Origin of the sequence: Aeromonas sp. s10, assembly GCF_040907975.1 — a bacterium.
Classification (GTDB): Bacteria; Pseudomonadota; Gammaproteobacteria; order Enterobacterales; family Aeromonadaceae; genus Aeromonas; species Aeromonas caviae.
The window spans coordinates 1-56,083 of sequence record NZ_JBFOCV010000033.1; the positions used below are offsets into that span (position 1 = coordinate 1).

Annotated in this window: 55 protein-coding genes (1 of these 55 cut by a window edge); 14 read left to right on the plus strand and 41 right to left on the minus strand. The window is 59.4% G+C overall.

Annotated features, from left to right (window positions below; translation table 11 throughout):
* Positions 1–436: 436 nt before the first annotated feature.
* Both rapA and rluA read left to right on the plus strand, forming a co-directional pair.
* Positions 437–3,304 carry an RNA polymerase-associated protein RapA gene (gene rapA, locus AB5Y59_RS09035; RefSeq protein ID WP_316286895.1) on the plus strand — a complete coding sequence of 956 codons (2,868 nt, stop codon included), beginning with the start codon at positions 437–439 and terminating at the stop codon, positions 3,302–3,304.
* Between the two features lie 112 nt (positions 3,305–3,416).
* Positions 3,417–4,073, plus strand: a complete 657-nt coding sequence (gene rluA, locus AB5Y59_RS09040) for a bifunctional tRNA pseudouridine(32) synthase/23S rRNA pseudouridine(746) synthase RluA (RefSeq protein WP_042014863.1) — start codon at positions 3,417–3,419, stop codon at positions 4,071–4,073.
* Positions 4,074–4,137: 64 nt separating this feature from the next.
* Here the strand turns inward: rluA and AB5Y59_RS09045 are convergent, their stop codons facing one another.
* The 5 genes from AB5Y59_RS09045 to AB5Y59_RS09065 form a co-directional block, all read right to left on the minus strand.
* Positions 4,138–4,326 carry a hypothetical protein gene (locus AB5Y59_RS09045; protein WP_368211857.1) on the minus strand — a complete coding sequence of 63 codons (189 nt, stop codon included), beginning with the start codon at positions 4,324–4,326 and terminating at the stop codon, positions 4,138–4,140.
* 58 nt (positions 4,327–4,384) lie between these two features.
* On the minus strand, positions 4,385–6,316 hold the full coding sequence (locus tag AB5Y59_RS09050) for a bifunctional diguanylate cyclase/phosphodiesterase (RefSeq protein WP_039040011.1): 1,932 nt from the start codon (positions 6,314–6,316) through the stop codon (positions 4,385–4,387).
* A gap of 25 nt (positions 6,317–6,341) precedes the next feature.
* Positions 6,342–6,839 (minus strand): molybdopterin-binding oxidoreductase, encoded by a 498-nt coding sequence (locus AB5Y59_RS09055; RefSeq protein WP_162726575.1) that lies wholly within the window; start codon positions 6,837–6,839, stop codon positions 6,342–6,344.
* Positions 6,840–6,933: 94 nt separating this feature from the next.
* Positions 6,934–8,568, minus strand: coding sequence for a chaperonin GroEL (groL, locus tag AB5Y59_RS09060; protein ID WP_010673136.1), 1,635 nt, complete (start codon positions 8,566–8,568; stop codon positions 6,934–6,936).
* Between the two features lie 43 nt (positions 8,569–8,611).
* Positions 8,612–8,905, minus strand: a complete 294-nt coding sequence (locus AB5Y59_RS09065) for a co-chaperone GroES (protein WP_005309514.1) — start codon at positions 8,903–8,905, stop codon at positions 8,612–8,614.
* Between the two features lie 242 nt (positions 8,906–9,147).
* On the opposite strand from AB5Y59_RS09065, the gene AB5Y59_RS09070 reads away from it, so the two are divergent.
* The gene (locus AB5Y59_RS09070; protein ID WP_234927695.1) at positions 9,148–10,482 is read left to right on the plus strand and encodes an MATE family efflux transporter; all 1,335 of its coding nucleotides are present in this window, start codon (positions 9,148–9,150) and stop codon (positions 10,480–10,482) included.
* Between the two features lie 22 nt (positions 10,483–10,504).
* Here the strand turns inward: AB5Y59_RS09070 and AB5Y59_RS09075 are convergent, their stop codons facing one another.
* Positions 10,505–10,984: an FxsA family protein gene (locus AB5Y59_RS09075; RefSeq protein ID WP_039040009.1), complete on the minus strand. Its 480-nt coding sequence runs from the start codon at positions 10,982–10,984 to the stop codon at positions 10,505–10,507.
* A 449-nt stretch (positions 10,985–11,433) separates the two neighbouring features.
* On the opposite strand from AB5Y59_RS09075, the gene aspA reads away from it, so the two are divergent.
* Both aspA and AB5Y59_RS09085 read left to right on the plus strand, forming a co-directional pair.
* Entirely contained in the window at positions 11,434–12,876 is a 1,443-nt protein-coding gene (gene aspA / locus AB5Y59_RS09080; RefSeq protein ID WP_010673133.1) for an aspartate ammonia-lyase, read from the plus strand.
* 130 nt (positions 12,877–13,006) lie between these two features.
* On the plus strand, positions 13,007–14,326 hold the full coding sequence (locus AB5Y59_RS09085) for an anaerobic C4-dicarboxylate transporter (protein ID WP_010673132.1): 1,320 nt from the start codon (positions 13,007–13,009) through the stop codon (positions 14,324–14,326).
* Positions 14,327–14,444: 118 nt separating this feature from the next.
* Here AB5Y59_RS09085 and gshA read toward each other — a convergent pair whose 3' ends face one another.
* From gshA to AB5Y59_RS09105, 4 genes are read right to left on the minus strand one after another with little or no spacing between them, the layout of a single operon-like run.
* A complete protein-coding gene (gene gshA / locus AB5Y59_RS09090; RefSeq protein WP_113978522.1) occupies positions 14,445–16,043 on the minus strand; it encodes a glutamate--cysteine ligase in 1,599 nt (532 codons plus the stop codon).
* Between the two features lie 58 nt (positions 16,044–16,101).
* On the minus strand, positions 16,102–18,915 hold the full coding sequence (locus AB5Y59_RS09095; protein WP_368211858.1) for a M16 family metallopeptidase: 2,814 nt from the start codon (positions 18,913–18,915) through the stop codon (positions 16,102–16,104).
* 25 nt (positions 18,916–18,940) lie between these two features.
* A complete protein-coding gene (locus AB5Y59_RS09100; protein WP_029313803.1) occupies positions 18,941–19,378 on the minus strand; it encodes a YqaA family protein in 438 nt (145 codons plus the stop codon).
* The gene (locus AB5Y59_RS09105; protein ID WP_201888062.1) at positions 19,375–20,349 is read right to left on the minus strand and encodes an NADP-dependent oxidoreductase; all 975 of its coding nucleotides are present in this window, start codon (positions 20,347–20,349) and stop codon (positions 19,375–19,377) included. The genes AB5Y59_RS09100 and AB5Y59_RS09105 overlap by 4 nt, the downstream gene beginning before the upstream one ends.
* 56 nt (positions 20,350–20,405) lie before the next feature.
* On the opposite strand from AB5Y59_RS09105, the gene AB5Y59_RS09110 reads away from it, so the two are divergent.
* Positions 20,406–20,573 carry a hypothetical protein gene (locus tag AB5Y59_RS09110; protein ID WP_162513465.1) on the plus strand — a complete coding sequence of 56 codons (168 nt, stop codon included), beginning with the start codon at positions 20,406–20,408 and terminating at the stop codon, positions 20,571–20,573.
* Between the two features lie 29 nt (positions 20,574–20,602).
* Complete coding sequence (fos, locus tag AB5Y59_RS09115) at positions 20,603–21,004, plus strand: fosfomycin resistance glutathione transferase (RefSeq protein WP_048209162.1); 402 nt, start codon at positions 20,603–20,605, stop codon at positions 21,002–21,004.
* Between the two features lie 7 nt (positions 21,005–21,011).
* On the opposite strand, the gene AB5Y59_RS09120 is transcribed toward fos, so the two are convergent.
* A complete protein-coding gene (locus tag AB5Y59_RS09120; protein WP_268451689.1) occupies positions 21,012–22,007 on the minus strand; it encodes a Preprotein translocase subunit SecY in 996 nt (331 codons plus the stop codon).
* A 246-nt stretch (positions 22,008–22,253) separates the two neighbouring features.
* Here AB5Y59_RS09120 and AB5Y59_RS09125 point away from each other — a divergent pair, with 246 nt between their 5' ends.
* Together AB5Y59_RS09125 and AB5Y59_RS09130 are read left to right on the plus strand one after the other, a co-directional pair.
* Positions 22,254–22,532, plus strand: a complete 279-nt coding sequence (locus tag AB5Y59_RS09125) for a hypothetical protein (protein ID WP_368211861.1) — start codon at positions 22,254–22,256, stop codon at positions 22,530–22,532.
* A gap of 25 nt (positions 22,533–22,557) precedes the next feature.
* Positions 22,558–22,902 carry a hypothetical protein gene (locus tag AB5Y59_RS09130; RefSeq protein ID WP_010673122.1) on the plus strand — a complete coding sequence of 115 codons (345 nt, stop codon included), beginning with the start codon at positions 22,558–22,560 and terminating at the stop codon, positions 22,900–22,902.
* 54 nt (positions 22,903–22,956) lie between these two features.
* Here the strand turns inward: AB5Y59_RS09130 and AB5Y59_RS09135 are convergent, their stop codons facing one another.
* The 4 genes from AB5Y59_RS09135 to rpsF all read right to left on the minus strand — a co-directional run bounded on the left by AB5Y59_RS09135 (position 22,957) and on the right by rpsF (position 24,950).
* Positions 22,957–23,700, minus strand: a complete 744-nt coding sequence (locus AB5Y59_RS09135) for a ferredoxin--NADP reductase (RefSeq protein WP_039040002.1) — start codon at positions 23,698–23,700, stop codon at positions 22,957–22,959.
* 101 nt (positions 23,701–23,801) lie between these two features.
* Positions 23,802–24,248: a 50S ribosomal protein L9 gene (gene rplI, locus AB5Y59_RS09140; protein ID WP_010673120.1), complete on the minus strand. Its 447-nt coding sequence runs from the start codon at positions 24,246–24,248 to the stop codon at positions 23,802–23,804.
* Positions 24,249–24,300: 52 nt separating this feature from the next.
* A complete protein-coding gene (gene rpsR, locus AB5Y59_RS09145; protein ID WP_005313392.1) occupies positions 24,301–24,531 on the minus strand; it encodes a 30S ribosomal protein S18 in 231 nt (76 codons plus the stop codon).
* 32 nt (positions 24,532–24,563) lie between these two features.
* Positions 24,564–24,950 (minus strand): 30S ribosomal protein S6, encoded by a 387-nt coding sequence (gene rpsF, locus AB5Y59_RS09150; protein ID WP_005331771.1) that lies wholly within the window; start codon positions 24,948–24,950, stop codon positions 24,564–24,566.
* A gap of 236 nt (positions 24,951–25,186) precedes the next feature.
* Between rpsF and AB5Y59_RS09155 the strand changes: the two genes are divergently transcribed.
* Positions 25,187–26,410 (plus strand): Nramp family divalent metal transporter, encoded by a 1,224-nt coding sequence (locus AB5Y59_RS09155; protein WP_045523273.1) that lies wholly within the window; start codon positions 25,187–25,189, stop codon positions 26,408–26,410.
* A 100-nt stretch (positions 26,411–26,510) separates the two neighbouring features.
* Positions 26,511–27,359, plus strand: coding sequence for a hypothetical protein (locus AB5Y59_RS09160; RefSeq protein ID WP_368211862.1), 849 nt, complete (start codon positions 26,511–26,513; stop codon positions 27,357–27,359).
* Between the two features lie 188 nt (positions 27,360–27,547).
* Here AB5Y59_RS09160 and AB5Y59_RS09165 read toward each other — a convergent pair whose 3' ends face one another.
* From AB5Y59_RS09165 to rnr, 5 genes are all read right to left on the minus strand, one after another.
* Positions 27,548–28,003, minus strand: coding sequence for a GNAT family N-acetyltransferase (locus AB5Y59_RS09165; protein ID WP_128271562.1), 456 nt, complete (start codon positions 28,001–28,003; stop codon positions 27,548–27,550).
* Positions 28,004–28,070: 67 nt separating this feature from the next.
* Positions 28,071–29,273 (minus strand): lysozyme inhibitor LprI family protein, encoded by a 1,203-nt coding sequence (locus tag AB5Y59_RS09170; protein WP_201969735.1) that lies wholly within the window; start codon positions 29,271–29,273, stop codon positions 28,071–28,073.
* Between the two features lie 94 nt (positions 29,274–29,367).
* Positions 29,368–29,931, minus strand: a complete 564-nt coding sequence (locus AB5Y59_RS09175) for a Crp/Fnr family transcriptional regulator (RefSeq protein WP_368211865.1) — start codon at positions 29,929–29,931, stop codon at positions 29,368–29,370.
* Positions 29,932–29,938: 7 nt separating this feature from the next.
* Entirely contained in the window at positions 29,939–30,688 is a 750-nt protein-coding gene (rlmB, locus tag AB5Y59_RS09180; protein ID WP_010673115.1) for a 23S rRNA (guanosine(2251)-2'-O)-methyltransferase RlmB, read from the minus strand.
* Positions 30,685–33,078 (minus strand): ribonuclease R, encoded by a 2,394-nt coding sequence (gene rnr, locus AB5Y59_RS09185; RefSeq protein WP_010673114.1) that lies wholly within the window; start codon positions 33,076–33,078, stop codon positions 30,685–30,687. Before rnr ends, rlmB begins: the two co-directional genes overlap by 4 nt.
* A gap of 133 nt (positions 33,079–33,211) precedes the next feature.
* On the opposite strand from rnr, the gene AB5Y59_RS09190 reads away from it, so the two are divergent.
* The gene (locus tag AB5Y59_RS09190; protein WP_010673113.1) at positions 33,212–34,234 is read left to right on the plus strand and encodes a GGDEF domain-containing protein; all 1,023 of its coding nucleotides are present in this window, start codon (positions 33,212–33,214) and stop codon (positions 34,232–34,234) included.
* Positions 34,235–34,295: 61 nt separating this feature from the next.
* Here AB5Y59_RS09190 and luxS read toward each other — a convergent pair whose 3' ends face one another.
* The 4 genes from luxS to AB5Y59_RS09210 are packed head-to-tail and all read right to left on the minus strand — an operon-like array spanning position 34,296 to position 37,443.
* Entirely contained in the window at positions 34,296–34,805 is a 510-nt protein-coding gene (luxS, locus tag AB5Y59_RS09195; RefSeq protein WP_043153085.1) for an S-ribosylhomocysteine lyase, read from the minus strand.
* A gap of 18 nt (positions 34,806–34,823) precedes the next feature.
* On the minus strand, positions 34,824–35,426 hold the full coding sequence (locus tag AB5Y59_RS09200) for a transglycosylase SLT domain-containing protein (RefSeq protein ID WP_049636455.1): 603 nt from the start codon (positions 35,424–35,426) through the stop codon (positions 34,824–34,826).
* Positions 35,427–35,472: 46 nt separating this feature from the next.
* Positions 35,473–35,811, minus strand: coding sequence for a nitrogen regulatory protein P-II (glnB, locus tag AB5Y59_RS09205; RefSeq protein WP_005308848.1), 339 nt, complete (start codon positions 35,809–35,811; stop codon positions 35,473–35,475).
* 9 nt (positions 35,812–35,820) lie between these two features.
* Positions 35,821–37,443 (minus strand): NAD+ synthase, encoded by a 1,623-nt coding sequence (locus tag AB5Y59_RS09210; protein WP_261999170.1) that lies wholly within the window; start codon positions 37,441–37,443, stop codon positions 35,821–35,823.
* Between the two features lie 137 nt (positions 37,444–37,580).
* Between AB5Y59_RS09210 and AB5Y59_RS09215 the strand changes: the two genes are divergently transcribed.
* Complete coding sequence (locus AB5Y59_RS09215) at positions 37,581–38,084, plus strand: GspH/FimT family pseudopilin (RefSeq protein WP_010673109.1); 504 nt, start codon at positions 37,581–37,583, stop codon at positions 38,082–38,084.
* Positions 38,085–38,097: 13 nt separating this feature from the next.
* On the opposite strand, the gene AB5Y59_RS09220 is transcribed toward AB5Y59_RS09215, so the two are convergent.
* From AB5Y59_RS09220 to murJ, 12 genes are all read right to left on the minus strand, one after another.
* Entirely contained in the window at positions 38,098–38,382 is a 285-nt protein-coding gene (locus AB5Y59_RS09220; RefSeq protein ID WP_041210962.1) for a TapY2 family type IVa secretion system protein, read from the minus strand.
* Complete coding sequence (locus tag AB5Y59_RS09225; protein WP_268451695.1) at positions 38,379–41,900, minus strand: pilus assembly protein; 3,522 nt, start codon at positions 41,898–41,900, stop codon at positions 38,379–38,381. Before AB5Y59_RS09225 ends, AB5Y59_RS09220 begins: the two co-directional genes overlap by 4 nt.
* Before the next feature lie 65 nt (positions 41,901–41,965).
* Positions 41,966–42,409: a type IVa pilus pseudopilin TppD gene (tppD, locus tag AB5Y59_RS09230; protein ID WP_368211867.1), complete on the minus strand. Its 444-nt coding sequence runs from the start codon at positions 42,407–42,409 to the stop codon at positions 41,966–41,968.
* Complete coding sequence (locus tag AB5Y59_RS09235; protein WP_368211868.1) at positions 42,406–43,407, minus strand: PilW family protein; 1,002 nt, start codon at positions 43,405–43,407, stop codon at positions 42,406–42,408. The genes tppD and AB5Y59_RS09235 overlap by 4 nt, the downstream gene beginning before the upstream one ends.
* Entirely contained in the window at positions 43,404–43,967 is a 564-nt protein-coding gene (gene pilV, locus AB5Y59_RS09240) for a type IV pilus modification protein PilV (protein WP_134997696.1), read from the minus strand. The genes AB5Y59_RS09235 and pilV overlap by 4 nt, the downstream gene beginning before the upstream one ends.
* A 3-nt stretch (positions 43,968–43,970) precedes the next feature.
* Positions 43,971–44,378, minus strand: coding sequence for a type IVa pilus pseudopilin TppA (gene tppA / locus AB5Y59_RS09245; protein ID WP_039039991.1), 408 nt, complete (start codon positions 44,376–44,378; stop codon positions 43,971–43,973).
* A gap of 110 nt (positions 44,379–44,488) precedes the next feature.
* On the minus strand, positions 44,489–45,424 hold the full coding sequence (gene ispH / locus AB5Y59_RS09250) for a 4-hydroxy-3-methylbut-2-enyl diphosphate reductase (protein ID WP_042878840.1): 936 nt from the start codon (positions 45,422–45,424) through the stop codon (positions 44,489–44,491).
* The gene (gene fkpB, locus AB5Y59_RS09255) at positions 45,424–45,876 is read right to left on the minus strand and encodes an FKBP-type peptidyl-prolyl cis-trans isomerase (RefSeq protein ID WP_010673101.1); all 453 of its coding nucleotides are present in this window, start codon (positions 45,874–45,876) and stop codon (positions 45,424–45,426) included. Before fkpB ends, ispH begins: the two co-directional genes overlap by 1 nt.
* The gene (gene lspA / locus AB5Y59_RS09260) at positions 45,873–46,376 is read right to left on the minus strand and encodes a signal peptidase II (RefSeq protein ID WP_103261684.1); all 504 of its coding nucleotides are present in this window, start codon (positions 46,374–46,376) and stop codon (positions 45,873–45,875) included. The genes fkpB and lspA overlap by 4 nt, the downstream gene beginning before the upstream one ends.
* Positions 46,376–49,237, minus strand: coding sequence for an isoleucine--tRNA ligase (ileS, locus tag AB5Y59_RS09265; RefSeq protein ID WP_368211870.1), 2,862 nt, complete (start codon positions 49,235–49,237; stop codon positions 46,376–46,378). Before ileS ends, lspA begins: the two co-directional genes overlap by 1 nt.
* Positions 49,237–50,211: a bifunctional riboflavin kinase/FAD synthetase gene (gene ribF, locus AB5Y59_RS09270; protein WP_048209146.1), complete on the minus strand. Its 975-nt coding sequence runs from the start codon at positions 50,209–50,211 to the stop codon at positions 49,237–49,239. Before ribF ends, ileS begins: the two co-directional genes overlap by 1 nt.
* 207 nt (positions 50,212–50,418) lie before the next feature.
* Positions 50,419–51,981: a murein biosynthesis integral membrane protein MurJ gene (gene murJ / locus AB5Y59_RS09275; protein ID WP_029313784.1), complete on the minus strand. Its 1,563-nt coding sequence runs from the start codon at positions 51,979–51,981 to the stop codon at positions 50,419–50,421.
* A gap of 191 nt (positions 51,982–52,172) precedes the next feature.
* Between murJ and rpsT the strand changes: the two genes are divergently transcribed.
* On the plus strand, positions 52,173–52,436 hold the full coding sequence (gene rpsT, locus AB5Y59_RS09280) for a 30S ribosomal protein S20 (RefSeq protein WP_005308808.1): 264 nt from the start codon (positions 52,173–52,175) through the stop codon (positions 52,434–52,436).
* Positions 52,437–52,484: 48 nt separating this feature from the next.
* Here the strand turns inward: rpsT and AB5Y59_RS09285 are convergent, their stop codons facing one another.
* The 5 genes from AB5Y59_RS09285 to thyA form a co-directional block, all read right to left on the minus strand.
* Entirely contained in the window at positions 52,485–52,787 is a 303-nt protein-coding gene (locus AB5Y59_RS09285) for a metalloregulator ArsR/SmtB family transcription factor (protein WP_042878863.1), read from the minus strand.
* A 48-nt stretch (positions 52,788–52,835) separates the two neighbouring features.
* Complete coding sequence (gene nhaR, locus AB5Y59_RS09290; RefSeq protein ID WP_010673095.1) at positions 52,836–53,768, minus strand: transcriptional activator NhaR; 933 nt, start codon at positions 53,766–53,768, stop codon at positions 52,836–52,838.
* Positions 53,755–54,135, minus strand: coding sequence for a hypothetical protein (locus tag AB5Y59_RS09295; protein ID WP_175429470.1), 381 nt, complete (start codon positions 54,133–54,135; stop codon positions 53,755–53,757). The genes nhaR and AB5Y59_RS09295 overlap by 14 nt, the downstream gene beginning before the upstream one ends.
* A 20-nt stretch (positions 54,136–54,155) precedes the next feature.
* On the minus strand, positions 54,156–55,346 hold the full coding sequence (nhaA, locus tag AB5Y59_RS09300; protein WP_104455241.1) for a Na+/H+ antiporter NhaA: 1,191 nt from the start codon (positions 55,344–55,346) through the stop codon (positions 54,156–54,158).
* Between the two features lie 278 nt (positions 55,347–55,624).
* Positions 55,625–56,083, minus strand: partial view of a thymidylate synthase gene (gene thyA, locus AB5Y59_RS09305; protein ID WP_039039983.1) — the 3' portion only. It continues 336 nt past the right edge of the window; only the last 459 of its 795 coding nucleotides appear in the window; the start codon falls outside the window, past its right edge; its stop codon occupies positions 55,625–55,627.

Sequence of the window (56,083 nt, forward strand, 5' to 3'; positions counted from 1 at the left end):
ATTGCTTGATTCAAATTGTTAAAGAGCGACGCAGCTTTTGGCTGCTGCGGGAGTGGCATTCTACTCAACCGCCTTCTCGAGTCAAGCCTTATTTTCACAGGCTTTTCTAGGCTACCGACCGGCTTGTTTGCGTTGCCGCTTGCCCTGTCGATGGAGGCGCATTATAGGGAGCGAATTCGTTCTGGCAAGGAGATAATTGCAAAAAGATGGCTTTCATCGCTCAACCGCTTACAAAGCGACCGCGATGATGAATTAATGCACGAAAAGGGTCTGCAGATTGGTATTCCGGATGCTGTATTGAGGCCGGCAGGTTGACAGATCAAGCTTGTATCAGTTTGGCTTTCCCTTGCAGCACAACCATGATGATCGGCTTTCCGCCTTCGGGTAACATAGCGCCCCTTTGCGATTCTCACACTCTTGGGCTTTGGAGAGTTTAATGCCTTTTGCACTTGGCCAGCGTTGGATTAGTGATACAGAGACGGATCTGGGTTTGGGGACTGTCGTTGCTGTTGAAGGACGCATGGTTACCCTGTTGTTTCCGGCTACCGGTGAAAACCGCATGTATGCCAAAGAAGAGGCACCGGTCACCCGGGTCAGCTTCAATGTGGGCGATCAGATAGCCAGCCACGAAGACTGGACCATGACGGTCGACGAAGTGCAGGAGAAAGATGGCCTGCTTATATATGTAGGTGTTCGCACCGACAATGGTGAGCCGGTTGCCCTCAAGGAAGTGTTTCTCAACAACTTCATCAAGTTCAACAAGCCGCAGGATCGCCTGTTCGCCGGCCAGATTGACCGGATGTCCCGCTTTACCCTGCGCTACGAAGCGCTGGTCAACCAGCACCAGCGTCGCCGCAACCCGACTCGCGGCCTGGCTGGCGGGAAAGTCAGTCTGATCCCGCACCAGCTCTACATCGCCCATGAAGTGGGTCACCGCTACGCCCCGCGCGTATTGCTGGCGGACGAGGTTGGTCTGGGCAAGACCATCGAAGCAGGCATGATCATTCACCAGCAACTGCTCTCCGGCCGTGCCCATCGGGTGCTGATCCTGCTGCCCGAAACGCTCCAGCACCAGTGGCTGGTCGAGATGCTGCGCCGTTTCAACCTGCACTTCTCCCTGTTTGACGAGGAGCGCTGCATTGAGGCGTTCGCCGATGCAGAGAACCCCTTCGAGACCGAACAGCTGGTGATCTGCAGCCTCGACTTCCTGCGCAAGAAGCGTCGTCGCTTCGAACAAGTGCTGGAAGCCGAGTGGGATCTGCTGGTTGTCGACGAAGCGCACCATCTGGAATGGAGTGAGGAGGCACCGAGCCGCGCCTACGAAATGGTGGAAGCGCTGGCCGAACAGGTACCAGGTGTACTGCTGCTGACCGCGACCCCGGATCAGCTGGGCCACCAGAGTCACTTTGCTCGTCTGCGCCTGCTCGACCCGGAGCGTTTCTACGACTACGACGCCTTCCTCGCCGAGGAGCAGGCCTATGGTCAGGTCGCCAGCGCAGCCCAGGAACTGCTGGATGGCAAGACCCTGAGCGATGAAGCCAGGCAGATCCTCGCCAGCCAGCTGGATGGGCTGGATCTCACTGATGCGGCCGCCCGTCAGCAGGCAGTTGCCAAGCTGCTGGATCAGCATGGCACCGGCCGGGTGCTGTTCCGTAACAGCCGCGCCAACATTCAGGGCTTCCCGGAGCGCCACCTCAACGTCTACCCCATGCCGCTGCCGGAGCAGTACAAGACCGCCATCAAGGTGATGGGCATGATGGGTGGCAATGGCGGCGATCTGCAGACCCGTGCCTTGCGCTACCTCTATCCCGAGAAGATCTTCCAGCAGTTCGAAGGCGACAACGCTACCTGGACCCAGTTCGACCCGCGCGTCGAATGGTTGCTGGAACTGCTGCTCTCCGCCCGTCAGCAGAAGGTGCTGGTGATCTGCTCCGAAGCAGCCACCGCCAACGCCCTGGAAGAGGCGCTGCGCACCCGTGAAGGGATCCGTGGCGCCGTGTTCCACGAAGGGATGTCGATCCTCGAGCGGGACAAGGCCTCCGCCTATTTCGCTCAAGCTGAGGGGGGCGCTCAGGTGCTGCTCTGCTCCGAGATCGGCTCAGAAGGGCGCAACTTCCAGTTTGCCAGCCATCTGGTGCTGTTCGATCTGCCACTCAACCCGGATTTGCTGGAACAGCGTATCGGCCGACTGGACCGTATCGGTCAGCAGAATACCGTCGAGATCCACGTCCCCTATCTGGAAGGGACTGCCCAGCGCGCCCTGCAGCTCTGGTATCACGATGGTCTGGATGCATTCGAGCAGACCTGCCCGACGGCCCGCCCGGTGTTCGAAACGGTACGTGACGAGCTGTTCGAGCTGCTGGCCGCCAACACCGGCGAGCAGGGCCCCCTCGACGCCCTGCTGGCCAAGACCCGCGAACTGCACGAGCCGCTCAAGGCCAGACTGGAACAGGGTCGCGATCGCCTGCTGGAAATCCACTCCAGCGGTGGCGAGACCGCCCAGCAGCTGGTCGAGAAGCTAGCCGCCGAAGATGACGACACCGGCATGATCTCCTTCGCCCTCAAGATGTTCGACGAGATCGGCGTCAACCAGGATGATCGTGGTGAAAATGCGCTGGTGCTGACTCCCGGGGATCACATGCTGGTGCCGAGCTTCCCGGGCCTGCCGCAAGACGGCATGACCATCACCTTCGATCGCAACACCGCCCTGTCACGGGATGACATGGCGCTGCTCTCTTGGGATCACCCCATGATGCGCGGCGGTATCGACCTGATCCTGGGTTCCGAGATCGGTGCCACCTCGGTCGCACTGCTCAAGAACAAGGCGCTGCCGGTCGGCTCCATCCTGCTTGAGCTGATCTTCGTTGCCGAGTCCGCGGCTCATCCCCAGCTCTACCGCTTCATGCCGCCGACGCCGATCCGTCTGCTGATGGACAAGAACGGCCAGAATCTGGGAGAGAAAGTGGCGTTTGATGCCTTCAACCGCCAGCTGACACCGGTCAACCGCCACCTTGGCAGCAAGCTGGTTACCGCATCCCAGCCGGTGATCCACGGCCTGATTGGCAAGGGCGAGGTCATTGCCAACGAACTGAAAGCCGGGATTGTAGACAAGGCCCGTGCCCAGATGGCGCAGACCCTGCAACAGGATCTGGACAGGCTGGAGGCACTCAAGGCGGTCAACCCGAATGTGCGCGACAGCGAGCTGGAATATCTGCGCAATCTGCAGGCAGAATTGCACCACCTGATCGACCAGACCCAGCTCAAGCTGGATGCCATCCGCTTTATTGTGGTTACCCATAACTGATAAAACAGTGAAATGGCCAAACCCAACGCGAGTTGGCTGCCATGCACTTTTATCGTGGTAATCCATAACTAATGGGGGCTTGCCCCCGCTTTGACCAAAGATGCGAGACGCTATGTTTGTATACTCACCGCCCCTAGAACCCTGGCTCGATATCCTGTTCAAGGACAAGGACATCATGGTGGTCAACAAGCCCACTGGCCTGCTGAGCGTCCCCGGACGCGGCCCCGAGAATGAAGACAGCGTGCTCCATCGGGTCAAGCAGCAGCACCCCAAAGCGGCGGCTGCCCATCGCCTCGACATGGCGACTACCGGCGTGCTGGTGATCCCGCTCACCCCCAACTCCCACCGGGAGCTGAGCCGGCAATTCCGAGAGCGGGAGACCGAGAAGCACTACCTCGCCTGGGTATGGGGTGAACCGGTGCTGGATGCGGGTGAAGTGGATCTGCCGCTCTGCGTCGACTGGCCCAACCGGCCGAAGCAGAAGGTGGATTTTGAGGAGGGGCGTCATGCCCTCACCCTGTGGCAGAAACTGAAGGTGGAGAACGGCAACAGCCTGATCAAGCTGACCCCGATTACCGGTCGCTCCCATCAGTTGCGGGTACACATGCTGGAGCTGGGTCACCCCATCCTCGGCGACAACCTCTACGCCAACCCGGATGCGCTGACGGCTGCACCGCACCTTTATCTTCATGCGGCCAGCCTGACCATCAGCCACCCCCGCAGCGGCGAGCGGATGACCTTCGAGGCACCGGCCCCTTTCCCGGTCTGAGCCTGACAGGTAACAACCAAATAAAAAGAAAGCCCCCATCGAGAGATGGGGGCTTTTTTATCGCTCAGACGCGGATATCGATCTTGCTTCCGAGGGAAGCACTGGCCGATGTCGGCGCTGCCGGAGCGGATTGCGCTGCTGTTTCCAGCAGTTTCAGTGCGGATTCGCCTTCCTGGGTCTGCTGCTTTTTGGCCAGGCTGGCCACCATCAGTGCAGAACCGAACGACGCTTTTGCAGAACTAGAAATATCCATTGTGTACCTCCTGCCAAGAGACTATCGGCCGGGACCGGTGAGACATGAGCCATATCGTTCAACGCAGATATGCCTTGTCCGGCGAGCGCCGGGCCAACCAGCGCTCTTCCATCTCCAGCAATGTCTGATAGGCCTTTTCAGCATGCTCCGGGCGACTGAACAGATATCCCTGCCCATACAGATGTATGTCGGTCAATGAGCGCAGCACATCGAGCTGCCCCTGGGTCTCGATCCCTTCACATACCAGTTTCTTGCCAAGCATGGAGCCCATACGGCAGATGTTGGCGACCAGTTCGGCCGCCTCGATGGAGGTGTCGATACCCTGAATGAAGGACCTGTCTATCTTCACCTTGCTCACCGGCAGCTTCTGCAGATAGCTGAGGGAGGAGTAGCCGGTGCCGAAGTCGTCAAGGGCCAGATGCACACCCTGCTGGCTGAGATCCTGCATCAACTGCAGCGAGTTCTTGACCTCGCGCATGGTGGTGTCTTCCGTCACCTCCAGCACCAGGCTGGACGCAGGGATATGGTGCTCCATCAGCGCTCTGGCCACCAGCTTCAAGAGGTTGCGCTGGTACATGCCCGGGGAGATATTCACGCACATCTGCAAGTCCACCAAACCCAGGTGCTGCCACTGATGCAGTTGCTCACATGCGGTATTCAATACCCAACCACCCAGTTTCTCAGCCAGCTGGAACTCTTCCGCCACCTGGATCACCTCGTTGGGGGGAATAAAGCCAAGCTCGGGATGGCGCCAGCGCAGCAGTGCCTCCACGGCTTCACAGCGTCCGCTCTCAAGATTGACGATGGGCTGGTAATAGAGCTCGAGCGCATTGTGCTCCAGCGCCATCACCATGTCGGACGCAAGATGCTTGCGCCTGGCCGTCTCGTTGAGCAGGGAACTGTCATAGATGACATAGGGAACATGGGTCTTGCGGCTGTGAGAGAGGGCCTGCTCCGCCCGGCTGAGCAACTCCTGGGTCTGGTTGCTGTCGGTCGGGAAGAAGGCGATACCGATACCGACCTCAAGCCGGAAAGGGTAGTTGTCGATGATGATGTCTTGCTTGATGGAGTGGAGCACTCTGGCCACGAGCTCCCTGACCTGGCGAAGATCGCTCCCCTCCCGTTGCAGCATGGCAAGCTGATCTCCCCCCAAACGCGCCACCCACTCCCCGTTTTCGCACAGGGCGCGCAGCCGCTTTGCCACCTCTTGCAGCAGGAGGTCCCCTGTGTTGTAGCCAAACTTGCTGTTGATATCGCGAAAGTCGTTGATGTCAACCAGCACCAGTCCGAAGGAGGTGTCACGGGTGACATAGGCATCCATCTTTTCCAGCAGCGCCAGTCGGTTGGCGAGCCCGGTGAGGGGATCGATCCTAGCGGTCCTGAAATGGCGCCTGGCTTCTCGCACCAGCAGGCCGCTGAGCAGAATGACGGACACCACCAGCCCCGACACCATGAACAGCAGGGCATTGCGCAACTGGCCAAAACGCGCGTCGTTGCCCGTATAGACGTTGATGTTGTTCTGCATGACGGAAGCAAGAGAGTAAGAGAGGGGTTCCTGCAAGGGCGCCAGTGTCATCATGACTTGTTGGTAATCCGGCGTCCCCGGTTTGAGTTTGACCAAATCAGGCTCCAGCTTGCGGATACTGCTTTCGGTCAGTTTCACCAGCCGCAGCGTCTTCGGATTGTCCGCGAGGCTTTTTCTCAATTGGCCGCTCAGGAGGATGGGGGTACGACTCCAGAGAATGTCATAGCGGAGCAGCAGGGCTTCCTGGTCTATGCCGCCATAGTGGTAAATCTCGACGGCATTGAGAAAGCGGCCCAGCTCGAGCTGCAACTGCATCAATGCCCAGGAGACGTCATAGGTGTACTTCTCCATCACCCGGGTCGCATTTTGTATCTGCACCAGGCAATAGAGGGTGCTACCCGTGAACAACAGAATGGATAGATAAAGAACGCCGAGTAAGGGCCAGGCCCTGGTCTTCGCTTTCACCCAGTACTCCCGTAAACCACCGTTTTTACTGCTGAATGTCGATCGCACTCAGTTGCCAGATCATCATGTCGGTGAACTCGGAACGCCTGAGTTCGGGATGCTGATCCAGTGGCAGGATAAACCAGAGCGGCCCCTTGTCACGTACCCGCATGGTCATCCCGTCATCCTGCCAGGCCAGGATAGGATCGTATTGCTTGACCTTATCCCAGTTGATCCGGATCTGGAAACTGTTCAGGGCGGTGAGCGTGATGCTCTTGCCGTTGGCCTTTACCTCAGTCAGCACGTCCGCCAGTTTCGGCCCCACGTATTTGTGCGGTTTGTCCACCCAGGGATTGCTCGTCACCACCTCATGCTGCGGCAGCGCCTGGATCATGGCCATATCGAACAGCACCTCTCCATCTGCCGGATCGGCAGGGTCCAGATTCCCCGTCACCCTGAGAATGACCGGCCCCTGCGGTGTCGCCAGCGCCATGCCCGGCAAGGCCAGGAAAAGGAGTAACGGGAGAAGCCCTAAGTATCGCATGTTCACCTCAGATCATTTCACTATCAACAACTTCAGCTTAGTAGCACTAAAAAAAACGGCCCGCAAAAGCGAGCCGTTTGATGACTTGACGGGATTACATCATACCCATACCGCCCATGCCACCCATATCAGGCATGGCAGGTGCATCTTTCTTCGGCAGCTCGGAGATCATGCACTCTGTGGTGATCATCAGGCCGGCGACGGACGAGGCGAACTGCAGGGCAGAACGGGTTACCTTGGTCGGATCCAGGATACCCATGGCCAGCATGTCGCCGTACTGTTCGGTGTAGGCGTTGTAACCGTAGTTGCCTTCACCGTTCTTCACGGCATTGGCGATGACGGAGGCTTCTTCGCCGGCGTTGATGACGATTTGACGCAGCGGGGCTTCCATGGCGCGCAGGGCAACCTTGATACCGACGTTCTGGTCTTCGTTGTCACCACGCAGGGAGGCCAGCTTGGCAGCAACGCGCACCAGCGCTACACCACCACCGGCAACCACGCCTTCTTCCACGGCTGCGCGAGTGGCGTGCAGGGCATCGTCAACACGGGCTTTCTTCTCTTTCATTTCAACTTCAGTGGCAGCACCCACCTTGATCACGGCAACACCGCCGGCCAGCTTGGCCACGCGCTCTTGCAGCTTCTCACGGTCGTAATCGGAAGAGGTCTCTTCGATCTGCTGACGGATCTGGGCCACGCGGCTTTCGATCAGGGCAGCATCACCCACGCCATCGATGATGGTGGTGTTCTCTTTGGTGATGACGATACGCTTGGCACGGCCCAGATCTTCCAGGGTCGCTTTTTCCAGCTCCATGCCCACTTCTTCGGAGATCACGGTACCACCGGTCAGGATGGCGATATCCTGCAGCATGGCCTTGCGGCGATCACCGAAGCCCGGCGCCTTGACGGCGGCCACTTTCACGATGCCACGCATGGTGTTGACCACCAGAGTCGCCAGCGCTTCGCCTTCCACGTCTTCGGCCACGATGATCAGCGGTTTGCCCGCCTTGGCCACACCTTCCAGCACCGGCAGCATTTCGCGGATGTTGGAGACTTTCTTGTCCACCAGCAGGATGAAGGGGTCATCCAGTTCGACGGAGCCGGTTTCCGGTTTGTTCACGAAGTAAGGGGAGAGGTAGCCGCGGTCGAACTGCATGCCTTCTACCACCGCCAGCTCGTCGTCCAGGCCCTGACCGTCTTCCACGGTGATGACGCCGTCACGACCGACCTTGTCCATGGCTTCGGCAATCAGCTTGCCGACCTTCTCGTCGGAGTTGGCGGAGATGGTGCCTACCTGGGCGATGGCATTGTTGTCGGCACAAGGGGTGGACAGAGCTTGCAGCTCGGCAACGGCAGCCACAACGGCCTTGTCGATACCACGCTTCAGATCCATGGGATTCATGCCGGCGGCAACGGCCTTCAGGCCTTCGTTGACGATGGCTTGAGCCAGTACGGTGGCAGTGGTGGTACCGTCACCGGCGGCATCATTGGCCTTGGAAGCGACTTCCTTGACCATCTGGGCACCCATGTTCTGGAACTTGTCTTCCAGTTCGATTTCACGGGCAACGGAGACGCCATCCTTGGTGATGGTCGGGGCGCCGAAGGACTTGTCCAGCACCACGTTGCGGCCTTTCGGGCCCAGGGTCACCTTGACGGCATCGGCCAGGATGTTGACGCCTTCCAGCATTTTGATGCGAGCTTCGTTGCCAAACTTAACTTCTTTAGCTGCCATGTTCTTCAATCCTTAAATCAATTCGGGAAAAGAGGGAGGGTGATTACTCTTCGACAATCGCCAGGATGTCGGTCTCGGACAGGATCAGTACGTCCTGGCCATCCAGCTTTTCGGTCTTCACGCCGTAGCCTTCGTTGAAGATCACCTTGTCACCCACCTTGACGGCCAGTGCTTTGACATCCCCATTGTCCAGAATTCGACCAGTCCCCACGGCAAGAACTTCACCACGGGTGGACTTCTGGGCCGCAGTGCCAGTCAAGACGATGCCGCCAGCGGATTTGGCTTCAGCTTCGATGCGCTTGATGATGACGCGGTCGTGCAGTGGACGAATTTTCATCGATAACTCTCCCAAAATGAGTCTCTGTGTTGCTTGAGGAATGGCCGCAATCGGCCAAATTTGTCATGTCCCTGATCTGGGGCAACAGGGCTAGCCCTTCAAGGGCAAATACAAAAAAAATATTTTCACGTACTATGAATACCTTCGATGGATCACCCATCCCCAATCAGGAAGGCGGATGGAGACGGCCAGCATTCAGGCCCAAAGCACCTAGAGACTCTGCCTTGAGCCGACCCAATCCCATGCTGACCGCCCCCATGACACCCATGCTGCTGCGCATGACGGGCCCCATGATCCTGGGCATCATCGCCATCCTGGCCTTCAACCTGGTCGATACCTTCTTTATCGGCATGCTGGGTACCCAGGCGCTGGCCGCCATCAGTTTCACCTTCCCGGTCACCTTTGTCGTCACCTCCCTGACCATGGGGCTGGGGGCGGGCCTGTGCGCCCTGCTCGGTCATGCCCTGGGGCAGGGTCGCCATGACGAGGCAGCCCGCATCACCACAGACTGTCTGTTCCTTGCCGTCATCCTGGTGAGTCTGCTCGCCGGGCTGGGGGCATTGACCATTACCCCTCTGTTCACCCTGCTGGGGGCCAGCGCCGAGCTCATCTCCCTCATCCACGACTACATGCTCATCTGGTATCTGACCGTCCCCATGCTGGTCGTGCCCATGGTCGGCAATGCGGCCATCCGGACCACGGGGGATACCAAGACCCCCAGTCTGGTGATGGGGGTCGCCGGTCTGGTCAACGGCGTGCTGGATCCTCTGCTCATCTTCGGGCCGGGCCCCTTCCCCGAGTGGGGCATTCGGGGAGCCGCCATCGCCACTTCCCTCTCCTGGTTGATGGCCATGCTGGTCAGCCTCCATCTGCTGCGCAAGCGGGAGACGCTGCTGACCTGGCGCCTCTCTCCCCGCCCTCAGCTGTTGGCCCATTGGCGCGCCCTGCTCCATGTGGCTGTGCCCGCATCGTTTACCAACATGCTCAACCCACTGGCCAACGCCGTGTTGATGATCATTTTCGCCGGGCTCGGAACCGAGGTGGTCGCCGCCTACGGCGCGGCATCCCGGGTCGAGGCCTTGCTGCTCATCGTGATGATGGCGCTCTCTTCCGTGCTGGCCCCCTTCATCTCGCAGAACTGCGGCGCCGGGAATCCGGCCCGAGCCAAGGCCGCCCTGCTGCTCTGCATGCGCTTCGCCCTGCTGTTCCAGCTTGGGGTCTACGTGCTGACCTGGCTTCTCGCCCCCTTCATCGCCGATCTGTTCAGCGATCATCCGCAAGTGGTGCGACTCATCGTGCTCTATCTGCATCTGGTCCCCATTGGCTACGGTTTTCAGGGCATGGTGATGCTGCTGGCCTCGGCCCTCAACGGCGTCAGGGCATCGGCGGTGTCACTGCTGATAAACGGCATCAGACTGTTTGTCTTCTTGCTGCCAGGGGCCTGGCTGGGGGCAAAACTGGGGGGAGAACAGGGGATTTATCTGGGGATGCTGCTGGCGAACCTGGCCGCCGGATTGCTGGCATGGGGGTATGCCCGCCACAGATTCGAGCGGCTGTGCCATCAGGGGAGATCCTGACGGCACAGCCCGAGGCTCGCGATTACTCTTTGCGTTCGAACTCCCCTTCGATGGTGTTGCCACCCCCTCGCGGGGATTGTCCGGGCCTGTCATCGCCGGGACCCGGCTCGAACGGCTGCTGGCGAGCCTGGAAGCCCCCCATCTGCATCCTGAACTGATTGCTGCCAATCAGCTTGTCGGCCAGCATGTTGCGCAGCCAGGGCTGCAGCAGCAGGATGCCGACAATATCGCTCACAAATCCCGGGATAATCAGCAACAAGCCCGCCAGCGCCAGCATCATGCCACCCATCACCTCGCGGCCGGGCATCTCCCCCAGCTGCATCTTCTGCTGGGCTGTGAGCAGAGTCTTGATCCCCTCGCTGCGCACCAGCGACGATCCCAGCACGGCGGTCAGCACCAGCAAGCCAACGGTCGGCAAGGCCCCGATCACGGAGCCCACCTTGATCATGACGGTGAGCTCCAGCAATACCAGCCCGACCAACAACAGTAACAACTTGCCCATACTAACCTCGGAGCGATGAATGAATGGACCCGGGGTGTCCGGCCGGCAGCCGCACATCGCTGATGCTGACGCGCCGGGTTCAGGTCTTCTGACATTAAAATGGGGCTGGTTGATCATTTTTCAAGCCTCTCCTGCCGCAGGCCCCGGAATACTGATAAATATTTGTCCGCCCAACTGGGATTGAGGTGGTTGTTCTGTCAAAGTTAATCGCCCGATTGCAATATCTGTTTAATGACCACAAGAAATTTGAGGTTGCCTCAAATTTAGTGATCCAGGTCTAATACCGGATACCTCAATTGGGGTAACATCAACACCAGTCATTGCACAGGGAGCAACTGGCTCCCAACTGCCCCACCCGATGTGTGGTGCTTCAGGATGAAATGTGCGTAGGGAAATCGCGACCACTCGGTGAGGATCGTTTCCATTTATTTGATTTCTGAGGCATAACAATGAGCGACATCAAGAACGTCCGCATTGAAGAAGACCTGCTGGGCACCAAAGAAGTTTCCAACGACCTCTACTACGGCGTGCACACCCTGCGCGCTGTTGAAAACTTCAAGATCAGCACTCAGAAGATTTCTGACGTTCCCGAGTTTGTTCGTGGCATGGTCCTGACCAAGAAGGCGGCTGCACTGGCCAACGGTGAGCTGGGCACCATCCGTCCCGAGATCGCAGACAAGATTGTCGAAGCCTGCGACCTGATGCTGAACACCGGCAAGTGCTTCGATCAGTTCCCGGTCGATGTCTATCAGGGCGGCGCCGGTACCTCCGTCAACATGAACACCAACGAAGTGCTGGCCAACATCGCCCTCGAGCTGATGGGACTTGAAAAGGGTCGCTACGACGTCATCAACCCCAACGATCACGTCAACAAGTGCCAGTCCACCAACGATGCCTACCCCACCGGTTTCCGCGTGGCCGTGGTCAACAGCACCGACACCACCCTGCACGCTCTGGAAGCCCTCATCGCCGCCTTCGATGTCAAAGCCAAGGAATTCAAACATATCCTGAAAATGGGCCGTACCCAGTTGCAGGACGCCGTGCCCATGACCCTGGGTCAGGAGTTCCACGCCTTCGCCGTCACCCTGCGTGAAGAGATCAAATCCATCAAGCGTTGCCAGGAGCTGCTGCTGGAAGTGAACCTGGGCGCCACCGCCATCGGTACCGGTCTGAACACCCCGCCCGAGTACTCCGGTCTTGCCATCAAGCGTCTGGCCGAGATCACCGGTCGTGCCTACGTGCCGGCAGAGGACCTCATCGAAGCGACCTCCGACTGCGGCGCCTATGTGATGCTGCACGGTGCGGTCAAGCGCCTGGCCATGAAGCTCTCCAAGATCTGTAATGACCTGCGTCTGCTCTCCTCCGGCCCGCGCACTGCGCTCAAAGAGATCAACCTGCCGGAAATGCAGGCTGGCTCCTCCATCATGCCGGCCAAGGTCAACCCGGTCATTCCGGAAGTGGTCAACCAGTCCTGCTTCAAGGTATTCGGCAACGACGTCACCATCACCTTCGCTGCCGAGGCCGGTCAGCTGCAGCTGAACGTCATGGAGCCGGTGATTGGTCAGGCCATGTTCGAATCCCTGAGCCTGATGGAAAAAGCCTGCATCTCCCTGCGCGAGAAGTGCGTGGAAGGCATCACCGCCAACCCGGACATCTGCATGAACCACGTGCTGAACTCCATCGGCATCGTGACCTACCTGAACCCCTTCATCGGTCACCATGAAGGCGATATCGTCGGCAAGATCTGTGCCCAGACCGGCAAGAACGTCCGCGAAGTCGTGCTGGAACGCGGCCTGCTGACCGCCGAACAGCTGGACGAGATCCTCTCCATCGAGAACCTGATGAACCCGCAATACAAAGCCAAGCGTTACACCCGCGAAGCCACCGTATAAGCGAGCAAATGGGCCGGGGTTATCCCGGCCCATTTAAAGTCAATTCCCGAGCGGTCTCTCCACAGCCCCATCGGGAATTGGCTTTTCAGCCTAATAAAACCTAAAAAAACTGGAAAATGGAGTGTTCGCTATGATTGGAATCGAGTTACTTGTCGTGCTCGCCGCTATCTATCTGGGGGCCCGGATAGGCAGTATCGGTATCGGCTTTGCCGGTGGTCTTGGGGTACTGGTACTGACCTGGGGGCTGGGCATGCCCATCCCGAGCGATCAGCTGGTGACCTATCTCCCGTGGGACGTGATCATGATCATCGCGTCCGTCATCTGCGCCATTGCCTGTATGCAGCTGGCTGGCGGGATGGATTATCTGGTGCACCTGGCCGAAAAAGCCCTGCGCAAGAATCCCAAGCACATCACCTTCGCCGCCCCGGTCGTCACCTACCTGATGACCATGCTGGCCGGTACCGGTCACACAGCCTTCTCCACCCTGCCGGTGATCGCCGAAGTGGCCAAGGAGCAGGGCATTCGCCCGTCCCGTCCGCTCTCCATCGCGGTCGTTGCCTCCCAGATTGCCATCACCGCCTCCCCCATCTCGGCGGCCGTGGTCGCCTTCTCCGGCATGCTGGAGCCGCTTGGCGTCGACTACCTGACCCTGCTGGCCATCTGCATCCCGTCCAGCTTCATCGCCTGTCTGCTGGGGGCCTTCATCGCCAACCTGCTGGGCAAGCCGCTGGATCAGGACGAAGTCTATCTGGAGCGCAAAGCCAAGGGACTCATCAAGCTGCGCGGTACCAGCCAGGTTGAAATCAAGCCTTATGCCAAGCTCTCCGTCGGCATCTTCGTCGCCTCCATCGTGGCCGTGATGGCCTATGCCACCGCCATCTCCGGCAACGTCGGCCTCATCAGCAATCCGCCGATCCCCCGCGATGGCGCCATCATGGGCATCATGCTCTCCGCCGCCACCCTGATGGTACTGTTCTGCAAACTGGACGCGGCCCAGATCACCAACATGCCGACCTTCAAGTCCGGTATGTCCGCCTGTATCTGCGTGCTGGGCGTGGCCTGGCTGGGCAACGTCTTCGTGAAGGGCAACATGGTCGAGATCCAGGCGTTCGCCGGCGATCTGCTGAGCCAATACAGCTGGCTGCTGGCCGTGGTGCTGTTCTTCTCCTCCATGCTGCTCTACTCGCAAGGTGCCACTACCAAGGCCCTGATGCCTGCCGCCCTGGCACTGGGTGTCAGCCCGCTGGCGGCCATCGCCTCCTTCGCCGCCGTGAGCGCCCTGTTCGTGCTGCCGACCTACCCGACCCTGCTGGCCGCGGTCGAGATGGACGACACCGGCTCCACCCGCATCGGCAAGGCCGTGTTCAACCACCCCTTCTTCATCCCGGGTGTGGCCACCATCGCCATGGCTGTGGCGCTCGGCTTCTTCTTCGGTGGTCTCATCCTCTGACCGATGAACCACCCCATGTAAAACGGCCCGAACGGGCCGTTTTTTTATGCCCGGCCACCACCGGGCTCCCATGAAAAAGCCGCTCCCGGGAGCGGCTTTCGTCATCTTGGCGGCATCCTCAGGCCGTGGTCTGGCGGGTACCGAAATAGTCAGCCAGGAAGTCGTCGAACGACAGGCTGTCACTGCGTTCCCGCTCCCGCTGCTTGGCCAGGGAGTCCCGTGCCTCGCCGGCAAAGTAGGCCTCGTCCCAGTACTGCAGCTCGCCGGCCAGCATCTCTTCCCGGTAGCGGCTCGCCAGCGCATCGCCGAAGCAGCCGTTGTCCTGGCCGCTTGAAAGCAACTGCTTGAGCAGGCGGGCGGAGTAGGTCTGCTCGGGGTCGAGCAGCTTCTCACGGTGCATCGCCAGCGTCTCGCGATAGCGGTTGCGACCACAGCAGCGATCCAGCAGCGCTGCGACCTCGGCCAGCTCGTCGAACAGCTTGAGGCCGTACTCCTTGAGGCCGATGGCATTGCCCTGCTCATCTTCAAGCGTCAGGCCGGGGCGACGCCCCTCCAGCACCACCTTGTTCTGGTTGCGGCGGTTGCGGGCAACCTCGTCATCCGAGAGCACGGGGGACGGGCGCAACAGGCACCAGACCAGGAAGAGATCGAAGAAGCGGATCTGATCCACCTCGATACCGAACGGGGTAAAGGGATTGACGTCCACCGTGCGCAGCTCGATGTATTCGATGCCGCGCTGCTCCAGCGCATCCGAGGGCTTCTCGCCGCTGCGGGGAGTACGCTTGGGGCGGATCGGCGCGTAGAGCTCGTTCTCCAGTTGCAGCACGTTGTCGTTGAGCTGGCGGTACTCGCCGTTTACCTTGACCCCTATCCTGGCGAAGTCGGGATCATGGGTGTTGATGGCTCGGCGCAGACTGCTCACATAGGCCGGCAGGCTGTCATGACTGATCTTGAGCCCCGCCTGGGCGCTGTTGGTGTAACCGAGATCGGACAGGCGCAGAGCCGTGGCATAGGGCAGGTAAAGGGTGCCCTTGCCGGTTTTCTGGAACGGCAGGCTGCTCTTGCGCCCCTTGAGGAAGGAGTCGCAGATGGCAGGAGACGCGCCGAACAGATAGGGCACCAGCCAGCCGAAGCGGTAGACGTTGCGAATAAGCCCCATGTACTTGTCGGAGATGAAGCGCTGGCTGCAGCAGCCCTCTCCCACCAGATCCTGCCACTCGCACCAGAAGCTGTCCGGCATGGAGAAGTTGAAGTGCACCCCGGCGATCACCTGCATCAGGCTGCCGTAGCGGTTCTTCAGCCCCTGGCGATAGAGGGTCTTCATCCGCCCGATGTTGGAGCTGCCGTACTGGGCTAGGCGGATGCTCTCCTCGTCACCGACGAAGCAGGGCATGGAGAGGGGCCAGATCCGCTCCTCTCCCAGATGATGAATGGTGTGGCGGTGAATGTCGCCGAGCTGCTCGATCAGGCTCTCGATGGAGTCGGTGGCCGGCGTGATGAACTCCAGCAGGCTCTCGGAGTAATCGGTGGTGATGTTGGCATGGGTCAGGGCCGACCCCAGGCTTCTGGGGTGATCGGTCTGGGCCAGGGTCCCTTCGGGGGTGATGCGCAGACATTCGCGCTCGATCCCGCGCCGGATCCCCTTGAGGGCGGTCACCCGTTCCGGGGTGCCCAGCGCAGCCAGCAACTCGGTGAGCGACAAGCTAGTAGTAGTCATATTCACGGCTCATGTGTGGCCGCCCCACCCGGGGCGGCACTTATTGTTGCGACGCCCCTCAGGGCAGTTGCAGTGGATAGATGGGAAGATGAAGCTCGCTCAGGGGTTTTTCAAGCTTTTGCTTGTCTCCCACCACCACAATCACCATCTCGGCCGGATCCAGCCAGCGGGCTGCACTGGCCTTCAGCGTCTCGGGTGACACCGTTTTGATCAGGTTGTTCTGGGCCTGCACATAGTCCGGCTTCAGGTCGTACATGATCATCTGCAGCAGGAAGCCAGCCTTCTGCCCCAGGGTCTCGTAGGAGAGCGCATCCTGCTGGGAGACGGCGCTGCGCATGTAGGCCAGCTCCACCGGGGTCGGCCCGCTCTTGCGGTAGCCGTCCATTTCCTTGAGGAACTGGCGGATGGCATCCACGGTCGCATCGGTGCGCACATTGGCGCCGGTCGCGAAGATACCCGCCTCGCGGTTGGCCTGGAAGCCCGAGCTGGCACCATAGGTGTAGCCCTTGTCTTCCCGCAGGTTGAGGTTGATGCGGCTGTTGAAGTTGCCACCCAGGTTGAAGTTCATCAGGTTGGCGATGAAATAGTCTCCCGTGGTGTCAAACGGCATGGCGCGGCGGCCGATGCGGATCACCGACTGGGGGGCTCCCGGCTTGTCCACCAGATAGATGCCTGGCTTGGCCTGCTCTCCCCCGGGCTTGAGATCCCCCAGGGTCGGGGCGGCCCCCTGCCACTGGGTCAGGAAGGCGAGACCGGATTCCACCTGCTGGGCAGTCACATCACCTGTCACCACCACCTTGGCATTGGTCGGATTGTAATAGGCCTCATAGAAGCGCTTCACATCCGCCAGGGTCAGCTTCTCCACGTCCGCCAGCACCCCGTCAGAGGGTTGGCCGAGGCGGTTCTGCTTGCCATAGACCAGTTCGCGGAACGCCTGACCCGCCAGCCACTCGGGTTGCTGCTCGCTCTGTTTCATGCCTTGCAGCATCTGGGTCTTGAGCCGCTCGAAGTCCGCTTCCCGCAGGCCGGGTTGCAGCAGCACTTCCCGCACCAGCGCCAGGGTTTCAGGCAGCTTGTCCGCCAGACTGCTGATGGTGATGAGGTTGTTGTACTGGGCGCTGGAGACGCTGATGCTGGCGCCGAGTTTTTGCAGCTCGTCGCTCAGCTCGGCCTCGGAGAGGCGCGTCGTCCCCTGCTCCAGCATGGCGGCGGTGAGGCTGGCCAGCCCCAGCTCTCCCTTGCCTTCGGCCCGGATGCCACCCGGCAGGGCGATCATGATGGAGACGGCCGGGATCTCGTCGCTGTGGGTGCCGATGATCTCGATCCCCTTGCCGAGCTTGCCACGCCAGATGGCGGGCACCTTGACACTCACCGCATCGGCCGCCTTGGGCTGCACGCTGCGATCGAAGTCATCTTTCACCGGCCGCTCCGCCAGCACCTTGTCATGCTTGCTGTAATCCGGCAGCTCCCGCTTGGCGGGAGTGAAGTTCGGGGTCGCGGCCTGCCAGTCGCTCTTGCCCTTGGGCACCACGCTCAGCACCACGGCAGGCTTGTTCTGGATGAACTTGTCGTAGGCAGCCTTGACGTCAGACCCCTTGACCCGGGCGATGGCATCCAGATTCTTGAACACATAGTCGGGATCCCGGGCCAGCACCTGCCCCATGGCAAGCTGGCTGACCTTGCCCTCGATGCTGTCGAGTCCCCAGATGGCGGACGCGCGATAGCTGCTGATGGCCTTCTCCAGATCCGCGGGCTTGATGCCGCGCTGGGCGAACTCGCCGATCACCTTGTCCACCTCGCCCTTGAGGGTCTTGAGGCTGCCATCCGCCGCCGGATTGGGGTAGGCATAGACCGTCAGGGTGCAGGCAAGCTCTTCGCAGGAGTGGGAGGCACCCGCCTCGATGGCCTTGCCGGTTTTCACCAGGGACTGGTAGAGCATGGAGCTGGCAGAGCCCCCCAGCACATCGGCAAAGATGTCCAGCGCCGGCTCCTGCGGGTCACCCAGGGAGACGGTCGGGTAGCTGATATACAGGAGCGGCAGATGCACCTTGTCTTCCAGCGTCACGTAGCGGGTTGCCGGCAGGGTGGCAGGCTGAGGCGTCGGTTCTGCCACGTCCGGACCGCGCGGGATGGAACCGAAGTACTGCTCAATCCAGGCCAGCGCCTGCTTGGTATCAAAGTCGCCGCCCAGGGTCAGGGTCGCGTTGTTGGGACCGTACCAGCGCAGGAAGAACTGCTTGAGGTCGTTGACGTCGACCCGGTCGAGATCCTCCACATAACCGATGGGTTGCCAGGAGTAGGGGTGGGTGCGCGGATAGAGTGCCTCCCCCACCCGCTCGCCCACCAGGCCATAAGGCTGGTTGTCGATGCGCTGGGCCCGTTCGTTCTTGACGGTGGCGCGCTGGATCTCGAACTTCTTCTGGCTCACCGCATCGAGCAGGAAGCCCATGCGATCCGCCTCCAGCCAGAGCACCTTCTCCAGCTGATTGGCCGGCACGGTTTCGTAGTAGTTGGTGCGGTCCTTGTTGGTGGTGCCGTTCATGTCACCGCCCGCCTCGTTGATGATCCGCATGTGTTCCTGATCACCAACGTGCTTGGAGCCCTGGAACATCATGTGCTCGAAGAAGTGGGCAAAGCCCGACTTGCCCACGGTTTCCCGGGAGGAGCCGACGTGATAGGTGACGTCCAGATGCACCAGGGGATCGGAGTGGTCGGGGGCCAGGATCACGGTCAAACCGTTGTCCAGCTTGTACATCTGGTAGGGAATGCCGAGCTTGCCCTCTTGTTTGACCTGCTCGGACACCAGGGTCGGGGCCGCCAGCACGGGAAGGGAGAAGCCCAGCAGCATGCTTATTGGAATGAGTTTGTTCACGGGTACCTCGTGAGTGACAAAAGGGCTAGAAGATCTGACTGGCCAGCAGAAACACCAGGGCATAACGAAGCAATTTGCCGAGCCCGATCAAGATGAGGGAGCGCCAGAAGGAGAGGCGCAGCCAACCAGCCAGCAGACAGAGACCATCGCCGACCACAGGCGTCCAGGCAAGCAGCAGACACCAGTGGCCATGACGTTTGAGCCAACCAAGGGCTTTTTGTTCCCCACGGCCTTGAAAATCTTCCGGTTTTTTCTTGTGGGTGGCGAGCCAGCCGAGCCACCAGGTGGTCATGGAACCCAGGGTATTGCCCAGCGTCGCCCAGAAAAGCAGGCTGGTCATGCTCCACTCCCCCTTGACCGCCATGGCACCCAGCAGCACTTCCGAGCTGCCGGGCAACAGGGTGGCGGAGGTGAAGGCGCTCAGAAACAGCCCTCCCAGCCCCATCCCGGTGAAGTCTATCATCCGGGCTGGCCGTCTGCGGCGGACATGCGCAGCAACAGCTTGCCGCGCACATGGCCCTGCTCGATGGCCTGATGGGCCAGCGCCCCTTCTGCCAGCGTGTATTCACCGGAGACAGTGATCTTCACCTCCCCCTGGCGAAGCAGCGTCAGCATCTGGGTCAGCTGCGTTCGATCGGGATGGACCAGCATGCCGACAACCTCGACGCCAAGCTCGGCCCCCGCGTCCTTGATCTGCTGGGCCGTGATGGTGGGGACCGTCACCAGACGGCCGCCCGGCTTGACGCAGGCCAGCGCCGCCTTGCCGCTCTCGCCCCCCACCAGATCCAGCACCAGATCGAACGGACCATCGGTGATCGCCTCGGTGCACCACCCGGCCTGGTGGTAATCCACCATCCGGCTCGCCCCGAGACTATGAAGGAAGCTGTGATTGTCGCCACTTGCCGTGGCAACCACGTGGGCACCATAGGCGGCGGCAAACTGCACCGCCAGGTGGCCGACGCCACCGGCACCGGCCAGGATCAGTACCCGCTGCCCCGACTGCAAGCCACCGTGCTCCAGCAGCCCCTGCCAGGCGGTGAGACCCGCCAGCGGCAGGGCCGCTCCCTGCCTGAGGCTCACCCCATCGAGCTTGACCAGCTCCTCCTCGCGGGCCACCACGGATTCGGCATATGCACCGGCGGCGAGGGGGAAACCCACCATGCCGCACACCAGTTCCCCCTCGGCCAGGGAGGTCACGCCGGGCCCCACCTTTTCCACTACCCCGGCCACGTCATAGCCCGGTGTCCAGGGCAGCTTGTCCTTGTTCTGGGCCGCCGCCCAGCCGAGACCGGCCCGGGTCTTGGCATCGATGGGGTTGACCCCCGCAAAGCAGATGCGCACCCGGACCTCGCCCTCCGCGGGCACCTTGTCCAGGGAAGGGTTGAGCCTGAGTACCGAGGGGTCGCCGAATGCGGTAATCTGTAGCTGCGTCATTGCACAATCCATCCTGTTGATTGATCAAGGGTCAACAGAATAACAGCGAGGACACCATGGCTCGAATGTTTCTTATTCCTCTGTTGCTGGCCCTGGGGTGGTGGGCGTTTCTGCTCTACTTCCGCATCCCGCTCAAACAGGGGGCCAGGGGCTTTTACTGGATCATCGGCATCGGCGGCGGGCTTGCCGCCTTCCTCAGCCTGATGATGGTGCTCACTCACTAGGGCTCGGGGACAAGGGGGAAGAAGAGAAGATGCTGCATGGACTGAACCATCTCACGCTGGCAACCGGCGATCTCGACAGAAGCGTTGCCTTTTATGTCGACTTGTTGGGATGTCGCCCCAGGGTGAGATGGGCACGGGGAGCCTATCTCACCCTCGGCGATCTCTGGCTCTGTCTCTCCTGCGATCCTCCCCAACCGGCCAGAGATTACAGCCATGTCGCGTTTGGCATCTCGCCTGAACAGTTCCCAGCCTTCTGCGCCCGTCTGCGCGCGGCGGGCGTCGTGGAGTGGAAGAAGAACAGCAGCGAAGGGGATTCACTCTATCTGCTGGATCCCGACGGGCACCGACTGGAAATCCATGCAGGCAACCTGGATAGCCGGCTCGCCTCTCTCAGACAGCAACCCTATGAGGGTCTTATCTGGTTCGACTGAGCCGGATTCACCCCTGCTCGGCACGAAGATGGTAGTGACGATTGCTGCCCTGCCCCAGCACGCCCTGCGCCAGCAGATGCTGGAACACCCGGTCCACCTCCTCCAGAGACAGTGACAATGCCTCTGCCACCTTGCGTTTGCTGCATTTGAGCTCGCCGCTCTCCAGTGCGCCGCGCACCTGGGCGACCACGGCTGGCTCGGGCATGGGTCTGCTGAACGCTGACGGCTCCGGGGTCGGCGCTGCGACCCGGGCCTCGGCTTGCGCCTTCTCCCGTTGCCACATCCATTGACGGCGGAAGCGGTTCTCCTCACCGATCAGGCTGACGAAAAAGGCACCAAACGCATCGAGCAGGATAGACAGGAAGCAGACCAGCAGGAACTGCACCTGGCCGATGCTCATGCCCACCCCGTCCGCCAGACTGCTCATCAGCCCCAGCATGGAGGACTGCTCCCCCAGCGGCTTGGCGTCCCGCTCCTGGCGCAGCTCGTCCTGACGCAGCCTGAGCTTGGTGTTGGCCTGCTGCAGACCGCTGACGCCGCTCGAGATACGCGCCATCTCGATGTATTTGCGGGCCGCCTCTTCGTTGAGCTGGATCTGCCGCTCTATGCTGGCTATCTGCTCGTCGAAACGGGCTATCTCCCGCTCGTGACGCGCCTGCTGGCTCAGGATGGTGTTGGTGGCGCTGTTGATGCCACCGATACTGCCCCCGATGGAGATGGCGGCCAGCACGCTGTAGAACAGCAGCGACCAGAAGGCGCCGCCCAGATCCCGCCTCGCCTTGCACTCGCCGTACTCGTACCAGACGTAGAACTTGCCCAGCTCGAAGATGATGGCCAGCCCGCCGAACAGCCACTTCATCAGGGGGTTTTCGTCGATGGAGAGAAACAGCAGCAGGGAGAAGACGATGGAAGCCAGAATGGCCAGCCCGGTAAAACTGTAGACAGTCGTGAGGGCGAACCATCCCTTGGGGTAACGCAATGCGGCGCAAGCCTGTGTAGTCATGATGAAGCGGGAAACATCTGCAGGAAAAGTTGGCTACCGATTATAGTCGCCACTCCCCCGGAGAGAAGGGCAAATCCCCGAATTCCCGCCGATGGACGATCAGCTGCCCAGAGTGCGACCAAAACGTGCAAATCGGCAGCAGAAAAACACTACAATCGACCCCGTACCTGAAGGACATCTGCGGTTATGCTCGGGTTAAGCCCGCCGCATTACACTCATTTCCACCGAACACAACTCGAGGACATCATGAACAGAACGACGGCTTTGTTGCTCTCTCTTTTTCTGATCACTGGTAGCGCCCTGGCACAGGACGAAGGGAACCAGACCTTCTCCGTGGATGCGCTGACCTTCAATCTGGACTGGAATGACACGCAGTTTGACTGGTCCCAGAGCAACTGCTTCGATCTCGGGAGCGGTGACACGGCCGCCGCCGACTGCAAGAGGATCAACCTCAGTCTGGAGGACGAGACGCAGCGCAACCAGCCCCCCAGCACCAACCAGATCAGCACGCAACCGGATCAATGATCCCCCTGACAGGAGCCTTGATGCGATGACCCACATGACCATGACTTCCCGCGGCGCACTGCTGCTCTCCCTGCTTCTGGTTCAGGGAATGGCCTTTGCTGCCCCCCCTTCCAAACACGATGACGACATCCGGATCTCCACCGACCAGGGCCGGGTAAGCCTGGATTGGGACGACAAGGAGTACGAGTGGTGGCAGCACAACTGCCTGGATGTCAGCACCCGGACCAGCCGCATCCAGCTCAACTGCGACAACATGGATGGAAAATACCGCGACCATTACAACCGCAGCATTCACAGTGGCAACAACCCGGGTCAGGGCCATGACAAGCCCAGGAACAAGCACGGCGGCAACGGCCACCAAAAACACTGACCAGCATGCCCATGGACATGGTTGAGGGGCCTGTTGCCCCTGGAGTCATGTCCCCTACCAGTAGTTTTCCATGCTGATATTGCCGGGGGCGCGACGCAGGTTCTTGGCAAGCCCCAGCCCGAGCAGGGTCTGCTGGGTTTCTTTCACCATGGCGGGGTTGCCGCAGATCATCACCTGGCTCAACTCGGGGGAGAAGTTCAGCCCCACCCTCGCCTGCAAGCTGCCATCGACTATGGCTGCCGGGATACGCCCTGCCATCGCCCCCGGCCAGGTCTCACGACTGACGAAGGGAACATAGCGAAAACGCTCGCCATGCTGCTCGGCAAAACTGGCGATAAGCGGCTGATAGCTGAGCTCTTCCCCTTTTCTCACCCCGTGTACCAGCACCAGATGCTCGAAGCGGTCGAAGACCTGTCCCTCAGCCAGCATGGCGAGGAAGGGGCCGATGGCGGTGCCGGTTGAGAGCAGCCAGAGATCCCGTCCCGGGGGAATCTCATCCAGGGTCAGGAAACCGGTGGCCTGGGACTGCACCAGCAGGCTGTCGCCCACCTGCAGGGAACCGAGAGAGGGGCTCAGTTCACCGCCGGGGATCTCCACCAGATAGAATTCGTGATAGGGCGTGCCGGGAGGATTGACGAAGGAGTAGGCACGCTGGACGCGACGCTCGCCCTGCTCCAGGGCCAGCTTGGTGAATTGACCCGCCTTGTAGGGGGCAAGTTCCGCCTCCACACGCAGGGAGAGCAGGGTGGGTGTCCACTCGATGCGCTCGATGACCCGACCTTCAACCCAGGCAGCCATAAAGGTTCTCCTCCAGAGGAACAGACCTTCACTTTACCCCTTGATCTGAAAATAAAAAACCCGCGCATGTGCGCGGGTTTTTCTGCAAGAGCGGAACGCTATTACAGAGCAACAACCTGGATTTGTACGGTTGCTTTGACGTCAGCGTGCAGCTGAACAACAACTTCGTACTCACCGGTGTTACGCAGAACGTTGCCCATGCGGACTTCGCTCTTGGCAACGGCTACGCCGGCAGCAGTGATGGCTTCAGCCACGTCACGGGTACCGATGGAACCGAACAGCTTGCCTTCGTCGCCAGACTTGGAGGCGATGACAACGGCAGCCAGCTCACCCAGCTTGGCAGCGCGCTCTTCGGCAGCAGCCTTGTTGGCAGCCAGTTTGGCTTCCAGCTCAGCGCGACGAGCACCGAAGGCTTCGATGTTGGCCTTGGTGGCCATAACAGCTTTGCCTTGCGGGATCAGGTAGTTACGGGCATAACCAGCTTTTACGGAAACTTGGTCACCCAGACCGCCCAGTTTGGCGATCTTATCGAGCAGGATAACTTGCATTACCTTTCCTCTATAAATTTCGTTGAGTTAGGCGTAAGCGCCGGGCCGATTCTTACTTGTTGTGCAGATCGGTGTACGGCAGCAGAGCCAGGTAACGAGCACGCTTGATGGCGCGTGCCAGCTGACGCTGATACTTGGCGCGGGTACCGGTGATACGGCTCGGTACGATCTTGCCAGATTCAGTGACGTAGTTTTTCAGAGTAACGATATCTTTGTAGTCGATCTCGGTAACGTTCTCGGCGGTGAAGCGGCAGAACTTACGACGACGGAAATAACGTGCCATGGCCTTTATCCTCTAATGCGGTGATCTAAGAATTACTCTTCGGAAGACGCTTCAACAGCATCTTCGCGACGCTCGTCGTCACGACGGGTGAAGCGCTCTTCCTTGGCCTTGGCCATCGGAGAAACTTCAGTCACGGCGTGCTTGGTGCGCATGATCATGTTGCGGATAACGGCATCGTTGAAGCGGAAGTTGGTTTCCAGCTCATCGATAACGGCCTGTTCAGCTTCTACGTTCATCAGAACGTAGTGAGCCTTGTGCAGCTTGTCGATCGGGTAAGCCAGTTGACGACGGCCCCAATCTTCCAGGCGATGAATGGTACCACCAGCGGTGGTGATAGCGCCGGTGTAACGCTCGATCATGCCAGGTACTTGCTCGCTCTGGTCCGGATGAACCATGAAGACGATTTCGTAATGACGCATTTTAGCTCCTTACGGATTAATTCAGCCTCCGCCCAGGTGCAGCCAGACCTCGGAGGCAAGGAACATAGTGATGTTTAGACGCTGCTTTCTAGGGCGGCGTATTGTACGAAATCACCTCTCCCACTGCAACTGGCGAAGCGAGATGTTTTTCTCGATGAGCCCGATACAAAACTTTAATTGATAACAATTATCATTTAGATCCATACTCTCCTCATATCCCCACGGAGGATGACAGTATGCAACCTGCGCTCACCACGGCCATCCCGGCCCGCAAATTCAAGCTGACCCTGCTCGGCCCCGCCTTCATCGCCGCCATCGGTTATATCGACCCGGGCAATTTTGCGACCAATATCCAGGCCGGCTCCACCTTCGGCTATCAACTGCTGTGGGTAGTGGTGTGGGCCAATCTGATGGCCATGCTGGTGCAGACCCTCTCGGCCAAGCTCGGTATCGTCACTGGCAAGAACCTGGCGGAACACATTCGTGATCGTCTGCCCAGGCCCGCAGTCTGGGCCTATTGGGTGCAGGCCGAGATCATCGCCATGGCCACCGATCTGGCGGAATTCATCGGCGCTGCGGTCGGCTTCAAGCTGCTGCTCGGCATCACCCTGCTGGAAGGTGCCTGCATCACCGCCGTGGTCACCTGGGGGATCCTGATGCTTCAATCCCGCGGCCAGAAGCCGCTGGAGTTCGTGGTGGGGGGCCTGCTGCTGTTCGTGGCCGCCGCCTACATCGTCGAGCTGGTGTTCTCGCGCCCCCATCTGCCGAGTCTGCTGGAAGGGGCACTCTTCCCCGGTCTCCCCAATGGTGATGCTGTCTATCTTGCTGCCGGCGTGCTTGGTGCCACCGTGATGCCCCATGTCATCTATCTCCACTCGGCCCTGACCCAGCACACCCAGGAGCAGGGCACGGTGACCCAGCGACTGCACAGCACCCGGGTCGACGTGGCCATCGCCATGACCATCGCCGGCTTCGTCAACCTGGCCATGATGGCCATGGCGGCTGCCGCCTTCCACAGCTCCGGCAACCAGCAGGTGGCCGAGCTGGAATCGGCCTACCAGACCCTCACACCCCTGCTGGGACCGGCAGCCGCCACCCTGTTCGGCCTCTCCCTGGTCGCCTCCGGCATCTCCTCCACCGTGGTTGGAACGCTGGCGGGGCAAGTGGTGATGCAGGGCTTCGTGCGCTTCACCATTCCGCTCTGGCTGCGCCGAGCCATCACCATGGCTCCCGCCTTCGTGGTGATCGCCATGGGTCTCAACACCACTGAAATCCTGGTGTTGAGCCAGGTAGTGCTGAGCTTCGGCATCGCCCTCGCCCTTATTCCGCTGCTGATCCTGACCGGTGATCGCGCCCTGATGGGGGCACATCGCAATCACCCCGTCACCCAGGCCGTGGGGCGCCTCATCGTCGCCCTGGTGATCGGCCTCAATGCCTATCTGCTGGTCACCACCCTCTAACGCCATCTTGAGGCTCATTGACCCGGGTTGATGAGCCTTTTCGCACTTTCGCGTATGCTGCCCCTTTCCCTTCTCATCATCTCGTTGCGGGAGCCCTGCCATGGAACATACCCGAGCCAGCTTCGTACTGGGCCACCATCAGGAACAGGCCAGCGTCGTCTGTTGCAAACAGGGGGATCCGACCCTGCTGGTCACCGACCTCACCCCCTTTCATCCCCAGAGCCACCTCTGGCCCGATCAACCCGGTGACGTGGGCACTGTGCGCTGGGAAGGGGGGGAAGCGGCCGTGGGCCCCTGCCGCATGGGTGCCATCAGTCCCGAGGGCGAGCTGTTCGTGGATACGGAGATTCCGGTCAAGCGGGGGGCGGATGGGTGGGCTTTCGTGGTGGTGCATCCCCTCGCCGGTTCCCATCACCTTGCCATTGGCTCGCCTGTGGAACTGACAGTGGATGCCGAGGCTCGCCATGCCCTGAGCCTGGGCCACAGCGCCTGCCACCTGGTGGCACTGGCCCTCAATCGGGCGCTCACGCCCTATTGGCGAAAGGAGACAAGCGAGCTGGACGCTCTCGGGCAGCCGGATTTCGACCGCCTCGCCATCCAGCACTCCCGGGTCAAGCCCAGAGGATCAAAGGAGCAGTACCGGATCGGCAAGAGCCTTCGAAAAAAGGGAATTAACAGCGAGGCACTGCTGGCCGACCTCGACAGGATAGCGCTCCAGGTCAACGAGCAGCTGATGCGCTGGCTCAAAGAGGGAGGCGAGATCCGCCGCAGCCGGGCCGGTGAGGCCATCATCGATTCCCGCTACTGGCATGGCATGCTGGAGGGTAGGGAGATCACCATTCCCTGTGGCGGCACCCATGTGGGCAGTCTGACCGAGTTGGGCCAGGTTCAGGTGACGCTGGCCTCCAGTGAAGAGGGATTTACCCTCACCACCCGGGTCACTCCCTGAACCACCCCAGCCCTCCTGATGCCGCACCGCCCTGACCGGGGCGGTGCCCCGACAGAGAGGCCCGCAGGCAGATCAGCGCGGCGGTATCTAATCCCGGGCTGACGACCACACGGCCACGGGGTAGCAAAAAACCATGAGATGCACCACGGATGAGGGGCCACTTGCCCCTTTCCTGGCGCCTGACAATGTCAGGCAGGCTCCCTTCGCATCCCCATGTGAGGGATGTCATCTTCCAGATACCCTTCCCCTTCGGCCACGAAACCATGCTGGCCGTAAAAACCTTGCAGGTGGGCCTGTGCACCGAGCCAGATGCTGTGTGCAGGCCAGCGTGCCTCGCACTCTCTGACCGCTTGCGCCAGCAGGCGGTGACCCAGTCCGCCCCCCCGCGACGTGGGAGAGGTGACCACGCGGCCGATGGCAGCGCCGCTGTCATCACCAATGCCGGGCGCCATGATGCGGGCATAGGCCGCCAGGTGATCCCCCTCACGACCGAGCAGATGCAGCACGCCGTCACGGCGATCCAGCCCGTCCAGATCCTGGAAGGGACAGGTCTGCTCCACCACGAACACCTCGGCGCGCAGGGCAAGCAGCTCATACAATTCATCCGTGGTGAGCTCACACCAGGGTTTCAGGATCCAGTTCATCCGCGACTCCATGTAAGGGGGAAAGGCGCAGCATAATCGATGCACCAACCTCCTTCATTAACCATTGTTAATGTGCAACACCCTCATCCCGGTCCCATTCTTCGATAAAATCGAGGCGCTGATTCAGCCAGATGGCCACGATGTTGTTCGCGGCGATGGCAGCGTTATGGACCGACATCCCCTTATCTTCTTGCAGCCAAGTCAATGTAATCTGGCGCGCCTCCGCAATTGCCTTGAGCATGGCCTCACGCTCGGCGACTGGCCATGCCTTCGCATCCCCATTGCGTATCCGTGGTTCAGCGAACGCGATAGACCTTCCAGCCTTCTCGAAGGTAATAAAATCTTCGGGGGCAAGATTGATGTGCAGCTCGTCTATCCGCCAATCGGCGAAGGTACCGAAAACCATGGTACCAAAAGAGGACGAAATGCTTTCCACCTGTGTATTGAAGAGCTGGCGAAGATGTTGCCAGGCCGGACGCAGGAACAGATCATTGGGAAGGGTGCAGTAAGGCGCCATGTTATCGCGGCTTGATCCCCAGAGCCCGCCAAAGGCGTCATATGCAGGCCAGCCAATGCGTTTAAAGATAAAACAGTGTCGCAGTGAGTCGGGATTGGATCGCTCTTCCAGCACCAGACGCAGCAGGGTCAAGGTTGCGCTGGCCCGGGTTGCGGGCTTCTCGTATCCCAAATCTGCGGCCATAGACGCGGTGTATTCGTCATTGAATCTGGCCAGTACTTGGGCATAGCGAGCACGCGCCTGCTTGTCGCTGACCCCGCTCGCTGGCTCAAACTGATGGAGATAGAGTAGCCACGCCGAGGCCTCAGCACTGCGGTAATCATTCAGCTTGACCGCCGCGGCGGCTGGATCGACCGGGATCAGTTGCACCGTATCGGTGAACACCTTGTCTTGTTGTGCGACCTGCTCGTCAAGCACTTTGATGCGGTGCGCCATGCTGTCTCGCAAACACTCTGGCAGTTGCGATGTCATCTTACTGCAGGCGTTACGCAGTTTAAGCCACTGACGCTGTTCGGCAAGCAGTGCATCCGCTCGAGATGAATCGGCACTATCACGAGCCTGTTCATAGCGATCGGCCAGCTGGCTGTCGAGTGCGCCTAGAGCATCTTGTTGGCAAATCGTGTGTTCGATGACTGTATTGGCCACCCCGCAATCAAACGAGGCAGCCTGTGCGGTGGCCGAACCAACACACGCCCCTGCAGTAGTCAGCAACCACAACAGATAAAAAGCAGATTGGGTAACAAACCTTCTCATATGTGCACTCCAGGACTCATAACGAACCGTGCACATCATACGGAGATTCTCGAGTAGCAACAGCGCTGTATGCCTGCAATACGCCATACGATGATCAGGGTGTATTTCGCATTCTCTTGCGGATGCGGCTCAGGCTGATGGGGGTGATCCCCAGATAGGCGGCAATCTGGGGATCCGGGACCCTGGCATCCAGCGCGGGGAAGCTTCGCAGAAAATGCTGATAGCGCGCCTCTGGACCCCCGGTCAGCAGCAACAGCTCTTTCTCCTCCTTGATGCGCAGTTGCACTTCAAGGAGATGGTGATACCAAGCGGGCCAGCAAGGGAGTCGGCGCAGATCCGCCAGCGGAAGAAGCTGCAGCCGGCAAGGCTCCAGCGCCTCCACGCTGTAGCGGGCGGGCTCACCACTGAGCAGGTGGTGGAAGTCGATAAACTCGTCCCCCTCCCAATAGAACTCCTTGATGTACTCGCGGCCATCCGCCAGCACCACCCTGGCCCGCAACAGCCCCTCCTCCACCCTGACCAGCAGCGCCGGACTGTCACCGGCATGCCAGAGGCAGGTGCGAGGGGGCAAGGTCAGGGAGCGGGCAAAAGAGAGGAGGCGCTCGGCCTCCTGCTCATCTGCAACCCGTTCCCAGACAAAGGGGGGTCTGTCGGTCATCGTCTTGTCAGACGCGGCGCTGGCGCACGGCTTCGAACAGGCAGACACCGCTCGCCACCGAGACGTTGAGGCTGGATACTGCCCCCGCCATCGGGATGCTCACCAGCTCGTCGCAATGTTCGCGGGTCAGGCGGCGCATCCCCTTGCCTTCGGCCCCCATCACCAGCGCCATGGGGCCGGTGAGTTTGGCCTGATAGAGATCGTGATCCGCCTCACCGGCGGTACCCACGATCCAGACGCCGCGCTCCTGCAGCTCGCGCAGGCTGCGGGCCAGGTTGGTGACCTGGATGAGCGGCACCACTTCGGCAGCGCCACAGGCGACCTTGCGCACCACGGACGTGAGGCCTGTGGCCTTGTCCCGCGGCACGATCACCGCATGTACCCCGGCCGCATCGGCACTGCGCAGACAAGCGCCGAGATTGTGCGGATCGGTCACCCCGTCCAGTACCAGCAGGAAGGGCGCTGTCTCTTGCGCCGCCAGATCGTCCAGCAGACTGGCCAGGTCGTGCTCGGCCAGCTTGGGCGCTTCAATCACCTTGGCCATGATGCCCTGGTGATTGTTGCCTTCCGCCTTGTCATCCAGCGTCTTGCGGTTCACGCTCTGCACCCTGATACCGAGGGACTCCAGCTCGGCCAGCAGGGGATGCAGCCGCTCGTCATCGCGGCCCTTGAGAGCCCACACCTCGATGAAGCGCTCGGGGGTGCGCTCCAGCAGCGCGGAGACGGCGTGAATGCCGTAGATCAGTTCAGTACTCATTTAGTGCTCTTGGCCTTGTCGCGAGCCTTTTTGCTCGGTCGTCTGTTGCTGGGCTTGGCACGGCCACCCTTGTCGGATTTGCCGCTCTCCTTGCCCTCTTTGCGTTTCTCGTGGCGCTGGGCGCTCTTGGCCTTCTCTTTCTTGATCTCGGCCTGCTTGCGCGCCATCTCCTTGGCGTTCTTGCCGGTGGCCTTGAGGGGCTCTTCCACCATGACGAAGTCGATCTTGCGATCGTCCAGGTTCACGCCCATCACCTTGACCCGCACCTTGTCACCCAGACGGTAGCGACGGCGGAAGTTCTCGCCGATCAGCTGCTGGTGCAGCGGGTCGAACTGGTAGTAGTCGTTGGTGAGGGTGCTGACGTGCACCAGACCGTCGATGTGGATCTCCGCCAGACGCACGAAGAAGCCAAAACCGGTGACGCTGGCGATGACGCCGTCAAACTCGTCACCCACGTGATCCAGCATGTACTCGCACTTGAGCCAGTCTGCCACGTCGCGGGTGGCATCATCGGCACGGCGCTCCGTCATGGAGCAGTGCTCGCCCATCGGGTCCACTTCTTCCAGCTGGTAGTGGTAGCCACCGCTCGGGGTCCACTTGTGGCGCAGGTTGCCCTGCTGCTCCTTGGCGGTCTGGTACTTGATCGCCCGGTGCAGGATGAGATCCGGGTAGCGACGGATTGGCGAGGTGAAGTGAGCGTAGGACTTCAGGGCCAGACCGAAGTGACCGATGTTGTCGGCCTGATAGATGGCCTGACGCATGGAGCGCAGCAGCATGGTGGAGAGCAGTTCCGCATCCGGGCGCCCTTCGAATTTGGCGGCCAGGTCGGCAAAGTCCTTCGGCTCGGGCTCCAGGCCCCCCTTGAGCTCCAGACCCAGTTCGGCCAGGAAGTCGCGGAAGCCGGTGAGACGCTCCTCGCCCGGGCGGTCGTGCACCCGGAACAGGGCGGCGGCCTCGTTCTTCTCGATGTAGCGGGCGGCAGCCACGTTCGCCTGGATCATGCACTCTTCGATGATCTTGTGGGCGTCATTGCGCACCAGCGGTACGATACGGTCGATCTTGCGCTGGGCGTTGAAGATAAAGCGGGTCTCCTCGCTTTCGAACTCCACCGCACCGCGTTGATGGCGAGCATGCTTGAGCGCCTTGTAGAGGTTGCTCAGCTCTTCGATGTGGCCCACCAGCGGATCATACTGCTGACGCAGCTTGGGATCCCCGTCCAGGATCGCCGCTACCTTGGTGTAGGTCAGGCGAGCGTGGGAGTTCATTACCGCTTCGTAGAACTTGTAGCCGGACATGCGACCGGCGGCGGAGATGGTCATCTCGCACACCATGCAGAGCCGGTCGACCTGCGGGTTCAGGGAACAGAGACCGTTGGAGAGCACCTCCGGCAGCATGGGCACCACGAACTCGGGGAAATAGACCGAGTTGCCGCGCTGATAGGCTTCGGTGTCGAGGGCCGTGCCCGGTTTCACATAGGCAGAAACGTCCGCGATGGCGACCCACAGGCGCCAGCCGCCTCCGCGCTTGGCTTCACAGAAGACGGCGTCATCGAAGTCACGGGCGTCTTCCCCGTCGATGGTCACCAGCGGCAGGGCGCGCAGGTCGATGCGACCCTCTTTGGCCTTCTCCGGCACCTGCTCGCCGAGACCGGCGACCTCCTTGGTCACCTCTTCCGGCCAGGTGTGCGGAATGCCGTGGGTACGCAGGGCGATCTCGATCTCCATACCGGGCGCCATGTTCTCACCCAGGACTTCCAAGACGGTACCGACCGCATTGAAGCGGGCAGTGGCGCGCTGGTTGATGCGCACGACCACGACCTGGCTCTGGCGAGCCCCCTTGTTCTCCCCTTCCGGGATGATGATGTCCTGGCCGATGCGGCTGTCATCGGGTACCACAAAACCGACGCCGTTCTCGACGAAGTAACGACCGACGATGTCCGCCTCGCGGGATTTGAGCAGGCGCACCAGACGCGCTTCCTGACGACCCTTGCGATCGATCTCGGTCGGCTGCACCAGGGCATAGTCGCCATGCATCAGGCGCTGCATCTCGCGGTTGTTCAGGAAGAGATCCGCTCCACCCCCCTCGGGGCGCAGAAAACCGAATCCATCTTTGTGGCCAAGCACATAGCCTTTGACCAGATTCAGGCGATCCGGCAGGGCGTAACATTGGTTGCGGGTGAACACGAGCTGCCCGTCGCGCTCCATGGCGCGCAGACGACGTCGCAAGGCTTCCAACGGCTCTTCATCGGTCAGCTTGAGGACCTTGGCCAGCTCTTCCCGGGACATGGGTTTCTCATGGCCCTTGATGAGCTCCAGCAGCATCTCGCGACTGGCGATGGGGTTTTCGTATTTTTCGGCCTCGCGTTGGAGGAAAGGATCTTTTTGAGACATAAGCAGGCCTTAGGGTAGGTAATAACGCAGACATTATATCGGAGGGGGGAGCTAATGGCATCCATCGACTGCCTTTTGGCCATTCTCTCTGTCATACTGGACACAGTTTGCAGGTATGTGAGACTCGGAACTCATGAGCAAGGACTCGTTCGCCCAATCTGCCGCCTATTTGAAACAGGCGGTTCCCCTGATGATCAAGTATCAAATTCCCACCACGCCGAACAACTATCACCTTTGGTACAGCTATGTCTCCGGCGACATGCCCGAACTCAACCATGCCGTCGATCAGGCGATAAAACAACAGGGGACCTTCTCCCTGACCACCTGTGAGCGTCTCTACCACCAGCACCTTGCGGCTCAGGACGAGCAGCAGATCGAGGCGATGAAACTCAACCTGGCGGCCATGGCCAGCGAGCTGAGTCACTCGATGCAGGATGCCATCTCCGATACCGGGCTGTTTCAGGAGATGCTCGACAAGAGTTTCGACAAGCTGAGCAAGATAGACGACGAGGGGCTCAGCCTGGAAGACACCATGGGGATCCTGCGGGATCTCGTGCGCGAGTCGCGTGACGTACGCATGTCCACCCTCCACTTTCGCAACCAGCTCAGCAGCGCCGAGAAAGAGATAAAAGAGCTGAAACAGGCCCTGAACGAGACGAGGAAGCTGGCCACCGAGGACCCGCTCACGTCTCTGCTCAATCGACGCGCCTTCGATCTCGAGATGGACAGCCTCATCCGTAGCAAGCAGCCCTTCTCCCTGATCCTGACCGATATCGATCGCTTCAAGAACTTCAACGACGAATACGGACATCTGCTGGGGGACCAGGTGCTGCGCATCGTCGGCAAGCGGCTGCGAGAGGCCAGCAAGGAGGGCATAACCGCCTATCGCCTGGGGGGTGAGGAGTTTGCCCTCTTGGTGCCAAACCGCGCCCTGGCGCTGACCCGCCAGATGGCCGAGAGCCTGCGTCGCGTCATCGAGCGGATGTCGATTCTGGATCGCAAATCCGGGCGACGCATCGATCACATCACCGCCTCGTTCGGTGTGGGGGAATACATCCCCCAGGAGACGGCAGACACCCTGATCGAGCGTACCGACAAGCTGCTCTACAAGGCCAAGGAGCTGGGACGCAATCGGGTGATGCCACTGCCCTCCTGATCCCACCAGATGCAAAAAGGCCGGTCATTGACCGGCCTTTTTCATGCTTCCCTTATCGGGATCAGAGGCTTTTCAGCTTCTCTTCCGGCAGGGCCAGCTCGTCATTGTGGTTGACACCGATACCGCGCTCCAGCACATGGCGGGCGATGGCATGGGCCTCTTCCAGCGAGTGCATGCTGTAAGTACCGCACTGGTATTCGTTCAGCTCGGGGATCTTGCTCTGCTCCTGCACGGTCAGCACGTCGCTCATGGCGGCCTGCCAGGCAGCGCCAACACGGGCTTCATCCGGCGCACCGATCAGGCTCATGTAGAAGCCGGTGCGGCAACCCATGGGAGAGATGTCGATGATCTCCACCCCATTCCCATTGAGATGGTCACGCATGAAGCCGGCAAACAGATGCTCCAGAGTATGGATGCCGCGTTCGGAGAGGATCTCCTCGTTCGGCACGCAGAAACGCAGGTCGAACACGGTGATGGTGTCCTTGTTCGGGGTCTGCATGGTCTTCGCCACCCGCACTGCCGGGGCGGCCATGCGGGTATGGTCGACGGTAAAACTGTCCAATAACGGCATTTCTGACTCCTGATTTGGTTACCAGAACCAGCCCCCGCTGGAGAGCTGATCCTTGCATTGTCGATACTGGGCACCGTAGCGTTGGGCACGGGCCTCCACCTTGCGGGAGACCTTCATCAGCCATCCCTTGCTGCGGTAGCTGCCACGTCGATAGCCCCCCCAGCCTTCGTGATAATTGAGATACTGGCCATAGGCATCCCACTTGGACGTGCCATTGAGCCGCTGTGCCTTGTGAGTGTACCAGCCCATGAAATCGATGGCGTCGGCAAAGTCGTCGCGATCGCTCCAGCTGTTGCCGGTTTCCCGCTGGTAGTCGGCCCAGGTTTCGTCTTTCACCTGGGCATAGCCGTAGGCTGAACTGGCCCGCCCGGTGGGGATGAAGAGGAAATACTGCATCGGCGGCTGGGCATCATGCACGAAGGAGGACTCCTGGTACATCATGGCCATCACTACCTGGACAGGTGTCCCCCACTTCTCGTTCATCTTGAGCGCCGCCTCGTGCCATTCGGGTTTCTCCCGAAAGATCTGGCACAGGTTTTCCGGCTGGGCCGGCGGCCGGGTACTGCACGCGGTGAGTGCCATCAAGCACGCCGCCACGACCCCGATACGGTACAACGACATCAGAACGACAGACTCTTGCTGTTCATCACAGGGCACATCCACCACATCAGATCGCGTCTTCGTTCTCTTCACCAGTACGAATACGAATGACGCGTTCCACCTCGCAGACGAAGATCTTGCCATCGCCGATCTTGCCGGTACGCGCTGTGTTCTGGATGGCTTCCAGGCAGGCATCGAGATCCTCGTCCTGCACCACCAGCTCCACCTTGACCTTGGGCAGGAAGTCGACCATGTACTCGGCACCGCGATAGAGCTCGGTATGGCCCTTCTGGCGGCCGAACCCCTTGACCTCGGACACTGTCATGCCGTTGATGCCGATCTCGGCCAGGGCCTCGCGTACATCGTCCAGCTTGAACGGTTTGATGATGGCTTCAATCTTCTTCATGGTGACTCCTTACCAGTTCTGTTTGCCGAACCCGGACGTGATGGGATAGCGGCGGTCCTTACCAAAGTTGCGAGCAGTGATGCGGGGGCCGACGGCGGCCTGACGGCGCTTGTATTCGTTGAGATCCACCAGGCGGATCACCTTGCGTACCACCGCCTCTTCGAAACCTTCCGCCACCATGTCGGCGACAGACGCATCCTCTTCCACGTAGCGCTTGAGGATGGCATCCAGAATGTCATAGGGGGGCAGGCTGTCCTGGTCCACCTGATCCGGTGCCAGTTCGGCCGACGGGGGACGATCGATGACCCGCTGCGGGATCACGTACTCCACGCTGTTGCGATATTCGCACAGCTTGAAGACCAGGGTCTTGGGGACGTCCTTGAGCACATCAAAGCCACCCGCCATGTCGCCATACAGCGTGGCGTATCCCACGGCCATCTCGCTCTTGTTGCCAGTGGTCAGCACGATACGGCGGCGCTTGTTGGACAGCGCCATCAAGAGCACACCGCGGCAGCGGGCCTGCAGGTTCTCTTCGGTGGTGTCGCGGGCGGTGCCTTCAAACAGAGGTGCCAGCTGGGTCATGAAGCCTTCGAACATGGGTTCGATGGAGATGATGTTGAACTCCACCCTCATCCGCTCGGCCTGCTCCTTGGCATCCTCCACGCTCATTTGGGCGGTGTAGCGGAACGGCATCATCACCGCCTGCACCTTGTTCGCCCCGATGGCGTCGGCCGCAATGGCCAGGGTCAGCGCCGAGTCGATGCCGCCGGAGAGGCCCAGCACGGCGCCCTGAAAACCGTTCTTGGTGACATAGTCGCGCACCGCCAGCACCAGGGCCTGATAGGTCTCGGCCAACGGCTCCAGCGGCGCGGCGGGTTCCCGCTCCTTCACCGGCTGACCATCGGCAAAGCGCACCAGCGCCAGCTCTTCGGCAAACGGAGCAAGCTTGTGGGTCAGCTCGCCCTGGCTGTTGAACACTTTGGAGCAGCCGTCGAAGATCAGCTCGTCCTGGCCGCATACCTGGTTGAGGTAGATGAGCGGCAGACCGGTCTGATCGCAGCGTTCCGCCATCAGTTCGCGGCGGATCCAGGGTTTTTCCTGATCATAAGGAGAGGCATTGATGGTGAGCAGCAGCTCGGCCCCCGCCGCCTTGGCGGCCAGCGCCGGACCCGGCTGCCAGAGATCTTCGCAGATGAGCAAACCCAGCTGATGGCCACGGAACGGCACCACACAGGTATCGGTCGCCGCAGTGAAGTAGCGCTTCTCGTCGAACACCCCGTAGTTGGGCAAGTCCTGTTTGAAATAACGTGCCCGCAGTTGACCGCGCTCATAGAGAGAGGCCGTATTGTAAAGCGCCCCCTCTTCGCGCCAGGGATGGCCCACCAGAATGGCACATTGTCCCTGCCATGCCGCGATGCGGGACAGCGCGGCCTCGACCCGGACCATCAGGTCGGCGCGCAGCAGCAGATCCTCAGGCGGATATCCTGTCAGGGCCAGCTCGGAGCAAACCAGCAGATCGGCCCCTTGCTGATCGGCCTGGGCTGCTGCCGCCAGTACCTTGTCACAGTTATCTTCGATGGCGCCTACCGTCAGATTTAACTGGGCAAGCATCAGAGAGAGGGCTTTTGCCATGGCGATGCATCTTGAATTCGAAAATGATGGGGAATGATAAAGAAAAGGCGCTGGCTGTGCCAGCTCAACACTTGGGCTTTGCGCTGGTGTTCTGGCTGTCTGGAGATAAGATGTAACTAATCGAGGGAGATATTGCCATGATCAAGGACGAGAAAGGATTCACCCTGCTGGAACTGATGATCGCCGTCAGTCTGGGGGTCATCTTGCTTGGTATTGGTGCACCGGCCATGTCGAGCCTGCTCAATGAGAATGCCTTGAAATTTGAATCTCGCACACTCTTGAAATATCTGCGTTTTGCTCGTAGCCAAGCCATCGACAACCAGCAATCTGTCACTGTGTGCCTTGCCAATGCCAGTGACAATTGTGTCACCGCCAATCCGACCCAATTCCTCGTGTTCGTCGACGGTAATGGCAATGACATTTTCAATAACGGTGAGCAGATTCTGGCAAGAAGCCCTCAGCTATCTGACTCGCTGACTGCTGCAAACAATCGAACTTCCACTACCTTCAGCCCTGATGGCACCAGCCTGGGTACCAATGCCACCATCACACTGTGTCGTTCGGGAAATGCCCAGATAAATCTGGTCATCTCTCCCTCCGGCCGCACCACCCAATCTACCCAGGCAAATATCTGCCTCTGAATGAAGTTCTTCGCTATCGCAGTTGACGGGCATCCTGTTGCTGACCCTCTTTTGACTGGAAATTTTCCTCCGCAGTGCGACATTCCAGGATTTTCTTCACAGGCTGTACCGCACCATCCACCTCGTATCCTCTTTGTTTGAATTTATCCTGCACCGCCTTTGGCGTGTTGTCTGCCACAGTACCGTGCAGGACAACCTTCTGGCCGTTAACCAGCTCGACATAACATTTTATGTCATCTGCCAAGACGGACCCGGATAACAAGAGGCACAAACCCAACACCCCGCTGCGTGTTTTCATTGTGCCTCTCCTTCGTAGAGGTAAATTTTCTTGGGCGACATATCCATCTCAGCCTCCTCTGCCCCCTGGTTGCACTCTCCCGCTCCGGTACAACGCTCAGGCTCACCATCCCCTTCATCTTTCAGGATGACCTCTTCCCCGACACCGCCTCCAATAATGCGGATCTTGGCATCGTCTCCTGCATGCACCACCAAATCGTCGGCAACCTTGTTCTGTACTTCGACATAACGCTCAGGTGTCTGGTTGCCTTCAAGATCAACCACATAACGGAAGGAACTGCCATAATGCATGTCTACCATGTATTGGCGTGCAGCCCCGATGGATTGAATGGTGCATTGCTGGAACGACTGCACTTGCGGCAGGAACGAGGTGAAGTAAAGCTTGCCCTGAAGTACGACCCCGGCCCCCATGGATTTCTCACCCGGTTCGTTCAACCAATTGACCCACCCTTTGGCAGTGGTAATTCCCGCCTTGGTCGCCAATATTCCATCCGTGTTTGTCTGGGCAGACAAAGGATCAGAGGTCACATCATAAAGGTCAGTAATCAAGATGGGGCTTCTTGCCTGCGCATTGGCGGCACGCGGCACGACATCATAATCACGCAACATGAAATAGCCATTGCGGACGGTCGCTTCCGATGAGGGGCGATTGCGGTCTCCACTCCCAATCAGCACGGCATCAAAGGGACGATCCTGATAGGAATAGACCACATTCCCCCCCACAACGGTGCGGGTGACCTGCTTGTTGATGGTACGCACCACGATAGGCTGGGTGAAGAAACGGCGATCATCTGCTTGAGTGACATCCGACCCCAGGCTGGCAAATTTGAAGACGCTCCAGTCAGATTTGTTGGTGCCTGGGAGATCCATGCGCCAGATATTGCCCCCCGTATCACCCACATAGATGCGATCGACTTTGCCATCACCATCGCTGTCAAGCGTAGCTACCGACCCGGGCATACTGTCGGTCATCCCCGTGACTCTGAGGTTGCTGGTTGAAGTCGCAGCAGGGGTCGCACTGAATATCAGCGCCCCAGTATCGGCATTGACGATGTAGATACCTCTCCCCATGCTGTCACTGGTTCCCAATCCCAGCACGCTCTTGTTCACGTCATAACCGCCAGCAAAGATAAGCACGGGATCACTGACTCCCGGCACAAACGCGACTTCCGGCACCGACCAGGTCAGCCCCAGCTCACCAAAACCAGTCGTCAGACTGTTCAGACGCCACTTCAGTGTCGGCGTATCCGGGCTGGAAACGTTGAATGCATAATAGGCTTTGCCGCCGCTCCTCAAGCCGGTAAATACCCAGACAAAATCGCTCTCCGAGGATTTCAGCACCCCGTTGCGATTGGCATCTTTGATAAGGGCCACCGGAGAAGAGTCAACACCATAGATATGTTCGGCTGATTCCGCATTGAGACGCAGCGCCTTCTGATTGGCCATGAACTCATAAGGTATCGCCGCCCAGCTTTCGTCTATGGTGCTCCCCATGTCCTTGAACATATGCAGGAAACCGGCATTGGTCCCAAACAGAATACGCAAGTCCGGTGCATCTGTCGGGTTACCGGATTGCGGGCCATAGTTCAGCACCAGGGGACGTGAGTGCAGGGGGTCACCCATGATATGGGCGCGGATCAGGGTTGATGTATCAAAGTCCTCATCGTCGACATCCAACCCCTTAGTCCAGTTGATCAGGGAATCGAGTTCAGTCGTCGTAACTGCCTGCATGAAGGTCATGAGCGCGGCTTCACTGCCAGCCTGCGTTACCAGATTGGCCTTGGTCAGCTGATCGAGACGGTTCTGGGCATTGTTGATGACATAGAGGCTGCGGTTGCTTTTCCCCGCCAACATCTCTTGCGCCCCACCTTCGGCCACAACGTTCCCGTCACGGCCGGATGACCAGAAAGTCTGGGCACTGTCGATGATGGTGCCATCAAACTTGATAGCAGGCAGTCCCCGGCTGTCAGCCACATAACCGTCAGGAGAAAAAATCAGTTTTTTCAGATTGCCCCGCCATCTGGGACCATCATCTGGCTCAAACATGGCGTAATAGATGTTGTTGAGACTGCGAGTCCGGTCAAAGTTGTTGCTGGCAATGGCGGGGGACACCAGCGAGGTATTGATCCGCAGGATCGCTAGCAGCGATGCCTTCAACGCATCACTCAAGGCAGAGGCGTTGGTTGCCGGATAATAAACGCCGCCACCACGACGGGCAGTTTCAGCAAGCAAATTACCGGCCCCGCTTATCGCCTCGTCACCAAACCCGACGGTAAAGGTCGTGACTGTCTGGGTACCAGGGGAAACGGCATTCACATCCTTGTGTTTCATATAACCCGCCAATGCGGCCAGATAGCTGCTGGACCTGTTCCCTGACCCATAAGTAACGGTAGTGCCATAAGCCGCTTTTTCATCGCTGGACAATGTATTTATCAATCCCTGGACAAAGGTATTGGCATCCCCATCCTGAGTCGGCTCTCCATCGGTGATGTATATGACGTAACCGTTGTTTGAGCAGTTGTCATAGGGGGCTTGATAGGTACCTGTTGGGCTTTCGGCGGTCGTATCTCTCGTGCCTCCTTGCAAGCCATAAACAACGCTTCGTCCCCCGAAGAAGCGATACGCCTCACTCAACGTCTCGCATAATGGTGTGTTGGTACTGGCAGTCAGTCCTTCGACCCTGTCGAGCAGGTCTTGTTCTCCGGTCTTGCCATTCGACAACGTGATCTCGCTACCCAGAATATCCCGGACAACTCTGCCGCCATTGGTACTGCTACTGTCATTCCTGTTGAAAATAGCCAGACCAAAATCAACCCCGGGGGCAGATGATATCAATCCTTTGACTGCATCTTTGGCAATACGCAGCCGGGATTCTATAGAGTAACCCGTAGGCCCGTAATACCACCTGATATAGTTGGCAGAATAAAGCACCACGGCCGTATTGCTGGCATTAACAGAGTCTCTTGTTGCCGCTGTATAAAACCATGAGCCTTGATTATTGCTGGTTTTATTGACCGGATACCCGGTGCCAACACTCCAGGTGCCTGTGTATGGGTTCGCAGGGTTATTTGCGGTGACATCCTGCTTGCAATCGACCAAGTCGATGTTGTTTTCCTGATAACCACTAATTGAATACCAGCTTCCCCTACCTCTCCCCGGAGGACTGCCGCTTGTCACTTCATAAGTCCAGACTTGCGACTGAAAATAACCGATATTTGCAAGAGGCACCTTGGAAGTAGCACAAGCGTTCAATTTGTCGGAGAAACGCTTGTTGCTGTTAATGGCGGGGACACTCCCATCGGTTGAGAAATATATATATCGTTTAGTGTTGCTTGTGTCTGGATCATTGCTCAAAGCAGGATAGGCTGTCGCGGGATTGTACGCTTCCTTTATCTGTTCCATGGTATCAGCCATACTGCCGGAGTTATCAAATATCAGCAGCACTTTAGGTCTGAAATCACCGGCCTTATTAAAGTCGTATATAAAAAGCTCGGTGTCATCGGCTCGTGTTGACGTCATGCCAAAAACAAGACTGCACCAGCATAAAATTGAACCGAATCGTTGTAACCACATATCCTTCGCTCCTATTTTGTGAGCAGTGGCTGTTCCACACCCGCAGTCCAGGTCAGCGGGCGAGAATATTTTCCATAATTGACACCGGCCTGTAGCTCGACATATTTGCATACAGGAATCACATTGTTGCTGCTGGCATCCACCTTGCGTTTGCATACGGTTTCTGTGCGATTGGTGAGGGCAACATTAGCTGAATTGTTGCTGCTATTGACACTGATGGCAGCACTCGCCCCCAGCACAGAACCCATGCCTGCAATCACCGTCGATATGCTATTGCTCTGTACAGCCGCTTCGATGATGCCTTCCAGTCTGTGTTCTGCCTGCCTGAAATTGGCCGCAGAACCTGCCATCTTGAGATCCTGCCCGGAGGACTGCATCACCACCACGGCGATCAGCGTCAGAGGTACCAGGATGATCAGCGCGACGATCAGGGCTACGCCATGCTGTGATTTCATGAACCACCTCCAGTCATGACCACCGGGTTGCGTAGCGACACGCTGCTCTCCAGCAGCAAACGACGAAACCCATCCCCATTGCCTGATACGCTGGTACTGCCTACCTGATAGATGTTGTTGTTCACATAGCTGCTGGATGCTTGCGATGATCGCACCAGAATAAAGACACGGGCAGCAACGACACGCCCTTCGCTCCATTCCTGCTCGGTCACGTTTGTAGACGCGACATAGCGATCAATAACCCCATCGGCAACAGGAGTGTCGTCAACACCAAACAACACCGTCATGCGCTCAATCCCTTCCGCCATGGGGCCTCCGATCAGAACCGAGCCCCCATTGGCTGTCAGATAACGCTTTCTCAGTTCCGGGTTGCCTGCGGGATTGGGAGCGAGATAATAGATAAAGTGCTGATATTCCCAGAGCTGACGAGCCGGCATATCTGTCATCGTGGGCACTGTTTCTCCCCCTTTGAACATCAGCGCCGCTTGCGTCGTAGTAGCAAGATAGAAGCGATTACCAGTAGCTGCGGCATCGGCCAGGGGCTGCCCAATCAATCTCTTGATGCTGATGACATCCGTATTGGCAATACGTGACGTCACGGGAATACAGGCAAAAGCCCCCCCGTTAATCGCCCTGTTGTTGTCCACCCGAGCGACCCAGACCCCCCGATTTGTTCCCACGCTGGGTGGCAAGCTGCCACGCCCCAAATTGTCCAGACAATCGTTCGCCGAAAGCACCGTAGACCCGCTGCTGAGAGTCACGCCTTGCCCCGTTGCCATGGGGGAACCGGTGTAGTCCCCCCAGAAGCCCGCCCACTTCAGGTCCTGGGTCACCAGACGCATCGCAATACGTCCATTCTCCTGCAACTCGCTCTGATCGAAAGCATCCTCCGTTGTGGCACGGGAAGCCACGAAGATGCTCAAGCCGCCACCGACCAGAAATACGCCAATCAACATGGCAATCAACCATTCAATCAGGGTGAAGCCGCGGGCATTCATAGTGTGGTCGTCAGTACGAACTGACGCCTCTGTCTGTCTGCCGCATTGCCCAGCCCACAACTGTTGCGCACCGCAGCAACTGCACCGGCACCATCGGACAAAGACTCCCGCCCCTGCCAGAAGATCCCTATGGTCAAACTGTTGTTGGCGCCACGAATCACGCAGCCGACCGGAGATTGCAGAGGTGACGCGGCACCGGATACCGCGGTTCCCAGCAGGGACTGCTGCCAGTAGAAGAGGTCCAGTGCCTGCCGCTCTGTCCTGCTGCAATCTGACATGGTGCCATTGTTGTTGGCACAGCTCGGCATATCCAGGATCGCGTTGCCGGATACCACTGTCGTTCCCTGACCAGCCCAGCTGTCTTTGTTGATCCTGGCGCGTTCCACCAGATCATTGGCCAGCCAGTTGGCGATGGTGCGCTGACGCGCTTCGTAGCTGGAAAACTTGGCGGTAACCTGCATGGCAACCAATCCCAGCAAGCCGAAAGAGAGCACCACGGCCGCAATCATCACCTCCAGCAGGCTGAATCCCCTCGTGTGTCGATGGCGCAGTGGTTTCATCGCCTAGTCCCAGCAAGCATTGTTGACGGTATCCCCGAGCCGGGTGGCACTCCGGGTGCCATCCTGGTCGATGGAGAAAATGATGCAGTCGCTGTCTGACCCCTGCGCACCAGAGGCCGTGGCAAACAGGATGTATGTATTGACCCCGGCCGAGATGACCAGGTGATAGAAGCCGGATTCGGAGTTCTCCGAGATATTCAAATCGGCTGCGGATGAGGTATACCGATTGAAGTCCATAAAATAGGTTTCTTGTCTGTTGGCGGCGTCCAACAGCATTTTTTTGGCATCAATTCGGTGGCTGGACAGCAGGTAACGCTGATAGGAGGGATAGGCAATAGTGCCAAGAATCGCCACGATTGCGACGACAATCATCAATTCAATGAGAGAAAAGCCTCGATAGAACCCAATCATAACCCATCCTTGGTGACTGGCGGTTCATATAGTCTAATGCCGGATAGGTCGCAACGACAAATCCGGCATCAGGAACATAACTCTTTATTCTCAGGCCATCCTGGCCACATTCAAATAATTCTAAGCTCGGGCGGCACTTCAAACACCACATTCTCTTCTCGGCCAGGATGCTCGGTCACTATCTTGCCTCCCAGCTCGCGCAGACGAGCAATGACATTCTGAACCAGCACATCGGGGGCTGACGCACCCGCCGTGACCCCGATACGGACAACCCCGTCCAGCCATTGCGGCTCAATCATGGAGGCATCGTCGATGAGGTAGGCCTTGGCGCCCACCTTCTCGGCCAGCTCCCGCAGACGGTTGGAGTTGGAAGAGTTGCGCGACCCCACCACCAGCATGGCGTCCACCAGCCCGGCCATCTCCCGCACCGCATCCTGGCGGTTCTGGGTGGCATAGCAGATGTCATCCTTGCGCGGCCCCTGGATCTTGGGGAAGTGCGCACGCAACGCATCGATGACATCCGAGGTCTCGTCCACGCTCAGGGTGGTCTGGGTGACGAAACAGAGATCGTCCGGGTTCTTCACTTTGAGTTTGGCCACATCTTCCGGCGTCTCCACCAGATACATGCCCCCCTCACTGTTCTCGTACTGTCCCATGGTGCCGATCACCTCGGGGTGGCCGGCATGGCCGATGAGCACGGCTTCGGAGCCCTTGCGACTGGCGCGATGGACCTCCATGTGCACCTTGGTCACCAGCGGACAGGTGGCATCGAACACCTTGAGGGCGCGGGATTTGGCCATCTCGCGCACGACCTTGGCGACACCGTGAGCGGAGAAGATGACGATGCTGTCATCCGGCACCTCGTCCAGCTCTTCGACGAAAACGGCACCCGCCTCCTTGAGCTTGTTCACCACGTAGCGGTTGTGCACCACCTCGTGACGGACATAGATGGGGGCACCGAACTTCTCCAGCGCGCTCTCGACGATGCTGATGGCCCGGTCGACACCGGCACAGAAGCCACGGGGGTTAGCCAGCAGAATATCCATCAGTGAACCTTCTCCTCGTCATCAACTCCCAGGATCTCCACCTCGAAGGTGACGGTGTGACCGGCCAGGGGGTGGTTGAAATCGACCGTAACCGACATCCCTTCCACCGCCCGGATGATCCCGGGCAGTTCGCTGCCGTTGGGCTGGTCAAACAGAATGATGGTACCCACCTTGGGCTCAACTTCGTTACCGAATTTGGCGCGATCGAGATGGTAGATGTTGTCAGGATTGGAAAGGCCGAACGCCTCTTCCGGCGCCAGGGTAAAGCTCTTGCTCTCCCCTTCGCGCAGCCCCAGCAGGCATTGCTCGAAGCTCGGCGTCAAGCTGCCGTCTCCCATCCGCAGACGGGCAGGCTTGCCGTGCAGCGCCGTGCTGTCGGCCACCGAGCCATCTTCCAGTTTGATAGAGAAATGGAACAGCACGCTGCTGTCCGCAACAATCAGCTGGCTCATGAGGTCGCGTCCTGTTTTTTCTCGCCACGGAAGCCGTCCAGCACGATCATGGCGGCACCGATGAAGATGAAGCTGTCAGCCAGGTTGAACGCCGGCCAATGGGCGCGCTGCCAATAGAAGTCGAGGAAGTCGACCACATGGCCCAGCACCAGCCGGTCAAACACGTTGCCGAGCGCCCCGCCGATGATCAGGCTGTAGGCGATACCGCTCCAGCGCTGGGTGACCGACTGCTTGCGCAGCCAGTGGATCAGCAGGCCGCAGATGGCGAACGCCAGCACGGCGAAGAACCAGCGCTGCCAGCCCCCCTGATCTGCCAGGAAGCTGAAAGCCGCTCCCTTGTTGTAGACATGGACCAGGTTGAAGAAGGGGGCGATCTCCACCCCCGGGTAGCCAAATGGCAGCAGTTTGACCACGGCGAGCTTGCTCGCCTGGTCCAGAACAAAGGCCAGCACTGCCAGCCACAGCCAACGCAGGCCGCTTTTATGTTGAGTCATGTTCATCAGGCAAATTGACGCGTTTCGCCGTCACCCTCGACGTTGGTGACGCAGCGGCCACAGATCTCTTCGTGGCCCGCGATGGTACCCACGTCCTCTACATGGTGCCAGCAGCGGTCGCACTTGGCTGCAGCAGACTGGGTCACGCAGAGCCACAGGTCATCGCGCTCGGTCGCCACGGCCTCTGCCGGTGCGACATCGACGCTGACGACCTTGGCCTTGGAGGTGAGCAAAACGAAGCGCAGCTCATCGGCCAATGCGTTCAGACGCGCGGCCAACTCAGGCTTGGCGAACAGGGTCAGCTCGGCCTGCAGAGAACCGCCGATGCGCTTCTCGCCACGGGCCACTTCCAGCGCCTTGTTCACTTCACCGCGCACGGTGAGGATCTCGGCCCAGAACTCGTCGTTCAGCACTTCGCCCGCTTCAAGCCCGAACAGGCCGTCGTACCACTCCTCGGTGAACACGAACTCGCCGCGCTCGCCCGGCAGCAGGGCCCAGATCTCGTCGGCAGTGAAGCTCATGATGGGCGCCATCCAGCGCACCATGGCCTCGGCGATGTGATAGAGGGCGGTCTGGCAGGAGCGACGGGCCAGGCTGTCTGCCTTGGCGGTGTACTGACGATCCTTGATGACGTCCAGATAGAAGGAACCCATCTCGATGGAGCAGAACTGCATCAGCTTCTGGGTCACGCCGTGGAAGTTGTACTCGTCGAACGCCGCCATGATCTCGGCCTGTACCGCCTTGGCACGACCCACGGCCCAGCGATCCACCACCACCATGTCGGCAGGCGCCACCATGTCGGTCGCCGGATTGAAGCCGTTCAGGTTGGCCAGCAGGAAGCGGGCAGTGTTGCGAATACGACGATAAGCGTCGGCAGAGCGCTTGAGGATCTCGTCGGAGACGGTCATCTCACCGGTGTAGTCAGTGCTCGCTACCCACAGACGCAGGATGTCGGCACCCAGCTTGTTCATCACGTCCTGAGGGCTCACCACGTTGCCGATGGACTTGGACATCTTGCGACCCTGACCATCCACGGTGAAGCCGTGAGTCAGCACCTGGTTGTAGGGAGCCTTGTCTTTCATCGCCACGCCGATCATCAGGGAGGACATGAACCAGCCACGGTGCTGGTCAGAGCCTTCCAGATACATGTCGGCCGGCTTGCCGTTGAACTCGGGACGGGCGTCGACCACGGAGGCATGGGTAGAACCGGAGTCAAACCAGACGTCGAGAGTGTCAGGCACTTTCTCGTAGTTGTCGGCGTCCGCGCCCAGCAGCTCGGCCTTGTCCAGATCCCACCAGGCCTGGATGCCGGACTGCTCGACCCGCTTGGCCACCTCTTCCATCAGGCGCACGGAATCCGGGTGCAGCGCCTGGGTATCCTTGTGAACGAACAGGGAGATGGGCACGCCCCAGGTACGCTGACGGGAGATACACCAGTCGGGACGGTTCTCGACCATCGCCTGGATGCGATTCTTGCCCCAGGCCGGGACCCAGCCGCTCTGGCCGTGTTCGGCAATGCCCTGAGTCTCGATACGCTCGATCTCTTCCAGAGCACGCTGCCGAAGACCCTTCTGCTCCATGCTGATGAACCACTGGGGGGTGGCACGGAAGATGATCGGGGTCTTGTGACGCCAGCAATGCGGGTAGGAGTGGTTGAATACCTTGTGATGCAGCAGGGCGCCGCGCTCGGTCAGCACCTCGACCACGGCCGCATTGGCCTTGAACACGTGCTGGCCGGCAAACAGTTCGGTATCCGGCAGGTACACGCCGTTGCTGCCAACCGGGTTGGCCACTTCCAGACCGTACTTCTGACCGACCACGAAGTCTTCCTGACCGTGGCCAGGGGCGGTGTGCACCGCGCCGGTACCGGCGTCCAGAGTGACGTGGTCACCCAGCACCACAGGTACGTCGAAGCTGTAGAAGGGGTGGTTGAAGCGCAGCAGCTCGAGTGCGGCACCCTTGGCGTAGCCCAGGTTGTGGAAGTGCTCGATGCCGGCGCGATCCATCACGTCCTTGACCAGCTCGGCGGCCAGGATCAGACGCTCGGGATTGTCGCCCTCAACCTGCACCAGTGCGTAGTCGAGATCGGCATGCATGGCGATGGCGCGGTTGGCCGGCAGGGTCCACGGGGTGGTCGTCCAGATCACGGCAGAGAGCGCGCCCTTGCCGGTGTGGCCTTCGGCACAATCAAACTTGGCGGCAACGGCAGCCTCGTCGACGGCCTTGAAGCGCACGTCGATGGAGGGGGAGTTCTTGTCGTAGTACTCCACTTCCGCTTCAGCCAGCGCGGAGCCGCAATCGGTACACCAGTGCACCGGCTTGGAGCCTTTGTGCAGGTGGCCGTTTTCAACGATCTTGGCCATGGAGCGGATGATGTTGGCTTCGGTCCCAAAATCCATGGTCAGGTAGGGGTGTTCCCAGTCACCCAGCACGCCCAGACGGATGAAGTCGGTCTTCTGCGCTTCGATCTGGGTTTTGGCGTATTTGCGGCACTCGGCGCGGAACTCGGCGGCGGAAACCTTCTCGCCCGGCTTGCCGACCATGCCTTCCACTTTCAGCTCGATGGGCAGACCGTGGCAATCCCAGCCCGGCACATAGGGGGAATCGAAGCCAGAGAGGCCCTTGGACTTGATGATGATGTCTTTGAGGATCTTGTTGACCGAGTGACCGATGTGAATGCTGCCGTTCGCATAGGGGGGGCCATCGTGCAGAATGAAAGAAGGCTTACCCGCTTTGGCGCGGCGAATGGCGCCGTAAAGATCCTGATCGTACCAACGTTTCAGCATGTTGGGTTCGCGTTTGGCCAGATCGCCACGCATCGGAAACTCGGTTTCCGGCAGATTCAGGGTGTGTTTATAGTCGCTCATCAGTCCTGGGTTCCCTTCTTTTCTAAAAGAGTGCTGGGTAAATGAAATTGTGGCAGCCCGAACCAGGCTCGGGCCGCCAGGGCATCTCGTTCGATCTGCTCTTTCAAGGCGGTGAAAGAGTCAAATTTCTGCTCTTCGCGCAGCTTGTGGCGAAGCAGCACCTTGACCTGCTGACCATATAGATCACCAGAAAAATCAAATAGATGTACTTCCAATCTGGCTTGTGTACCGCTCAAGGTCGGACGTACACCCACATTGGCGACACCGGGGAAAGTCTTGCCGGAACATATCACTTCCACCGCAAACACGCCACCGACCGGGACAACCTGGCGTTTGAGGGCCAGATTCGCGGTGGGAAAACCTATGGTGCGCCCCAGCTTGTCGCCGTGGGCCACCCGGCCGCTGATGGCATAGGGGCGACCGAGCATCAGCTCCACCTCCGCCATGCGGCCCGCTTTCAGGGCCTCGCGCACCAGGGTGCTGCTGACCCGCTGGCGGGAAAGCTGGAAACTCTGGGTACTGATCACCTCGAACCCGAAGCGCCGACCTGCCTCCTCCAGCAGGTGGAAGTCCCCTTCCCGCCCCTTGCCGAAGCGAAAATCGTCGCCGACCACCAGATAGTGCACGCCGAGTTTCTCCACCAGCAGTTGCTCGATGAAGGTGCTGGCTGCCTGCTCGGCAAAACGATGGGTGAAACGCACGCAGAGCATGCGATCGATCTGCATTCCCTTGAGGGCTTCGTACTTCTCCCGCCAGCGGCTGAGGCGGGCGGGCGCGGCACTGCCCGCAAACAGCTCCAGCGGCTGGGGTTCGAACAACATGACGCAGGCTGGCAGGCCAAGTTGGGCGGCCTTATCCTGCAAACGGGCCAACACCGCGTGGTGCCCCTGATGAACCCCATCGAAGTTGCCTATGGTCAATACACAGCCCCGGTGACGGGGCTTGATATTGTGAATGCCGCGAATAAGCTCCATCAGTGCCTTGTGCGTTGCTGCCATGGAAATCGGCGGATTATATATCAGGCAGCAGGCAGGGTCAGCCCTGCCGTTGACCCGATTTAGCCATCCCGCTCGCTTCTCGGACTTGGCCAGGAGCATCGCACCTCGTTGGCGGGCCAACCCGACAGCCCCTGAGACCGCCCCCATCGACCCTGTACTGTCCCCTCCCTTGCAGCTGGCTCCTTATTGCTGACCGGCTCTCAGGTGCCGTGGCCGGATCCCCAATGCCAAGAGGACAATGCCATACAGCGCTCCGCCCAGGCAGAGCAGCAGGGTCAACTCCAGGCTGGCCTTGCCCATGCTCCAGGCCCCCCATTGGGCGAGATCCGGTGACAGATAGGCCAGAAGCCCCCCCATCAAGACCGTTGCCGCCAAGAGCTTGAGGCAGAACAGCCCGGTGTTGCGGGAAGGGCGATAAACATCCTGCTGATAGAGCCCCTTGAACAGCAGTACGGCGTTCAGGGTGCCGGAGCAGGCGGTGGCGAGAGCCAGCCCCACGTAGCCGAGCGGATAGATGAAGATGAGGTTGCACACCATGTTGGCAACCATGGCCATGATGCCGATACGCACCGGCGTCCTGGTATCCTGGCGGGCGTAATAACCGGGGGCCAGCACCTTGATGAGCATCAAGGAGAGCAGCCCCGTGGTGGAGGCCAGCAGGCTGGCACTCGACATGCTCACCTCGTGCAGACCAAACTCACCGCGCATGAAAAGCACCCGCAGTATGGGCTCGCGCAGCACGGCGATACCGACCATGGCTGGCAAGCCGAGCAGCATCACCATGCGTACTCCCCAATCCATGGTGCGAGAGAAATCCGCCGGATCCGCATCCACGTGTTTCCTGGCCAGGGCAGGCAGGATCACCGTGCTGATGGCCACCGCAAAGAGGCCGAGGGGGAACTCCAGCAACCTGTCAGAGTAGTAGAGATAGCTGATGGCGCCGGTGGCCAGAAACGAGGCCAGCATGGTGTTGATCAGCAGGTTGATCTGGCTGACCGACACGCCGAACAGGGCCGGGATCATCAGGGTACGGATCTTCACGACCCCGGGATGGTGCCAACCCCACTTGGGCCAGACCAGCATGTTGAGCTGGCGCAGAAAAGGATACTGGAACAAAAACTGGACCAGACCGCCGAGAAAGACACCGATCGCCAGGGAGATCTCGGGGCGCTCCATCAAGGGCGCGATCCACCAGGCCGCCGCAATCATGGTGATGTTGAGGAATACCGGCGTGAAGGAGGACACGGCAAAACGGCCAAAGGTATTGAGAATAGCCCCCGCCATGGCGGTGAAGGTGATGAACCAGAGGTAGGGGAAGGTGATCTTGAGCATCAGACTGGCCAGCTCGAACTTCTCCGCCGCCGGTCCGCCATGCAGCCAATCCCAGAACCAGCCCCAGCCAAAGAGAGCCGTCAGGACACCGGAACCCAGCACCCCGAGCAGGGTGACCACGGTGACGATGCCACCCAGGGTGCCCGCCACCGCTGCTAGCAGCTCCCGAACCGCCTGCTCGTCACCATTTTTCTTGTACTCCGTCATCACGGGCACGAAGGCCTGGTTGAATGCCCCTTCGGCAAAGAGCCGGCGCAAGAAGTTGGGAATGCGATTGGCGAAGAAGAAGACGTCTGCGGCCACCCCGGCACCGAGCAAATTGGCGATGACCACATCGCGCACCAAGCCCATCACACGGGATGCCAGCGTCATTCCGGACACTATCATGCCGGATTTGATCAATTTCTTACTCAAGACGAGGCCTCTGGAACTGTCGGAAAGAAAAGAATGCTGTTAGAATCGGCCGACAGTTTAACCGTCTCCCATCTGACACACCACCGGGGGGCGGTGTTTATTTGCACAAATCATTTGACAATATGTGGTTGGGAAGGCATATTTCCGGGCCTTTTCAATACACTCGCTAAGACAGTTTTAGGAGTTTTACCTTGGCTAACATCAAATCTGCTAAGAAGCGTGCTCTTCAGTCAGAGAAACGTCGTCAGCACAACGCCAGCCGTCGTTCCATGACCCGTACCTACCTGAAGAAAGTGATCGCTGCCATCGCCTCTGGTGACAAGGCTGCTGCCACTGCCGCTTTCGCTGTTGCTCAGCCGATCATGGATCGTATGGCGACCAAAGGCCTGATCCACAAGAACAAAGCTGCTCGTCACAAGAGCCGCCTGTCTGCCCAGATCAAAGCCATGGCTTAATCAGCATCCGCTGATGAAAGCTGAAAAAACCGGCCTAGTGCCGGTTTTTTATTTGGGGTCGCTACAGTACAGTCTGTGCAACAATCCGATCATCTCGCGCACCTCATGGCTGCGCAGGGAGTAATAGACCGTCTGGGCTTCCTTCCTCGTCGCCACCAGCTCATCCCGACGCAACACCGCCAGATGCTGCGACATGGCTGACTGGCTCAATCCCAAGACCTCGTTCAGCTCGCCGACCGACAGCTCCCTATCCAGTAACTGGCACAAGATAAACAGCCGTCGCTCATTGGCCAATGCCTTGAGCAGGGTGACGGCACGCCCGGCATTCGCTTCCATCTCTTCCAATCGCATCTCACCCTCCTCTTCCAAGACTGGCATCATAGCGCCGTCACCCTCGATTTAAAACGAGAGGCTTGCCGGCTGAATGGCCGTGAAATCCTCCTGCCCCGCAAAGAGGAAGGAGAAATCACTCTCGCATACTCGCTTGACCGCAGGATGTTGGATCATCCGCTCGGCAAAGATGACGTAATACTCCTCCATCAGATCCTGGGTTTCACCCAGCAGCATCACCTCCTCCCCCTCCAGGATCTCCTCCCGATAAATGGTCGGTGCCATGAAGATGCCCTGGTTGAAGAAGCCGAACGCCTTCATCAGCGCCGCATCATCGAATTCTCCCAGAATACTGGGGGAAATCCCCTGCTGCTCGAACCACTGGGTCAGTTGACGACCCATGGCGGTACGGCGGCCCGGGATGAGCAGCTTGCGCTCTTCCAGGCAAGCAGGGAAAGGCTGGGAGGGCAGAGGCGCCTTGCAGAAGAAACTGACGCCGCATCCCCCCAGGCGCTTGGACAGCAACCCGGCATGCTGGCTGGAGTCCACCGGGCAATCAGAGAGGATCATGTCGAGCTTGTGCTCGCTCAACTGCTCCAGGAGCAGTTCATGGGTCGACTCGAAGCAGCGCAGGTGAATGGAACCGTCATTGGGGATCACGGAGAGCAGTACCCGGCTGGCGAGACGCTTGGAGAGAGCGTCGGCGATGCCCACATCGAACAGGATCTGGCTCTCCTTGCGGTAGTTGACGATATCCAGCATCTCGTAGGAGAGGCTGAACATCTTGTCCGCATAGCGAAACACCAGTTGGCCAAGCTCGGTGGCCTCAAGGGAGCGTCCCTTTCTGATCAGCAACTTGCCGCCAAGACGCTGTTCGAGCAGCTTGATCTGACCGGTCACGGTCTGCGGAGTCAAAAAGAGGGCTTCCGCCGCCTGCGTGACGGAGCCCTTCTTCTGAGTCATCCAAAAATAGTAGAGATGGTTGTAGTTAAGGTGTGACATCCGATGGGGTTCCCGCGCCAGGCGGGCTCCGGTAGCAGCTGAGTTCAACCGCCAGAATGTCATACATGTCGCTGATCGAGTCAACCTTGTTCGCGTCGAACTGTGCCTGCAGATGGGCCTTGAGACGACCGGCATCCGGCATTCGCTCGGTACAATAGCGCTTGTTGGACAGCTTGACTCGCTCGCCGGCACGACTGCTCAGTGCCCGTTCGGCGAAGGTCTCTCCGAACCGGGCTTTTACCTGAGAGTCTCCCAGCATGAGTGCGCTGTCGACCACCCCGTTGAGATAGGCAGAACAACTTGCCGAGGTGGCATCCCGCTGACAATCGGCCAGACTATCTGCCCAGAGTGCGGGGCTCGCCAGCATGACTAACCATCCTAGTTTTCTCATAACCCCTCCGTACTTTGATTCGCCTCCCGATTGGGCAGCGATATCCGCAGGGCGATGTAACCGATCACGGCCGCGAGTGTGGAACCTGCCAGGATCCCGAGGCGCGAGTAGCTGCCGTAGTCCAGTCCGCCATGCTCGAATGCCAGCGATGCGATAAACATCGACATGGTGAAGCCGATGCCACACAGGATGCTGACGGCAAAGATCTGTCTGAAGTTCACTCCTTGCGGCAATTGGGCAATGCCTGATTTCACAGCCAGCCAGCTGATGGTGAAAATCCCGAGCGGCTTGCCGACGAAGAGCCCCAGGATGATCCCCATGGGGAGCGGATTGAGCAGAGCCGAGAAGTTGATCCCCTCCAGCGATACCCCGGCGTTGGCGAAAGCGAACAGCGGCAGGATCAGGAAGGCGCTCCAGGGGTGCAGCCCATGCTCCAGATGCTTGAGTGGCGATGCGTAACGCTTGCCGTTGAGGGGGATCATGAAGCCCACGATGACCCCCGCCAGGGTCGCATGGACACCGGACTTGAGCACGGCAACCCAGAGCACCAGGCCCACCAGCATATAGAGTCCAATCCTGTCCTCACCACGGCGATTCATCCAGAGCAAGGTCAGAGTGGCCACCACACCTATCGCCAGCGCAGTCAGCGACAGTTGCTGGGTGTAGAAGAGGGCAATGATGATGATGACCCCCAGATCGTCCATGATAGCCAGCGCCAGCAAGAAGACCTTGAGGCTGGTCGGTACCCGCTTGCCCAGCAGCGCCATGACCCCGAGAGCGAAGGCGATGTCGGTTGCGGCCGGAATCGCCCAACCAGCACGGGTCGCCTCATCCCCGTAGTTGAAGAAGCTATAGATGAGGGCCGGTGCCAACATGCCCCCCACGGCAGCAATGGCCGGGAAGGTTGCCTGCACCCGGGAGGAAAGCGCCCCCTCCAGCATCTCTCGCTTCACCTCGAGACCCACCAGCAGGAAGAAGATCGCCATGAAGCCATCGTTGATCCAGAGCAGCAGCGGCTTGTTGATGTCGAGGGCCGCGATGCGAACCTGTACCTCGGTATTGAGGAAGCTCTGATAATGTTGCGCCAGTGCCGAATTGGCCAGGCCGATGGCAAGCAGGGCGGCCAGGATCAGAATGATCCCGGAAGCAGACTCCAGTTTGAGAAAACGCTTGAATACATCGCTCATATCTAACTACCCATAAGATTCCATTTTTTCAGTCTAGGGCCCGAGTAGCTCAATGAAAAATCGTTTCTAACGGCCGATAAAAACGGAAAAACCGAAAGCAAAACAGATAATGCCTGCTATAAGCCGGTTACTACCCTCTTTCAAGAGCCTTCTCTCCACCCGGAACATCGCATATAAATTCACATAAAATGCAAAAGGCGCCCGCAGGCGCCTCTAACAGCTGAGTGTCAATTCATCGTCACCTGAGAGGCGGGACTCGCCCCAGGCTCATTACTTACTCAAATAGCGACAGGCGCCTTGATCCCAGGATGGGGATCATAGCCCTGGATCTCGAAATCCTCGAATCTGTAATCGAAGATGGAGTCAGGTTTGCGCTTGATCACCAGTTGCGGCAAAGGGCGCGGTTCACGGGTGAGTTGCAGTGCGGTCTGCTCCATGTGGTTGGAATAGAGGTGCACATCACCACCGGTCCAGACAAAGTCCCCCACTTCCAGATCGCACTGCTGCGCCATCATGTGGGTCAGCAGCGCATAGCTGGCAATGTTGAACGGCAGGCCAAGGAAAACATCACAACTGCGCTGGTAGAGCTGGCAGGAGAGCTTGCCATCCGCCACATAGAACTGGAAGAAGGCGTGGCAGGGTGCCAACGCCATCTTGTCCAGCTCGCCCACGTTCCAGGCGGAGACGATGATGCGGCGGGAATCCGGGTTGTGCTTGATGTCATCCACCGCTTTCTG

Excerpts from the sequence above, each read along its gene's own strand:
- rapA (WP_316286895.1), top strand. The coding sequence starts at position 437 with ATGCCTTTTGCACTTGGCCAGCGTTGGATTAGTGATACAGAGACGGAT.
- rluA (WP_042014863.1), top strand. The coding sequence starts at position 3,417 with ATGTTTGTATACTCACCGCCCCTAGAACCCTGGCTCGATATCCTGTTC.
- AB5Y59_RS09045 (WP_368211857.1), bottom strand. The coding sequence starts at position 4,326 with ATGGATATTTCTAGTTCTGCAAAAGCGTCGTTCGGTTCTGCACTGATG.
- AB5Y59_RS09055 (WP_162726575.1), bottom strand. The coding sequence starts at position 6,839 with ATGCGATACTTAGGGCTTCTCCCGTTACTCCTTTTCCTGGCCTTGCCG.
- groL (WP_010673136.1), bottom strand. The coding sequence starts at position 8,568 with ATGGCAGCTAAAGAAGTTAAGTTTGGCAACGAAGCTCGCATCAAAATG.
- AB5Y59_RS09065 (WP_005309514.1), bottom strand. The coding sequence starts at position 8,905 with ATGAAAATTCGTCCACTGCACGACCGCGTCATCATCAAGCGCATCGAA.
- AB5Y59_RS09070 (WP_234927695.1), top strand. The coding sequence starts at position 9,148 with ATGCTGACCGCCCCCATGACACCCATGCTGCTGCGCATGACGGGCCCC.
- AB5Y59_RS09075 (WP_039040009.1), bottom strand. The coding sequence starts at position 10,984 with ATGGGCAAGTTGTTACTGTTGTTGGTCGGGCTGGTATTGCTGGAGCTC.
- aspA (WP_010673133.1), top strand. The coding sequence starts at position 11,434 with ATGAGCGACATCAAGAACGTCCGCATTGAAGAAGACCTGCTGGGCACC.
- AB5Y59_RS09085 (WP_010673132.1), top strand. The coding sequence starts at position 13,007 with ATGATTGGAATCGAGTTACTTGTCGTGCTCGCCGCTATCTATCTGGGG.
- gshA (WP_113978522.1), bottom strand. The coding sequence starts at position 16,043 with ATGACTACTACTAGCTTGTCGCTCACCGAGTTGCTGGCTGCGCTGGGC.
- AB5Y59_RS09100 (WP_029313803.1), bottom strand. The coding sequence starts at position 19,378 with ATGATAGACTTCACCGGGATGGGGCTGGGAGGGCTGTTTCTGAGCGCC.
- AB5Y59_RS09105 (WP_201888062.1), bottom strand. The coding sequence starts at position 20,349 with ATGACGCAGCTACAGATTACCGCATTCGGCGACCCCTCGGTACTCAGG.
- AB5Y59_RS09110 (WP_162513465.1), top strand. The coding sequence starts at position 20,406 with ATGGCTCGAATGTTTCTTATTCCTCTGTTGCTGGCCCTGGGGTGGTGG.
- fos (WP_048209162.1), top strand. The coding sequence starts at position 20,603 with ATGCTGCATGGACTGAACCATCTCACGCTGGCAACCGGCGATCTCGAC.
- AB5Y59_RS09120 (WP_268451689.1), bottom strand. The coding sequence starts at position 22,007 with ATGACTACACAGGCTTGCGCCGCATTGCGTTACCCCAAGGGATGGTTC.
- AB5Y59_RS09125 (WP_368211861.1), top strand. The coding sequence starts at position 22,254 with ATGAACAGAACGACGGCTTTGTTGCTCTCTCTTTTTCTGATCACTGGT.
- AB5Y59_RS09130 (WP_010673122.1), top strand. The coding sequence starts at position 22,558 with ATGACCCACATGACCATGACTTCCCGCGGCGCACTGCTGCTCTCCCTG.
- AB5Y59_RS09135 (WP_039040002.1), bottom strand. The coding sequence starts at position 23,700 with ATGGCTGCCTGGGTTGAAGGTCGGGTCATCGAGCGCATCGAGTGGACA.
- rplI (WP_010673120.1), bottom strand. The coding sequence starts at position 24,248 with ATGCAAGTTATCCTGCTCGATAAGATCGCCAAACTGGGCGGTCTGGGT.
- rpsR (WP_005313392.1), bottom strand. The coding sequence starts at position 24,531 with ATGGCACGTTATTTCCGTCGTCGTAAGTTCTGCCGCTTCACCGCCGAG.
- rpsF (WP_005331771.1), bottom strand. The coding sequence starts at position 24,950 with ATGCGTCATTACGAAATCGTCTTCATGGTTCATCCGGACCAGAGCGAG.
- AB5Y59_RS09155 (WP_045523273.1), top strand. The coding sequence starts at position 25,187 with ATGCAACCTGCGCTCACCACGGCCATCCCGGCCCGCAAATTCAAGCTG.
- AB5Y59_RS09160 (WP_368211862.1), top strand. The coding sequence starts at position 26,511 with ATGGAACATACCCGAGCCAGCTTCGTACTGGGCCACCATCAGGAACAG.
- AB5Y59_RS09165 (WP_128271562.1), bottom strand. The coding sequence starts at position 28,003 with ATGAACTGGATCCTGAAACCCTGGTGTGAGCTCACCACGGATGAATTG.
- AB5Y59_RS09170 (WP_201969735.1), bottom strand. The coding sequence starts at position 29,273 with ATGAGAAGGTTTGTTACCCAATCTGCTTTTTATCTGTTGTGGTTGCTG.
- AB5Y59_RS09175 (WP_368211865.1), bottom strand. The coding sequence starts at position 29,931 with ATGACCGACAGACCCCCCTTTGTCTGGGAACGGGTTGCAGATGAGCAG.
- rlmB (WP_010673115.1), bottom strand. The coding sequence starts at position 30,688 with ATGAGTACTGAACTGATCTACGGCATTCACGCCGTCTCCGCGCTGCTG.
- rnr (WP_010673114.1), bottom strand. The coding sequence starts at position 33,078 with ATGTCTCAAAAAGATCCTTTCCTCCAACGCGAGGCCGAAAAATACGAA.
- AB5Y59_RS09190 (WP_010673113.1), top strand. The coding sequence starts at position 33,212 with ATGAGCAAGGACTCGTTCGCCCAATCTGCCGCCTATTTGAAACAGGCG.
- luxS (WP_043153085.1), bottom strand. The coding sequence starts at position 34,805 with ATGCCGTTATTGGACAGTTTTACCGTCGACCATACCCGCATGGCCGCC.
- AB5Y59_RS09200 (WP_049636455.1), bottom strand. The coding sequence starts at position 35,426 with ATGTCGTTGTACCGTATCGGGGTCGTGGCGGCGTGCTTGATGGCACTC.
- glnB (WP_005308848.1), bottom strand. The coding sequence starts at position 35,811 with ATGAAGAAGATTGAAGCCATCATCAAACCGTTCAAGCTGGACGATGTA.
- AB5Y59_RS09210 (WP_261999170.1), bottom strand. The coding sequence starts at position 37,443 with ATGGCAAAAGCCCTCTCTCTGATGCTTGCCCAGTTAAATCTGACGGTA.
- AB5Y59_RS09215 (WP_010673109.1), top strand. The coding sequence starts at position 37,581 with ATGATCAAGGACGAGAAAGGATTCACCCTGCTGGAACTGATGATCGCC.
- AB5Y59_RS09220 (WP_041210962.1), bottom strand. The coding sequence starts at position 38,382 with ATGAAAACACGCAGCGGGGTGTTGGGTTTGTGCCTCTTGTTATCCGGG.
- AB5Y59_RS09225 (WP_268451695.1), bottom strand. The coding sequence starts at position 41,900 with ATGACGTCAACACGAGCCGATGACACCGAGCTTTTTATATACGACTTT.
- tppD (WP_368211867.1), bottom strand. The coding sequence starts at position 42,409 with ATGAAATCACAGCATGGCGTAGCCCTGATCGTCGCGCTGATCATCCTG.
- AB5Y59_RS09235 (WP_368211868.1), bottom strand. The coding sequence starts at position 43,407 with ATGAATGCCCGCGGCTTCACCCTGATTGAATGGTTGATTGCCATGTTG.
- pilV (WP_134997696.1), bottom strand. The coding sequence starts at position 43,967 with ATGAAACCACTGCGCCATCGACACACGAGGGGATTCAGCCTGCTGGAG.
- tppA (WP_039039991.1), bottom strand. The coding sequence starts at position 44,378 with ATGATTGGGTTCTATCGAGGCTTTTCTCTCATTGAATTGATGATTGTC.
- ispH (WP_042878840.1), bottom strand. The coding sequence starts at position 45,424 with ATGGATATTCTGCTGGCTAACCCCCGTGGCTTCTGTGCCGGTGTCGAC.
- fkpB (WP_010673101.1), bottom strand. The coding sequence starts at position 45,876 with ATGAGCCAGCTGATTGTTGCGGACAGCAGCGTGCTGTTCCATTTCTCT.
- lspA (WP_103261684.1), bottom strand. The coding sequence starts at position 46,376 with ATGAACATGACTCAACATAAAAGCGGCCTGCGTTGGCTGTGGCTGGCA.
- ileS (WP_368211870.1), bottom strand. The coding sequence starts at position 49,237 with ATGAGCGACTATAAACACACCCTGAATCTGCCGGAAACCGAGTTTCCG.
- ribF (WP_048209146.1), bottom strand. The coding sequence starts at position 50,211 with ATGGAGCTTATTCGCGGCATTCACAATATCAAGCCCCGTCACCGGGGC.
- AB5Y59_RS09285 (WP_042878863.1), bottom strand. The coding sequence starts at position 52,787 with ATGCGATTGGAAGAGATGGAAGCGAATGCCGGGCGTGCCGTCACCCTG.
- nhaR (WP_010673095.1), bottom strand. The coding sequence starts at position 53,768 with ATGTCACACCTTAACTACAACCATCTCTACTATTTTTGGATGACTCAG.
- AB5Y59_RS09295 (WP_175429470.1), bottom strand. The coding sequence starts at position 54,135 with ATGCTGGCGAGCCCCGCACTCTGGGCAGATAGTCTGGCCGATTGTCAG.
- nhaA (WP_104455241.1), bottom strand. The coding sequence starts at position 55,346 with ATGAGCGATGTATTCAAGCGTTTTCTCAAACTGGAGTCTGCTTCCGGG.